The organism is Enterobacter cloacae complex sp. ECL352, from assembly GCF_020149545.1.
Classification (GTDB): Bacteria; Pseudomonadota; Gammaproteobacteria; order Enterobacterales; family Enterobacteriaceae; genus Enterobacter; species Enterobacter asburiae_B.
In genome coordinates, this window is the sequence record NZ_CP083709.1 from 1,030,988 (window position 1) to 1,088,658 (window position 57,671).

Here is a 57,671-nt window from a genome sequence, read left to right on the forward strand (position 1 = left end):
GAATACCCAGCGCGTACAGGAAGCGGGCAAAGGTCGTATCTTTGGCGGCTTCCAGCGCGTTAACCACATTCTGGGCTGACTTTGGCCCCATGCGATCCAGACCGGTCAGTTTACCTGCCGTCAGCCTGAAGAGATCCGCTGGCGTATGGACATACTCTTTCTCAACCAGCTGATCGATAATCTTGTCGCCCATGCCGTCGACATCCATCGCCCGACGGGAGACGAAGTGCTTCAGCGATTCTTTACGCTGCGCACCACAGATTAAGCCCCCAGTACAGCGCGCCACCGCTTCACCTTCCACACGCTCAACGTCGGAGCCGCACACCGGGCAGTGGGTCGGGAAGACGATCTCGCGCGTATCGGCAGGACGTTCCGACTCCACGACGTTAACCACCTGCGGGATAACGTCGCCCGCGCGGCGAATCACCACTTTGTCACCAATGCGCAGGCCGAGGCGTTCGATTTCATCGGCGTTATGCAACGTGGCATTACTCACCAGCACGCCCGCAACCTGCACGGGCTCCAGACGGGCGACCGGGGTAATCGCCCCCGTACGGCCAACCTGGAACTCCACATCGCGAACGACGGTCATCTGCTCCTGAGCAGGGAACTTAAACGCCACCGCCCAGCGCGGCGCGCGCGCCACAAAGCCCAGCTGCTCCTGCAGCGCCAGTGAATTCACCTTGATGACAACGCCATCAATATCAAACCCGAGCGTCGGACGGTCCTCTTCCACCTTGTGGTAGAACGCCAGCACCGCTTCCGGCGAGTCGCAGAGCTGAACGCGGTTGCTCACCGGCAGGCCCCACGCTTTAAACTGCAGCAGGCGTCCGAGGTGCGTATCCGGCAGCTCGCCGCCCTCCAGAATACCGACGCCGTAGCAGAAGAAAGTAAGCGGTCGCTTCGCGGTAATACGCGGGTCAAGCTGGCGCAGAGAGCCTGCCGCCGCATTACGCGGGTTAGCAAACACCTTCCCGCCGGTGCGACGCGCCTCATCGTTAATTTTCTCGAAGCCCGCCTGGGGCAGGAACACCTCGCCGCGCACTTCCAGACGCGCGGGAATGTTGTCACCCTGCAGCTTCAGCGGGATCGCGCGGATGGTACGCACGTTGGTGGTGATGTCTTCGCCCGTCGTACCGTCGCCACGCGTTGCGGCACGCACCAGCACACCGTTTTCATAGAGAAGACTGACCGCCAGGCCATCCAGCTTGAGCTCGCAGCACCAGGTGAGGGAGTCGCTGCTTTTCAGGCGATCCTGCACGCGCTTGTTAAACGCGAGGAAGCTCTCTTCATCAAATACGTTATCCAGCGACAGCATCGGCACCTCATGGCGCACCTGGCTGAAAGCGCCCAGCGGCTCAGCGCCGACGCGCTGGGTGGGGGAATCCGGCGTGATAAGCTCCGGATGCTGCGCCTCTAATTCGCGCAGCTCGCGCATCAGGCGGTCATATTCGGCATCCGGGACTTCCGGCGCGTCCATAACATGATAGAGGTATTCATGATGGCGAAGCGTGGTTCGCAGTTCAGTGAGTTGTTGTTCGATTGAGTCCATATCGCACCATCAATGAGAAAAAACCCCCGACAGGCGGGGGTTGAGGAGGAGTTGAAGTAAACGCGACGATTACGCGTTAGCTTCCTTAACTTCGCGGATGCGGTCCTGATACTCGCGCAGCTTCTGCGGGGTCATCATTCGACGCTGATCGTCGAGCACCACGCCGCCGACTTCGTCAGCGATGTGCTGAGCGGACTGCAGCATCAGCTTAAAGTTTTGCAGTTCGTCGCCGTAAGAAGGCACCTGCATAAAGATAGTGACGCCCGGGGTCACGAAATCACCGGTCATTTCCGGATCAAAGGTGCCAGGGTTAACCATGTTGGCCAGGCTGAACAGCGCCGGACCGCTACCGTCAGGGCTCAGCTGGCGATGGAAAATGTTCATATCGCCAAACTTGAATCCTGCCTGTTGAATACTGTTGAGCAGCACGTCACCGTTAAGATGGCTGCCGTGATGCGCGGCCACGTTCATGATGATCACCGCTTCTTTACGCTGCGGTTTTTCAACAACCGGCTCTGGTTCTACAACGGGCTCAGGCTCAACGTGCGGAGCCGGAGCAGGCTGAGGCGCAGGCTGTACGTGAACAGGCTGCTGCGGTTGTTGTACCGGCTGAGCAGGCTGTTGCTGCACGGGCTGCTGCACCGGTTGCTGTTGAACCGGCTGTGGCGCAGCAGGCTGCTGATAGACAGGCTGTTGCGGCGGCTGGCGCACCGGTTCTTCCACAGGCTGCGGCGCTGGCTGGCGCGGCTGTGCAGAAGCATACGGCGGTTGATACTGGTGCTGCGAAGGACGAGGCGCTTCATGCTCCCCATGGCCTGCGCCGGGCGCAGTATTGACCCGATGAACACGAACTTCACCCACGCCGTCGTCATCGCTGCCGTCGATGTCATCTTCACTGTCATCGTCGTCACGACTGGACTTCATGCGCTTCAGTGGGCGATCGCGAAACATCGAGGAACGCTCTTTACGGCTGGTCCAGAAACCATGTACCAGTAAAGCGATTATGGCGATCGCGCCAACAATGATTAATATCAGACGCAAATCCTGCATCATTATATTCTCTGTTGTTCTAACACCTTGCCACCACGGCAAACATTTACTCACTAAGAGTATTTGCCGTTTACGTCAAGTGCAAGTGTGTGCAGAGCATTCACAGCATAAAGATGAAGGAAATCGTGCTTTTTGCTGGTTTTTCGAACATTTCCGAACTGGTCATTGCTCCGTAAGTGGATAATATAGGCGGGCAATTCCACTGGTTGTGTAAAAAGGAGTACAGCCTGGCTATGGTTTCAACATCTTCTTCTCCCCCGCGCAGCGGCGTCTGGTATTTTTCTCAGGGCTGGAAACTGGTCTCCCTGCCGGGGATTCGACGCTTCGTGATTCTGCCGCTGTTGATCAACATTATTCTGATGGGCGGCGCGTTCTGGTGGCTATTCACAAAGCTGGAGAGCTGGATCCCGTCGCTGATGAGTTACGTTCCGGACTGGCTGCAGTGGCTTAACTACCTGCTCTGGCCGGTGGCGGTGATCTCCGTGCTGCTGGTGTTTGGGTACTTCTTTTCGACAATTGCCAACTGGATAGCCGCACCGTTTAACGGTCTGCTGGCGGAACAGCTGGAAGCGCGGCTTACCGGTGCGACGCCGCCGGACACGGGCGTGCTGGGGATCATGAAAGACCTGCCACGCATCATGAAGCGCGAGTGGCAGAAGTTTGCCTGGTACCTGCCCCGCGCGGTCGTGCTGCTTATCCTCTATTTTGTGCCAGGCATTGGCCAGACGGTGGCGCCGGTGCTGTGGTTCCTGTTCAGCGCCTGGATGCTGGCCATCCAGTACTGCGACTATCCGTTCGATAACCACAAGGTGCCGTTTAAAGAGATGCGCACTGCCCTGCGAAGCCAGAAGGTCGCCAACATGCAGTTTGGCGCGCTGACCAGCCTGTTCACCATGATTCCCTTCCTGAATCTGTTCATCATGCCCGTCGCCGTCTGCGGCGCGACGGCGATGTGGGTCGACTGCTACCGTGCTAAGCACGCGTTATGGAAATAATGCAAAAATGTGTAAAGCAGGGGTGGCTTATGCCGCCCCTTATTCCATACTGATCCCCATTATTTCCTTGCAGTATATAGATATGCGAATTCCTTACTTCCCCCTACCTGCTCAACAGGTATGCTGGGTCGGTATCCCAATTTCATACAGTTAAGGACAGGCCATGAGTAAGATTTATGAAGACAACTCGCTGACTATCGGTCATACGCCCCTGGTTCGACTGAACCGTATCGGTAATGGACGCATTCTGGCGAAGGTCGAATCACGTAACCCGAGCTTCAGCGTAAAATGCCGTATCGGTGCAAACATGATTTGGGATGCTGAAAAACGTGGCGTACTGAAGCCTGGCGTTGAGCTGGTGGAACCGACCAGCGGTAACACCGGTATCGCTCTGGCCTATGTGGCCGCCGCGCGTGGCTACAAGCTGACGCTGACCATGCCAGAAACCATGAGCATTGAGCGTCGTAAGCTGCTCAAAGCGCTGGGCGCGAACCTGGTGCTGACCGAAGGCGCGAAGGGCATGAAGGGCGCCATTCAGAAAGCTGAAGAGATTGTGGCCAGCGATCCGGCGAAATATCTGCTGCTGCAGCAGTTCAGCAACCCGGCTAACCCGGAAATTCACGAGAAGACCACCGGTCCGGAAATCTGGGAAGATACCGACGGCCAGGTTGACGTCTTTATCTCCGGCGTAGGTACCGGCGGTACGCTGACCGGCGTGTCACGCTATATTAAAGGCACAAAGGGTAAAAAAGACCTGATCACCGTTGCCGTTGAGCCAACTGACTCACCGGTTATCACCCAGGCACTGGCGGGTGAAGAGCTTAAGCCAGGCCCGCATAAAATTCAGGGTATTGGCGCAGGCTTCATTCCGGGCAACCTGGATCTGAAGCTGATCGATAAAGTGGTGACTATCACTAACGAAGAAGCCATTTCTACCGCGCGTCGCCTGATGGATGAAGAAGGCATTCTGGCGGGTATCTCTTCCGGTGCAGCCGTTGCGGCAGCGCTCAAGCTTCAGGAAGATGAAGCCTTTACCAACAAGAATATTGTGGTTATCCTTCCTTCTTCGGGCGAGCGTTACTTGAGCACCGCACTGTTTGCCGATCTGTTTACCGAAAAAGAACTGCAACAGTAGTGCCAGCATGTTAATAACGCGTAAAAAAGCACCTTTTCAGGTGCTTTTTTGTGGCCTGCTTCAAACTTTTGCCCCTCCTGGCATTGCTTCACCCCGTTGGGTCTGGTATTTAAACCAGCAATTATTTTGATGCGTGAAATTAATCGGTGAATGAAATAGCCTTGCTGAATCGATTTTATGATTTGGTTCAAGTCTTGCTTTCGCTGCATAATGTTTAATGACGATCGAAACGTCAGCGCTAACAATACAGGCTAAAGTTCAGTCGCCAGGCTAGACTTTAGTTCCACAACACTAAACCTATAAGTTGGGGAAATACAATGTTCCAGCAAGAAGTTACCATTACCGCTCCGAACGGTCTGCACACCCGCCCTGCTGCTCAGTTTGTTAAAGAAGCAAAAGGCTTCACTTCTGAAATCACTGTGACTTCCAACGGCAAAAGCGCGAGCGCAAAAAGCCTGTTCAAACTGCAGACTCTGGGCCTGACTCAGGGCACCGTTGTCACCATCTCTGCAGAAGGTGAAGACGAGCAGAAAGCAGTTGAGCATCTGGTAAAACTGATGGCTGAGCTCGAGTAAGTTTCCGGGTTCTTTTAAATATCAGTCACAAGTAAGGTAGGGTTATGATTTCAGGCATTTTAGCATCCCCGGGTATCGCTTTCGGCAAAGCACTGCTGCTGAAAGAAGACGAGATCGTCATCGACCGGAAAAAAATTTCTGCCGACAAGGTTGATCAGGAAGTTGAACGTTTTCTGAGCGGTCGTGCCAAGGCATCTGCGCAACTGGAAGCAATCAAAACTAAAGCTGGCGAAACTTTCGGTGAAGAAAAAGAAGCCATCTTCGAAGGGCACATCATGCTGCTCGAAGATGAGGAGCTGGAGCAGGAAATCATAGCCCTGATTAAAGATAAAGGCATGACGGCCGACGCGGCTGCGCATGAAGTTATCGAAGGTCAGGCAACTGCCCTGGAAGAACTGGATGATGAATACCTGAAAGAGCGTGCGGCTGACGTACGTGACATCGGTAAGCGCCTGCTGCGCAACATTCTGGGTCTGGCCATTATCGACCTGAGCGCGATTCAGGATGAAGTGATCCTGGTTGCCGCTGACCTCACCCCGTCTGAAACCGCACAGCTGAACCTGAAAAAGGTCCTCGGTTTCATCACCGACGCGGGTGGCCGTACCTCTCACACCTCTATCATGGCGCGCTCTCTGGAACTGCCTGCCATCGTGGGTACCGGTAGCGTCACCTCTCAGGTGAAAAACGGCGACTATCTGATTCTGGATGCCGTAAACAATCTGGTTTACGTCAACCCAACCAATGAAGAGATCGATAAACTGCGCGCGGTTCAGGAGCAGGTTGCGACTGAAAAAGCGGAACTCGCTAAGCTGAAAGACCTGCCAGCCATCACCCTGGACGGCCATCAGGTAGAAGTGTGCGCAAACATCGGTACCGTCCGCGACGTTGATGGCGCTGAGCGCAACGGTGCGGAAGGCGTAGGTCTCTATCGTACAGAATTCCTGTTCATGGACCGCGACGCGCTGCCAACGGAAGAAGAGCAGTTTGCTGCCTATAAAGCCGTGGCTGAAGCGTGTGGTTCTCAGGCGGTTATCGTCCGTACCATGGACATCGGCGGCGACAAAGAGCTGCCGTACATGAACTTCCCGAAAGAAGAGAACCCGTTCCTGGGCTGGCGTGCAATCCGTATCGCGATGGATCGTAAAGAGATCCTGCGTGACCAGGTTCGCGCGATCCTGCGTGCCTCTGCTTTCGGTAAACTGCGCATCATGTTCCCGATGATCATCTCTGTTGAAGAAGTGCGTGCACTGAAGAAAGAGATCGAAATCTACAAACAGGAACTGCGCGACGAAGGTAAAGCGTTTGACGAGTCAATCGAGATCGGCGTGATGGTGGAAACACCTGCGGCGGCGACCATTGCGCGTCATTTAGCCAAAGAAGTTGATTTCTTTAGTATCGGCACCAATGATTTAACGCAGTACACCCTGGCAGTTGACCGTGGTAATGATATGATTTCACATCTCTACCAGCCAATGTCACCGTCCGTACTGAACTTGATCAAGCAAGTTATTGATGCTTCTCATGCAGAAGGTAAATGGACTGGCATGTGTGGTGAGCTTGCAGGCGACGAACGTGCTACACTTCTGTTGCTGGGTATGGGTCTGGACGAATTCTCTATGAGCGCCATTTCCATCCCGCGCATTAAGAAGATTATCCGTAACACGAACTTCGAAGATGCGAAGGTGTTAGCAGAGCAGGCTCTTGCTCAACCGACAACGGACGAGTTAATGACGCTGGTTAACAAGTTCATTGAAGAAAAAACAATCTGCTAATCCACGAGATGCGGCCCAAATTACTGCTTAGGAGAAGATCATGGGTTTGTTCGATAAACTGAAATCTCTGGTTTCTGATGATAAGAAAGACTCCGGAACTATTGAGATTGTTGCTCCGCTCTCCGGCGAGATCGTCAACATCGAAGACGTGCCGGATGTAGTGTTTGCTGAGAAAATCGTTGGTGATGGCATTGCTATCAAACCAACTGGCAACAAAATGGTTGCTCCAGTTGACGGCACCATCGGTAAAATTTTTGAAACCAACCATGCGTTCTCTATCGAATCTGATAGCGGTATCGAACTGTTCGTTCACTTCGGTATCGACACCGTTGAACTGAAAGGCGAAGGCTTCAAACGTATCGCGGAAGAAGGCCAGCGTGTTAAAGTTGGCGACCCGGTAATTGAATTCGATCTGCCACTGCTGGAAGAAAAAGCCAAGTCTACCCTGACGCCGGTTGTTATCTCCAACATGGACGAAATCAAAGAACTGATCAAACTGTCTGGCAGCGTCACCGTGGGTGAAACTCCGGTTATCCGCATCAAGAAGTAATTCTTGCCGCACAGAAAAATGGCGCCTTCGGGCGCCATTTTTGTTTATGCCGGTAGGATAAGCTCGTCGTAGCCCTTCGACTGGGTATAGAGCATCACGTCAGTCACCCGATCGCCGGCCATGCGAATGGCGTCGGCAACGGTTTTCCCCTCAACAATTCCGCTCACCAGCTCTGAACAGAACAGGTCGCCCGTCCCTTTCAGATCGGTTTCTACGCGCGGATGCGCGCTGACGGTCACGCCTTCATTCGTCACCAGCACCACGTGGATGTTTTCCGGGTCATCGGTCACCGGCGCGCTGGTGATCGCCACCCATTTCAGGCTATCAGAGAGCAGTCCCTGCGCCGCCGCGATGGCGCTTTCCGGCGTACGGCACGGTTTGCCGCTTAACACTTCCAGCTCATAGACGTTTGGCGTAATCCCCTGCGCCAGCGGCAGCAGGTGCTCCCGATACGCCTGCGGGATCTCGGGCTTGACGTACATACCGCTGTCGATATCTCCGATAACCGGGTCGACCAGCACCAGCAGGTCAGGATGCTGCGCTTTGACCGCCTTCAGCCATTGAGCCAGCAGGACGATCTGGCTTGCGCTGCCCATATAGCCGGTGGTGACCGCTTTAAGCTCGCGCAGGATCTCGCGTTCTTCCAGTGCCTTAAGATAGCCGCTGAACCACTCGTCGGGGATCACCCCACCATAAAACGTGTCGTAATGCGGCGTGTTGCTAAACAGAACCGTCGGCACGGCGGTGACGTTCAGCCTGTGGGTACGAATATTCGGTACCGCAATGCTGTTCCCCACGCTGCCGTAAACCACCTGCGACTGCACTGCGACAATGTCGGTTTGCTGCGCCCGGGTGTTATCCCGGAATAGAATCATCTCCATGACGCTTAAATCCCCGCCCCCTGCGAATAACTCTCTTCACCAAAGACGCCGGTAGACAGATAGCGATCGCCGCGATCGCAAATAATCGCCACTACTACCGCCCCCGGGTTTGCCTGCGCCACCCGAATCGCCCCCGCTACCGCGCCGCCCGAGCTGACGCCGCAGAAGATACCTTCGCGCACGGCCAGCTCACGCATGGTATTTTCCGCCTCGCGCTGGTGAAGATCCAGCACCTGGTCCACCAGCTGCGCATTAAAGATGCCGGGCATATACTCCGCCGGCCAGCGGCGAATACCCGGAATGCTGCTCCCCTCTTCCGGCTGGAGGCCAACGATGGTGACGGTTTTTTCCTGCTCGCGCAGAAAACGCGATACCCCGGTAATGGTGCCTGTGGTGCCCATGCTGGAGACAAAATGGGTGATACGCCCGTCGGTTTGCTGCCAGATTTCCGGGCCGGTGGTGGTGTAGTGCGCGTACGGGTTGTCCGGGTTGTTGAACTGATCCAGCAGTTTACCTTCACCGCGCCCGGCCATCTCCAGCGCTAAGTCGCGTGCGCCTTCCATTCCCTGCTCTTTGGTCACCAGAATCAGCTCGGCCCCGTAGGCACGCATCGCGGCGCGGCGCTCCTGGCTCATGTTGTCCGGCATCAGCAGCTTCATGCGGTAGCCTTTCAGCGCGGCGATCATCGCCAGGGCGATACCGGTGTTGCCGCTGGTGGCCTCAATCAGCACGTCGCCTGGCTTAATTTCTCCGCGTTTTTCGGCCTGGACAATCATCGACAGCGCCGCACGGTCTTTCACCGACCCCGCCGGGTTATTGCCTTCGAGTTTGACCCAGATTTCGCTGCCGTTGTCCGGACCCGTGCGCTGAAGCTTGACCAGAGGAGTGTTGCCGATGGTGTTTTCTAATGTATTCATGATCGCTGTCCAATAAAAAGCCCGGTGGCGCTTCGCTTACCGGGCCTACAGACGTCATATTGTAGGCCGGGTAAGCGCAGCGCCACCCGGCAAAACTACGTAATCCTAACCTATCAGGCTGACTCCGCCAGAGCAATATCCTCGCGCGTCTCGATGCGCTCCTTCCCGTGATAAATACGGGCGTGCTGCAACCCAACAAACAGGCGCTCACCCCGGTGCGGCGGCACGTCGTCGCGCATGACCACGGTCAGCGGCTCGGTATACCAGCCCAGCGGCTGTACCACCAATTGGGTGTAGTGACCTTTAGGGCTAGCTTCCAGCACCTGCACCGGCAGCGGTGAATCCAGGCTGGTTCGGCGGCTCACGTCCACTTCCCACGGACGCAGGAACAGATCGACCGGCCCCTGATGCGCGGAGGTATAGCCCAGCGGCCAGCGGTGCGCGCCAACGTGGAACTGTCCGCCGCGAATAGTGCCCTGCAGACGGTTTACCTCGCCCATAAACTCCAGCACGAAGCGGGTCGCCGGCTCACGCCAGAGCTGCTCCGGCTCGTCAACCTGCTCAATGTTGCCCTGGCTCATGACCACCACGCGATCCGCAACTTCCATCGCCTCTTCCTGATCGTGGGTCACGAAGACGCTGGTGAACTTCAGCTCTTCATGCAGCTGGCGCAGCCAGCGGCGCAGCTCTTTACGCACCTGCGCATCCAGCGCGCCGAAGGGTTCATCCAGCAGCAGAATTTGCGGCTCAACGGCCAGCGCGCGCGCCAGCGCCACGCGCTGTTTCTGCCCGCCGGACAGCTGGGCCGGGAAACGATCCGCCAGGTGAGCCAGCTGCACCATCTCCAGCAGTTTGGTCACTTTCGCCTTAATGGTTGCCGCATCCGGGCGTTCGCGACGCGGCAGCACGGTCAGGCCAAACGCGATGTTGTCGAACACGGTCATGTGGCGGAACAGCGCGTAGTGCTGGAACACAAAGCCTACTTTACGATCGCGGGCGTGCAGACGGCTCACGTCGGTGCCGTGGAAGCGGATGTGCCCGCTGGTCTGATGCTCAAGCCCGGCGATAATACGCAGCAGCGTGGTTTTGCCCGAGCCGGACGGCCCCAGCAGCGCCACCATTTGTCCGGAAGGGATATCCAGCGAGATATCATTCAGCACCTGGGTGCGACCAAAAGACTTCTTAATATTGGCAATCTCAATGCTCATGATTTCCCTCCTGATGCTGACGTTTTTCCTGATTTTCTAAACGCCACTGCACCACACTCTTCAAAAACAGGGTCAAGATGGCCATCAGCGTCAGCAACGCTGCGGCAGTAAACGAGCCGATGGTGTTGTAGTCCTGCTGCAGCAGCTCAATCTGGAGCGGCAGCGACAGGGTTTCACCCCGGATGGAGCCGGAGACGACGGAAACCGCACCGAACTCACCAATCGCGCGGGCGTTGGTCAGCACCACGCCGTAAAGCAGCGCCCAGCGGATATTCGGCAGCGTCACGCGACGGAACATCTGCCAGCCGGAAGCGCCCAGCAGCACCGCCGCTTCGTCTTCGTTGCTCCCCTGGCTTAACATCACCGGCACCAGCTCACGCACCACAAACGGACAGGTCACGAAGATGGTGACCAGCACCATGCCCGGCCAGGCGAACATGATCTGCAGGTTATGCTCGTCCAGCCAGCCGCCCAACGGGCCGTTGGAGCCGTAAAAGAGCAGGTACACCAGACCCGCCACCACCGGCGATACGGCGAAAGGAATGTCCAGCAGGGTCAGCAGCAGCTGACGTCCCGGGAAGTTAAAGCGGGTTACCAGCCAGGCCAGCAGGGTCCCGAACACGAGGTTCACCGGCACGGTGATCAGCGCAATCAGCACGGTCAGCCAGATGGCATGCAGCATATCCGGGTTCGCCAGGTTTTCCAGCGCGGGCATCAGGCCCTTGCTGAATGCCTGAACGAAGATATAAACCGTCGGCACGACGAGAATGAGGGCGGAAACCAGCACGCCCGCCCCAATCAGAAACCATTTACCCCAGTTAATGCGGGGTGCATCGTATCGCTTCAATTGCGTAACTTCCGCCATCAGTGACCTACCACACGTCGACCAAAGCGACTTTGCAGAGTGTTAATTGAGTACAGCAGCAGCAGCGACGCCGCCAGGATCACCGAGGCAATCGCGCTCGCCGCCGGATAATCAAACTCCTGCAAACGGATGAAAATCATCAGCGAGGTGACTTCTGTTTTCCAGGCGATGTTCCCGGCGATAAAAATCACCGCGCCGAACTCACCGAGGCTGCGGGTAAACGACAGCGCGACGCCCGCCATCAGCGCCGGAGAGAGCTCCGGCAGAACCACCTTGCGGAAGCTCTGCCAGCGCGTGGCGCCCAGCGTTTCCGCCGCTTCTTCGTATTCCGGACCCAACTCTTCCAGCACTGGCTGCACGGTACGGACCACAAACGGGATGCTGGTAAAAGCCATCGCCACCGCGATACCGAGCCAGGTGTAGGTTACTTTGATGTCGAATTTCGCCAGCCACTCGCCGTACAGCCCGTTCACGGAGAAGAGCGACGCGAGGGTTAAGCCTGCCACCGCCGTCGGCAGCGCAAACGGCAGATCCATCAGGGCGTCAAGCAGCGTGCGGCCCGGGAAGCGATAGCGGGTTAAGATCCACGCCATCAGCAGGCCAAACACGCCGTTAAAAATGGAGGCGACAAACGCCGACAGCAGCGTCACCTTATAGGCCGCCACCACCTGCGGGTTGGTGACCACGTCCCAGTACTGCGCCCAGCTCATCTGAGCAAGCTGCATCACCAGCGCGCTGAGCGGCAACAGCAGGATCAGGCAGACGAACAGCAGGCTGGTCCCGAGGCTTAAGGTAAAGCCCGGCAGCACGCGTTTTGTCGAAACTGCAAACATTACTTATGCCCCGCCGCCAGCAGTTTGTCTAACTCACCGCCGCTGGCAAAATGCGTTTTCATCACATCAGGCCAGGAGCCGAAACGATCTTCCACGCGGAACAAATCGGTCTGCGGGAACTTATCTTTCAGCTTGTTCATCACGTCCGGGTTGTTCACGCGGTAGTAGTAATCGGTAATGATGGTCTGCGCCTGTGGGCTGTACAGGTAGTTGAGATAGGCTTTTGCCGCTTTCTCGGTACCGTTTGCCTGCACGTTTTTATCCACCCACGCCACCGGGAACTCGGCCAGGATGTTGGTTTTCGGGATAACGACCTCGAAGCCCTGCGCTTCGTACTGTTTGCGGATGTTATTCACTTCCGATTCAAAGCTGATCAGCACGTCGCCGAGACCGCGCTCCGCGAAGGTCGTAGTCGCCCCGCGGCCGCCGGCATCAAACACTTCGACGTTTTTCAGGAACTGGGTCATGAACTGCTCGGTTTTGGCTTTATCGTTACCGTCAGCCTTGTCCGCCGCGCCCCACGCGGCTAAATAGGTATAACGCGCGTTACCGGAGGTTTTTGGGTTCGGGAAAATCAGCTTCACGTCGGAACGGACCAGGTCGCTCCAGTCGTGGATATTCTTCGGGTTGCCCTTACGCACCAGGAAGCCCATGGTGGAATAGAACGGGGAGCTATTGTTCGGCAGTCGGCTCTGCCAGTCTGCCGGGATCAGCTTGCCTTTGTCGTGCAGGATCTGCACGTCAGTCACCTGGTTGTAGGTCACCACATCCGCTTTCAGGCCCTGCAAAATCGCCAGCGCCTGCTTGGACGACCCGGCGTGGGACTGCTTGATGGTCAGCTTGTCGCCGTTATTATCTTTCGCCCACTGCTGTTCAAACGGTGGATTAAGGGCGGCAAACAGCTCGCGGGAGACGTCATACGAACTGTTCAACAGTTCAGTCGCCTGCGCCTGTGCCACCAGCAGTAAACCTGCCAGCGCCAGAGTTCCTTTTTTCAGTACAGTAACGGCCATTGCGAACCCTTATAAATGTGATGACTATCTTATAGTCATAATATTTATAACGGGGATGAAAGGAGTAACGGTTTTATATACCGTTTGGTGATTTAGAAGCAGAAAAGGGAATAAGGGGGAGGCCTGATGCCCTCACCCCGGCCCTCTCCCACAGGGAGAGGGAGAAAGGACATTACAGCGCCAGCAGACGCTCAACGGACGGCGCAAAGTAGTAGCCGCCGGTCACCGGTTTGGTGAAGCGCAACATGGCGTCGCGCTTGCCGTCGGTATCACCGAACATGCTCAGCAGCTGCTGCTCAATGTTATACAGGCGCGCGCAGTAGGCGCAGAAGTAGAGGCCGTGCGTGCCGCTTGCCGTGCCGTACGGCAGGCTCTGGCGAACAATCTTCAGCCCTTTACCGTCTTCTTTCAGGTCAACGCGGGTCAGATGAGAGGTCACAGGACGGTCGTCGCCGTCGATCTCTTCGTTGGCTTCTTTAGTGCGGCCAATCATCATCTCCTGGTCGTGCACACTCATGCGGTTAAGCTGCTTGAGGTTGTGCTCCCAGCGCTGCACGAACACATAGCTGCCGCCAGCGTCCACGCCGTCTTTGATCACCGCCACGTCGCGACGCGTCTCTTCGCCCGCCGGGTTTTCGGTGCCGTCGACGAAGCCGCTCAGATCGCGCTCTTCCACCCAGCGGAAGCCGTGAACCTCTTCCTGCACCTCAACGCTGTCGCCAAAGGCCGCTACTGCCGCCTGGGCAACGGAGAAATTCACGTCGTGACGCAGGGAGAGAATATGGATCAGCACGTCGTACTGAGTTGCCGGAGCCAGGCCTTTGCCGTAAGGGATGAAGTCTTTCAGCTCTTCCGCCCCTTCGCCACCGCTCAGCTGACGCCAGACGTTATTGCCAAAGGCAACAACGGCGCCGAGGTGCGCTTCCGGGAATTTGGTCTGGAAGGTTGCCAGCTTATCAACAAACGCTTTACTGGCCGCACGCAGGGCATCCACGTCCCCTTCAACATTGGCTTCAATCCAAATCGCCGCGCGGCAATGTTCTGGCAAAATGCCACTCTGAACCTGAGACATCGCTCCTCCTGAAATAAAGATGCCACGTCAGCGTGGCATTGATGGAGGCTATTATACCCGGATTTCAGCGAGGCGGTTTGTTCAGGCGCAAATTACTGCTTCCAGAGTATTTTGCTCACTTTCCAGCTCTTGAGCGTGTCGTCGGACGGCATCAGACCTTCCGGGCCGCTCCAGGTTCCGGTGAAGACATAGCTGATGTGCTGGCTGCCCTCAGCCTTACATTCCACCGCGACCTTGTCGTCAGACGGCAGGCTGGTGCAGTTGCCAAAGGCCTGCTTATAAAGGTCGCGGAACGGCGTACCCACCTTCACACCGCTCGCCGTCGGAATATCGTCATCCATTACAGCGATACGGTTTACGGTGCCTTTGTCACCGTTAATCACCAGCGCCAGCTTGTCGCCCTTCAGCGCTTCGTAATAGCGAACAATATTGCCATTCTCCGTTTTCATGCCGCTTCGCAGGCGGTAATCGCCGCTGAGCGCATCCTGAATAGCGTCCTGATCCAGCGCCGTCGCGGCGGTAATTTTCCCCACGCCCTGCTCGGTCACTTCCGTTGATGAGCCAAACCAGTTCCACGGATACGCGGCTGACCAGTTAATGGAGGAGAGCGTCGAACAGCCGGTCAACGCCAGCGGGAGAGCGCATAAAAGTAAACGCAGCGATTTCATTGAAACGTCCTTTCTTGTTAAATCAACGCTTGTTGGAGTGCGACATCGGCAAAAAGTGCCGGATTAATCATCATGATGCGCAAAACAGGCGCGAAGACGCGGGTTGGTCAGCAGCCACAGCAGCGCCACAATATCGGCAACCACCAGCGCAACGCCGGTGCCCGTCGGCGGTTCACCGTACCACCAGAGTACCGGCTGCCAGAAGAGCAGCGCAACCTGGGCGAGGATCAGCAGCCAGCGAAGCGCGCGCCAGAAACGTGGGATCGCATGCCGTCGTCCGCTGCACAAAAAAGCGACCACCGCCGGTACGCCCGGCAGTAAGCCGAGCCAGAAGGCGTCGTGATCGGGATAAAAGAGATTCAGCAGCGTGTCGCCCTGCCCGCGAGACGCGGCGGCCATCACAAACAGCCCCCAGGTCCGGGCCTGGAGTAGCAGAACGCACCAGAATAAAAAGGGCAGCCTGACGCGGCCCTGCGCGTCATAGTCTGCCGGATGGATCTCAGTACTCTTCATCTTCAATCAAACGCTTGCCCAGAGTCAGCACGTCAGCGTGTTCATAACCCAGACGCTCATACATGCCCAGCACCACGTCGTTATCTTCCCGCACCATGATCTGGATTTTCGGGCAGCCGCGGGCGATCAGCTTCTTCTCGAGCCGGTTCAGCAGCGCATTGGCAATGCCGCGGCCACGGTATTCCGGGTGGACGCCCAGATAATAGGCCGAGCCGCGGTGGCCGTCGTAACCGCCCATGACCGTCCCCACAACCTCGCCATTGACTTCCGCGACCAGAAACAGACTGACGTCGTGATTCACCTTACGTTCGATATCCATTTCCGGATCGTTCCACGGACGCAGCAGATCGCAGCGCTCCCAAAGGGTGATCACCTCTTCGAAATCTTCCTGGCGAAAAACGCGTATCTCCATGGTATTAACCGCCTTTTCGGGTTTAAAAACAGTGATTATGGCGCGAAGCTCGCCTTTCGCCAATAACCGGGGAAAATCTCGCCAAAATTTGGCATAATGTCACTTTGTCACGTATTGAAATGAAAAGTAAAACAATTCTCAACATGGACTGTCGTAACGGGAAACACGATACGATATAACACCAGGACCCCATTTTTTAGTATTCAGGCCGCATGAGCACATTCAAACCATTAAAAGCACTCACATCGCGTCGTCAGGTTCTCAAAGCCGGGCTGGCGGCCTTAACGTTAACGGGCATCGCAAAGCAGGCTCAGGCGAAAGACGAGAGCACGCTCAAAACCAGTAACGGACACAGCAAACCGAAAACCAAAAAGCCGGGCGCGAAGCGTCTGGTAATGCTCGACCCGGGCCACGGCGGTATTGATACCGGCGCCATCGGCAAAAACGGGTCAAAAGAAAAACACGTCGTGCTGGCAATTGCAAAAAATGTGCGCGCAATTTTACGCAGCAACGGCATTGACGCCCGTCTGACGCGCTCTGGCGACACCTTTATTCCGCTGTATGACCGCGTTGAGATCGCCCACCAGCACGGTGCGGATCTGTTTATGTCGATTCACGCCGACGGCTTTACCAACCCTTCCGCGGCCGGCGCCTCGGTGTTTGCACTCTCTAACCGTGGCGCCAGTAGCGCCATGGCAAAATACCTCTCCGACCGCGAAAACCGGGCGGATGAAGTCGCCGGGAAAAAAGCCACCGACAAAGATCATCTGCTACAGCAGGTGCTGTTCGACCTCGTGCAGACGGATACGATTAAAAACAGCCTGACGCTCGGCTCGCATATTCTGAAGAAGATTAAGCCAGTGCATCGTCTGCACAGTAAAGGCACCGAGCAGGCGGCATTCGTGGTGCTGAAGTCGCCGTCCATCCCGTCCGTGCTGGTGGAAACGTCCTTCATAACCAACCCGGAAGAAGAGCGGCTCCTCGGCACCACGGCGTTTCGTCAGAAGATCGCCAACGCTATCGCCTCCGGCATTATCAGTTACTTCAACTGGTTCGATAACCAAAAAGCGCACTCCAGGAAACGTTGATGAAACCCGATGCTCAACTGGTCAAAACCTTCCTGCTGCAGCTGCAGGATGAGATCTGCCAGAAACTGGCTGCCGCAGACGGCGGTGAATTTCAGGAAGATAACTGGCAGCGCGAGGCCGGGGGCGGCGGGCGCAGCCGGGTGCTGCGTAACGGCGGCATCTTCGAACAGGCAGGCGTGAATTTTTCCCACGTTCACGGCGACGCCATGCCCGCATCTGCGACGGCGCATCGTCCTGAACTGGCGGGCCGTAGCTTCGAGGCGATGGGCGTTTCGCTGGTAGTGCACCCGCACAACCCGTTCGTGCCGACGAGCCACGCCAACGTGCGCTTTTTCATTGCGGAAAAACCGGGCGCCGACCCGGTCTGGTGGTTCGGCGGCGGTTTCGATTTAACGCCATACTACGGCTTCGAAGAAGATGCCGTGCACTGGCACACCACCGCGCGGGATCTTTGCCTGCCGTTTGGCGAAGACGTCTACCCGAAATTTAAAAAGTGGTGCGATGACTACTTTTACCTGAAGCACCGCGACGAGCAGCGCGGCATCGGCGGGCTGTTCTTTGACGATCTCAACGCGCCTGATTTTGATACCGCGTTCAGCTTTATGCGCGCGGTAGGCGAAGGGTATACCGACGCCTATCTGCCGATTGTCGAGCGCCGTAAAAATACCGACTACGGCGTGCGCGAGCGCGAGTTCCAGCTTTACCGCCGCGGGCGCTACGTGGAGTTCAACCTGGTGTGGGATCGCGGGACGCTGTTCGGTCTGCAGACCGGGGGGCGCACGGAGTCGATTCTGATGTCGATGCCGCCGCTGGTGCGCTGGGAGTACTGCTACGAACCAAAAGAAGGCAGCCCGGAGGCTGCCTTGCGTGAGTTTATTCAGGTTCGGGACTGGGTGTAGCCCTTATGCCCTCTCCCTTTGGGAGAGGGTAAAAATTACAGCGGCTGCGTCTGCGCCTCAACCACCGCCAGCGCGACCATATTCACGATACGACGCACGGAGGCAATCGGCGTTAACACGTGCACCGGTTTCGCCACGCCCATCAGTACCGGCCCTACGGTCACCCCTTCAGAGCTGGAGACGCGCAGCAGGTTGTAGCTGATACGCGCCGCTTCCACGTTAGGCATAATCAGTATGTTGGCCGATCCCTTCAGCGGGCTGTCCGGCATACGTTCGTTACGGATGCTTTCCACCAGCGCGGCATCGCCGTGCATTTCCCCGTCAATCATCAGCTCCGGCGCACGCTCGCGCACCAGCTCCAGCGTCTGACGCATTTTGCAGGCCGCCGCGGATTTAGACGAACCAAAGTTAGAGTGCGACAGCAGCGCCACCTTCGGCTCGATACCAAAGCGACGCACGGTCTCGGCGGCCATCACCGTGATTTCCGCCAGCTCGTCCGGGGTCGGATCGTCGTTAACGTAGGTGTCCGCAATAAAGGTGTTGCCGCTTGGCAGCAGCAGCGCGTTCATCGCCCCGGCGGTATGGACGCCGTCGCGATAGCCGAAAATCTCCTGCACCACGCTAAAGTGCTCGTGATAATCGCCGATGGTGCCGCAGATCAGCGCATCCGCCTCGCCGCGATGCACCATGATCGCGCCGATCACCGTCGTGTTGCTGATCACCGCTTTCTGCGCCTGCTCCTGGGTGATCCCCCGGCGCTTCATGATCGCGTAGTATTCGCTCCAGTACTCTTTGAAGCGCGGATCGGATTCGTTGTTAACGATCTCGAAGTCGACGCCCGGCTTAATCTGCAGGCCCAGCTTCTGGATACGCATTTCAATCACGCTCGGACGACCAATCAGGATCGGCTTCGCCAGGCCTAAGGTGATCAGCTCCTGGGTGGCGTGCAGCACGCGCGCCTCTTCCCCTTCCGCCAGCACCACGCGCTTCGCGTCGGCGCGCGCCTGGGAGAAGATCGGCTTCATGAACAGGTTCGTTTTATAGACAAACTCGGTGAGCTTATCGACGTACGCGTCGAAATCATGAATCGGACGCGTCGCCACGCCGGAGTCCATCGCCGCTTTGGCCACCGCAGGGGCAATCTTGACAATCAGACGCGGGTCGAACGGTTTTGGAATGATGTAGTCCGGACCGAAGCTCAGATCCTGATCGCCGTACGCGGACGCAACCACTTCGCTCTGCTCGGCGTGCGCCAGCTCCGCGATGGCGTGAACGGCGGCAAGCTTCATCTCTTCGTTGATCGCCGTTGCGCCGACGTCCAGCGCACCGCGGAAGATGAACGGGAAGCAGAGCACGTTGTTGACCTGGTTCGGGTAGTCCGAACGGCCGGTACAGATGATGGCGTCTTCGCGCACCGCTTTCGCCAGCGGCGGCAGGATTTCCGGTTCCGGGTTCGCCAGGGCCAGGATCATTGGCGCACGCGCCATCTTCTTCACCATCTCCTGGGTCAACACTTTCGGACCCGAGCAGCCGAGGAAGATATCCGCGCCGTCAATCACGTCGTCCAGGGTGCGTTTACCGTCGTCGTCGACCGCGTACGCCGCTTTGGTTTCAGCCATGTTCGGCTCGCGGTCTTTATAGATAACGCCCTTGGAGTCGCAGACCACAATGTTGTGTTTCTGCATACCCAGCGCTACCAGCAGGTTCATACAGGCGATGGCCGCGGCGCCTGCGCCAGAAACCACCATGCGCACGTCGGAGAGATTTTTCTCGACCACGCGCAGGCCGTTGAGAATCGCGGCGGTGCTGATAATCGCGGTTCCGTGCTGGTCATCATGGAACACGGGAATGTTCATACGCTCGCGCAGCTTCTGCTCGATATAGAAACATTCCGGCGCTTTGATGTCTTCCAGGTTGATCCCGCCGAATGTCGGCTCCAGCGCGGCCACTACGTTGATGAATTTGTCAGGATCGAGTTCATCCACCTCGATATCGAACACGTCGATACCGGCGAATTTCTTGAACAGTACCCCCTTCCCTTCCATCACCGGCTTACCGGCCAGCGCGCCGATGTTGCCCAGCCCCAGCACCGCCGTGCCGTTAGAGATCACGGCGACAAGGTTGCCGCGCGCGGTGTATTTGTAGGCCGCCAGCGGGTCTTTTTCGATTTCCAGACACGGGGCTGCGACGCCCGGCGAATAGGCCAGCGCCAGATCGCGCTGGGTTGCCAGCGGCTTGGTTGGGGAGACCTGGATTTTGCCCGGGACAGGGAACTCGTGAAAATCGAGGGCACTCTGTTTCAACTGCTCATCCATCTTATTTTTCCTTTCACGTATCGGTCAAAAGGGTGACGTAAGCGATCCTGATGCACACCCTGGTGTGCCGCCTAGTATCGCCTCAGGCCGCCTCCTAAACTTTGAAGGCAGCCAAACTCTCACCATCACACATTAAAAATTGTTATCAATTTATAACAGCCATGTTACCCGTCTCAAAAGCAATGCCTCCCCCGTCTGCTATGCTTTTTTGTTAAGTCCATCATGATTTTTCCAGAAGTGTGAACTAACGCACTCATCTAACTCTTTTATTTCCAAGGAGTAATTATTTATGAACCAGCTAGACGGCATCAAAAAATTCACCACCGTGGTTGCAGACAGCGGCGATATCGAGTCGATTCGCCACTATCAGCCGGAGGACGCGACCACTAACCCTTCGCTACTGCTCAAAGCTGCAGGGCTTGCCCATTTTAGCCATCTGATTGATGACGCCATTGCCTACGGTAAACAGCGCGGGAAAACGCAGGAGCAGCAGGTCGCCGAAGCCAGCGACAAGCTGGCGGTTAATTTTGGTGCGGAAATTCTTAAAAGCATCCCGGGCCGCGTCTCGACCGAAGTCGACGCCCGCCTCTCGTTCGATAAAGAAAAGAGCGTTAATAAGGCGCGTCGCCTGGTGGAACTGTACGAGGAGCAGGGGATCGATAAATCACGCATTCTGATCAAGCTGGCGTCCACCTGGGAAGGCATCCGAGCGGCTGAGGTGTTGGAAAAAGAGGGCATCCACTGCAACCTGACCCTACTGTTCTCGTTTGCCCAGGCGCGCGCCTGCGCTGAAGCGGGCGTGTTCCTCGTCTCGCCGTTTGTCGGGCGCATCTACGACTGGTATCAGGCGAAACAGCCGATGGATCCGTACGTGGTGGATGAGGATCCGGGCGTGAAATCGGTCCGTAATATCTACGACTACTACAAACAGCACCGCTATGAAACCATCGTGATGGGGGCCAGCTTCCGCCGTACCGAGCAGATCCTCGCCCTGGCAGGCTGCGACCGTCTGACCATCTCCCCTAACCTGCTCCAGGAGCTCCAGGACAAAGAAGAAACGGTGATCCGCAAGCTGGTGCCGACCTCCACCGTTCTGCCAAAACCGAAAGCCATGACCGAAGCGGAGTTCCGCTGGGAGCACAATCAGGACGCCATGGCCGTGGAAAAACTGGCGGACGGCATCCGCCAGTTCGCCGTCGACCAGCGCAAACTTGAAGATCTTCTCGCCGCCAAACTTTAACCTTGCCACGGAGTGAACTATGTCCCGTAAAGAGCTAGCCAATGCCATTCGCGCCCTCAGCATGGATGCCGTGCAAAAAGCCAATTCCGGCCACCCCGGCGCGCCGATGGGCATGGCTGATATTGCCGAAGTGCTGTGGAACGACTTTCTGAAGCACAACCCCAATGACCCGACCTGGTACGATCGCGACCGCTTTATTCTCTCCAACGGTCACGCCTCAATGCTGCTCTACAGCCTGCTGCACCTTTCCGGCTACGAGCTGCCACTTGAGGAGCTGAAAAACTTCCGCCAGCTGCACTCCAAAACGCCGGGGCACCCGGAAATTGGCTATACCCCGGGGGTGGAAACGACGACCGGACCACTCGGTCAGGGGCTGGCCAATGCGGTCGGGCTGGCGATTGCCGAACGCACGCTGGCGGCACAGTTTAACCAGCCGGACCACGAGATTGTCGACCACTACACCTACGTGTTTATGGGCGACGGCTGCCTGATGGAGGGGATTTCACATGAGGTCTGCTCCCTGGCGGGCACGCTGGGGCTCGGCAAGCTAATTGGCTTCTACGATCACAACGGCATCTCCATCGACGGGGAGACCGAAGGCTGGTTTACCGACGACACGGCAAAACGCTTCGAAGCCTACCACTGGCACGTGGTGCACGAGATCGACGGCCATGACCCTGAAGCGGTGAAAAAAGCGATTCAGGAAGCGCAGAGCGTGAAGGATAAACCGTCCCTGATTATCTGCCGCACGGTCATCGGCTTCGGCTCGCCGAACAAGGCGGGCAAAGAAGAGGCGCACGGCGCGGCGCTGGGCGAGGAGGAAGTCGCGCTGACCCGGCAGAAGCTGGGCTGGAAACATCCGCCGTTTGAGATCCCGAAAGAGATCTACAGAGCCTGGGATGCCCGTGAGGCGGGTGAAAAGGCCCAGCAGGCCTGGAACGAGAAGTTTGCCGCCTACAAAAAAGCGCACCCGGATCTCGCCGCCGAGTTTTCCCGCCGCATGAGCGGTGGCCTGCCGGAGGACTGGGACGATAGAACCCAGGCGCTGATTGAAAACCTGCAGTCCAACCCGGCGAAAATCGCCACCCGCAAGGCGTCGCAAAATACCCTGAACGCAATCGGACCTCTTCTGCCCGAACTGCTCGGCGGCTCGGCGGATCTGGCGCCCAGTAACCTGACTATCTGGTCGGGCTCAAAATCGCTGAAAGAGGACATTGCCGGGAACTACATCCACTACGGCGTGCGCGAGTTTGGGATGACCGCCATTGCCAACGGCATCGCCCATCACGGCGGGTTTGTTCCGTACACCGCCACCTTCCTGATGTTCGTCGAGTACGCCCGTAACGCGGCGCGCATGGCGGCCTTAATGAAGGCGCGGCAGATTATGGTTTACACCCATGACTCCATCGGACTCGGGGAAGACGGGCCTACGCACCAGGCGGTTGAACAGCTGGCAAGCCTGCGCCTGACGCCCAACTTCAGCACCTGGCGCCCGTGCGATCAGGTCGAAGCGGCGGTAGGCTGGAAGCTGGCGGTAGAACGCCACAATGGCCCAACGGCATTAATTCTGTCACGCCAGAACCTGGCGCAGATTGAGCGAACCCCGGAGCAGGTGAAAAACATCGCCCGCGGCGGCTACATCCTGAAGGACAGCGGCGGCAAGCCGGACGTGATCCTGATTGCGACCGGCTCCGAGGTGGAAATCACGGTGAAAGCGGCGGAGAAACTGACTGCCGAAGGACACGCGGTGCGCGTGGTGTCCCTGCCCTCAACGGACATTTTCGACGCCCAGGACGAGGCGTACCGGGAATCGGTCCTGCCGTCCAGCGTCGCGGCTCGCGTGGCGGTGGAAGCCGGTATTGCCGACTACTGGTACAAGTATGTCGGGCTCAAAGGGGCGATTGTCGGCATGCGGGGCTACGGCGAGTCCGCCCCTGCCGACAAGCTGTTCCCGTACTTCGGCTTTACCGTTGAGAACGTGGTGGAGAAGGCGCTGAGCGTGATCTAGTGGGGTCTGCGTTGCCGGGTGGCGGCTACGCCTTACCCGGCCTACTAAAACCGCCAAACCGTAGGCCGGGTAAGCAACAGCGCCACCCGGCATAAAACTACCGCGTGATCCACAGCGTGGGCCAGGCATCTGGCCCGTTCCAGCTGTCGCAGCTGGGCTCCTCGGCGTAGCGCACCAGGCGGAAGCGCTGGCCGTCAAAACGCCAGCGCGTCTGGATCCCGCAATCGCCCAAACCGCGCCCCAGCGCGAGCGTTGTCAGCTCGCGCGTCTTTTCATCGAAGCTGGCGTTCATCAACTCCATTTCGCTCCCGTCGCCTGATGGCGTAAACGGCAGACGCAGCCTGACGCTGCGCGCGGTGAACGGTTTTTTACGCGATACCAGCCACGCCAGATCGACCGTGTTATAGGCCCCCGCCTCGCAGCTGACGATCAGCAGCGCTTTGTCATCGGTTAACGCGGTGACGCGCACTTCCCGACGGTTAGGATCCAGCGAGCACTGGCTTGCGTTCATCCGCCCGGTACCATAGTCCAGCAGGTCGTTCAGTTCGGCGTGGGAGAGCGGCGTCGGGGTCGGGTTGACGACCGCCACCTTTTTAAGGGCAGGAGCAGGCGGAACGCTTAACGGCGGATCGTCACCTTTCTTGATCCACGCGGTTTCACTGCCGACGCGCTTTTGCTGCGCATCAATGAACAGCAGCGCGGCCTTAAGCCCGGTCAGTGAAATAACCTGCTTACCGTCGCGCAGGGTCAGGGCCTTCCCTTCCTGGATGTTTTTCAGAAAGGCGGTGATGGTAGCCGCATCGTCCGTTTTAAGATGCCAGGGCGTGAGCTGCCAGCGCTGTTTGTCCAGCTTCAGGGGAACGTTATCCAGCAGCAGCCGGGGGGCAATCTCTGGCTCTTTTACCGAGGGCGTATCAAGGCCGCCGAGATCGATACGCAGCGTGGCGTCCGTTTTCGCCCCGGCGCTACGGGTGAGCGTCATGACCAGACCACGGTGTTCACCCGTGTTGCGTGCGAGGCAAAAATTCTGGTTATTGCAGGTTACCTGCCAGTCGGAGAAGGCTTGCTGGGCAGGTGCAGCCCGCACCTGCGGCGCGAGGAGCACACAAAACAGGTAAAACAAAAAGACGCTGTAGCGCATGAATGACACAATCCCGGAACGAAAACGCTTAACTGGGCAGTATCTTCGTGTTCCCGCCGGGGTTGCTCAATCGGATTTATCAGATATACCCGAAAAACAGGCTATATCCGTTCGAAAGTGGTGCTCATCAGCCCGGTTGTCTGTAAATACTGCAGTAATATCACCGCCTTACCATCCCTGATTTCGCCTGAACGCATCATCTCCAGCGCCCGGGCAAAAGGAAGCTCCAGCACTTCGATATCTTCATCCTCCACGCCACCGCCCCGGTGAGTGCGCTGCGCGTCGCTGTATTCCGCAATGAAGAAATGCACAATTTCCGTTACGCCGCCCGGCGACATAAACAGCTCGAAGACCTTTTTGACCTCGCCCACTTCGAAGCCGGTCTCTTCCACGGCCTCTTTGCGGATACAAACTTCCGGCTCATCATCATCGAGCAGGCCCGCGCAGGTTTCAATCAGACGTCCGTCAGGGTTGCCATTAACCCATGTCGCCACCCTGAACTGACGGATCAGCACCACGCTCTGCTTTTCACGGTTATAGAGCAGAATGGTTGCCCCGTTGCCGCGGTCGTAAACCTCGCGTTTGTGGCGGATCACCTCACCGTTGTTACGTGTAAGATCATAGGTGATGTTACGCAGGACAAAGTAGTTTTCAGAGAGAATTTTGTCTTTGATAACGTCAATTTTCAGGGTCATACGGGCTCCACAACACAATGAGTCGTCTTATACTACGCCGTGAATCCCGCTTTGTCGCCCGCCGGTTTAATGATGATTTGGCGCGTTAACCCCAAGCCAGTCGAGTATCCCCTGCGCCGCATGACGCCCTTCCGCCATTGCGGTCACCACCAGATCCGCGCCGCGTACCGCATCGCCCCCGGCGAAGATTTGTGGGTTAGTCGTCTGGTAACGGTAGCGGCTCTCGACGGAGGCAACGATCCGCCCCCGGTCGTCCGTTTCGACACCCTGCGCCTGCAGCCACGGCATCGCGTGCGGGTTAAAACCAAACGCCATGATGACCGCATCAGCCGCCATCACGAACTCGCTGCCCGCCATGGGAACCGGTCGACGCCGTCCCTGCGCGTCCGGTTCACCGAGCTCGGTACGCAGCATCCGGATACCGTTGATCTTACCGTTCGGATCCAGCGTCAGCTCAACCGGCTGGACGTTAAATTCAAACGCCGCACCCTCTTCTCGGGCGTTCTTCACCTCTTTCTTCGAGCCAGGCATATTGGCCTCATCCCGACGATAGGCGCAGGTCACCTTTGCCGCGCCGTGGCGTAACGCGGTGCGGACGCAGTCCATCGCGGTATCGCCCCCGCCAAGCACCACCACGTTTAAGCCATGGGTGTCGATAAACGGTTCGCTGGCCGTCGACTCCAGCCCCATAACGTGCCGCGTGTTACCTACAAGGAAAGGCAGCGCGTCATAGACCCCTGGCGCGTCTTCATGCGGGATACCCGCCTTCATCGAGCGATAGGTTCCCACGCCAATAAACAGGGCGTCGTACTCGTTCTTTAACTGCGACATCGACACGTCCTGGCCCACCTCGCAGTTCAGCTCGAAGCGGATCCCCATCGCGGTAAATATCTCTCTGCGCCGCGCGAGCAGCGATTTGTCCAGCTTGAATGCCGGGATGCCAAAGGTCAGCAATCCGCCAATTTCCGGATGCCGGTCATAGACCGTCACACTCGCGCCGCTGCGCGCCAGCACGTCGGCGCACGCCAGCCCGGCGGGCCCCGCGCCGACGATCGCGACACGTTTACCTGTCGGCGTGACGGCGGACATATCTGGCCGCCAGCCCATCGCCAGCGCCCGATCGGAGATATAGCGCTCAATGTTACCGATGGTCACGGATCCCGCCTCTTCACGTATTGTGCAGGCACCCTCGCATAATCGGTCCTGCGGACAGACGCGGCCGGTAATTTCAGGTAAACAGTTGGTCTGATGTGAAAGCTCGACCGCGTCGGCGATATCCCCCGCGTTGAGGCGCTCGATCCACTGCGGGATGTGGTTATGCAGCGGGCAGGTCCATTCGCAAATGCTGTGCTCTCCGCATTTCAGGCAGCGCGACGCCTCGCGGGCGGCCTGCTCGTCCCGGAACGGCAGGTAAATTTCGTTAAAATGGCTCACGCGTTCTGCGGCAGCCAGCTTGTCGGGCTCGCCGCGTGGCGGGGTTGTTTGCATCTGATGCAGTTTGGTGCGCGAAGCGTCTTCTCTGACGGCTTCCGCGTGCCAGGGCTGCGCCTCCAGGCAGGCCGTGCGCTGGCGGCGCGATTTCGCCAGAGTATCAAGGACAGCAGGCGTCGCCAGTGAGAGGACATCTGCCGGGCAATTTTCGATACAGGCCGGGCCGTGTAGCCGCGTCAGACAGAGATCGCATTTATTCGCCGAGGCCTTCACGCCGCCGCTGTCGAGCGGGGTGACGATAATCTCCATCGTGCCAAACGGGCAGGCCACCACGCAGGCCTTACAGCCGATGCATTTTTGTTGATTCACCTGTACGCTGTCATCGCATTTGCTGATGGCGCCGTTCGGGCAACTTTGCGCGCAGGGCGCATTTTCACAGTGATGGCAGGTGACGGGGCTACTCTTCTCGCCGGACCTCAGGACCGTAATGCGGGGATGAAAATGGCGCTCGCTCAGGACGTGCTGCTCATCGTTGTGCGCCATCACGCAGGCCACTTCGCAGGCGCGACACCCGATGCACTGCTGGCTGTTAGCCATAATAAAACGATTCATAACCACACCTGTTTTTGGTTCAATAACCTTATTCTTTGTATGAATATGGTATTTACGCATCACGGCGCGATCGGGCAATGTTCAAATGCCCGGAATGCCGAATTATTTACAGTGAACCTGTAGCAGATCAATTTTATTCAGAGAGCCGTTCTGTGACCGTCAAACGACCCGTTTCCGGAAGCCTTGCCTGGGCTTTCTTTTCGATAATTGCCTTATCCGTGCTGACCAGCACCGTCGCGCTGCTGACGCTAGCCAGCAGCCAGCGTGACGCCGAAGCCATTAATATCGCGGGTTCACTGCGCATGCAGAGCTATCGTCTGGGCTACGAGATGCAGCGCAACAGCCCTTCCCTTGCCGCGCATCGCGACAGCTGGCAACGGACGCTGAGCGCGCCTGCCCTGCAGAAGCTGAACCGCTGGTACGTCCCGGACAATGTTAAAGCGCGCTACCAGCAGCTGCACGTGGCCTGGCTGGAGATGGATGCGCGCATCGCCCGCGGCGACAGCGCGTGGTATCAAACCCACATTGAGGATTTTGTCGGCCGTATTGATGCCTTTGTGCTCGTCCTCCAGCACTACACCGAACATAAAATTCAGACGGTGACCCTGCTCTCGCTGGCGGGCGCTCTCGGGATCCTGCTGCTGACGCTATTTACCCTGCGAGGCATCCGTCGCCAGGTGGTGTTGCCGCTTAACAATCTGGTGGCGGCCAGCGAACGGGTTGAGCGAGGGGAATTTGCAACCCCGGCGCCCGATACCGCCCTGCCGAACGAGCTGGGCCAACTCTCCCGCGCCTTCAACCACATGTCCGCCGAGCTGGCTACGCTCTACCGTTCGCTCGAAGCCTCGGTCGCGGAAAAGACTCGGCATTTGCATGAAGCCCACCAGCAGCTCGACATGCTGTTCAAATGCTCTCAGGCGCTGAATACCGGCCAGATAGACAGCCACTGCTTTCGGCATATCCTGCAGATTGTCCATGACTATACGCAAATGAATTATCTCGAACTGCGCACCAGCGACGACTGGCGGCTGTCTGAAGGGACGGAGTCACATGGCATTCCTTTGCAGCACCTGCCGGTACTGATGCAGGACACCCTTTATGGCGAGCTGCGCTGGCAAAGCGAGACGGACAGCGTTCCCCTTCCGCTGATGAGAAGCGTGGCGACCATGCTCGGGCGCGGGCTGTACTTTAACCAGGCGCAAAAACATTACCAGCAGCTGCTGCTGATGGAAGAGCGCGCCACCATTGCACGCGAGCTGCACGATTCGCTGGCGCAGGTGCTGTCGTATCTGCGCATTCAGCTTGCGCTGCTCAAACGCGCCGTGCCCGAGGAAAATATCCCGGCGCAGACCATCATCACCGACTTTTCCCGCGAGCTGAACAATGCCTGGCAGCAGCTTCGCGAGCTGCTTACCACCTTCCGCCTGACGCTCAACCACGCGAACTTACCCGCGGCGCTGCAGGAGTCCCTCGACGTCCTGCAGAGCCAGACGCAGGCGAAGCTGCATCTCGACTGCCGCCTCTCCTCGCTGGCGCTGGACGCGCAAAAGCAGGTGCATTTGCTGCAGATCGTGCGTGAGGCCGTGCTGAACGCCATTAAGCACGCGCAGGCCAGCGAGATCACCGTCAGCTGCGTGACCGCCGTGGACGGTACGCACAGCGTCAGCATACGCGATAACGGCATCGGGATTGGCGAAGCCAGCGAGCCGCCGGGACACTACGGCCTGAACATTATGCGCGAACGCGCGCAACGGCTCGGCGGGATGCTGCACTTCTCGCAGCCGCAAAACGGCGGCACGCTGGTCAGCGTGACGTTCCCGGCGCCCACGCCGTTAACGGGTAAATAACGGTAAAGAGGGAAGCGCAGGGAAAAGCGCATGATAATTTACATTATCTCCTTTATTTCTCCACGTTTGACCTGGGCCTTACCGCTAAAGTTATGCGGGCAATAAACAATAATGACGTGCAGCAAAACGAGGTCACTCTTTCATGGCGAATTTTTTCATCGATCGCCCCATTTTTGCCTGGGTGCTTGCCATCCTGTTGTGTCTGACAGGTGTCCTGGCGATTACTTCACTGCCTGTTGAGCAATACCCCGATCTGGCACCGCCTAACGTGCGCGTAACAGCAAACTACCCCGGCGCTTCCGCACAAACGCTGGAAAACACCGTGACGCAGGTTATCGAGCAGAACATGACGGGTCTGGATAACCTGATGTACATGTCCTCGCAAAGTAGCGCCACGGGCCAGGCGACGGTTACCCTGAGCTTTAAGGCGGGCACCGACCCGGACGAAGCGGTGCAGCAGGTGCAAAACCAGTTGCAGTCGGCCATGCGCAAGCTGCCCCAGGCGGTGCAGAATCAGGGCGTGACCGTGCGTAAAACCGGTGATACCAACATTTTAACCATCGCGTTTGTCTCGACAGATGGCTCGATGGATAAACAGGACATTGCCGACTACGTCGCCAGTAATATTCAGGATCCCATCAGCCGTATCAACGGCGTCGGGGATATCGACGCCTACGGCTCACAGTACTCTATGCGCATCTGGCTCGACCCCAACAAGCTGAACAGCGTCCAGATGACGGCAACCGACGTGACGAATGCCATCAAGGCCCAGAACGCCCAGATTGCGGTGGGGCAGCTGGGGGGAACGCCGTCCGTCGATAAGCAGGCCCTGAACGCCACCATCAATTCGCAATCCCTGCTGCAGACGCCGGACCAGTTCCGCAACATCACCCTGCGCGTGAATCAGGATGGGTCGGAAGTGCGTCTGGGCGATGTCGCCACTGTGGAAATGGGGGCGGAAAAATATGACTACCTGAGCCGCTTTAACGGCAATCAGGCCTCCGGTCTGGGGATAAAGCTTGCGTCCGGCGCAAACGAAATGGCCACGGCAAAACTGGTGTTAGACCGTCTGGACGAACTTTCACAGTATTTCCCGCACGGGCTGGAGTACAAAGTCGCCTATGAAACCACCTCCTTCGTTAAAGCGTCGATCGAGGACGTGGTGAAGACCCTGCTGGAAGCCATCGCGCTGGTATTCCTGGTGATGTACCTGTTCCTGCAAAACTTCCGCGCGACGCTGATCCCAACCATTGCCGTCCCCGTGGTGCTGCTGGGGACCTTTGCGGTGCTTTACGCGTTCGGGTACAGCATTAACACCCTGACGATGTTTGCGATGGTGCTGGCGATTGGCCTTCTGGTGGATGATGCCATCGTGGTGGTTGAAAACGTCGAGCGCATCATGAGCGAAGAAGGACTCTCGCCGCGCCAGGCGACGCGCAAATCCATGGGGCAAATTCAGGGGGCGCTGGTCGGTATCGCGATGGTGCTGTCGGCCGTCTTTATCCCGATGGCCTTCTTTGGCGGCACCACCGGGGCGATTTACCGTCAGTTCTCGATAACCATTGTCTCGGCGATGGTGCTCTCCGTGCTGGTGGCGCTGATCCTCACCCCTGCGCTGTGCGCCACCATTCTGAAACCGCTGCACAAAGGAGAGCAGCACGGGCAAAAAGGGTTTTTCGGCTGGTTTAACCGGATGTTCAACCGCAATGCCGCGCGGTATGAATCTGCCGTCGGTGGCGTGCTCCATCGCAGCCTGCGCTGGATGATGATTTACGTTGTGCTGCTGGGCGGCATGGTCTGGCTGTTTATGCATCTCCCCACCTCGTTCCTGCCGATGGAAGACCGGGGCATGTTCACCACCTCGGTGCAGCTCCCGAGCGGCGCAACGCAGCAGCAGACGCTGAAAGTGGTCCAGAAAGTGGAGCAGTACTTCTTCACCAAAGAGAAAGATAACGTTGTGTCGGTTTTCTCCACCGTGGGCTCTGGCCCGGGCGGAAACGGGCAGAACGTCGCCCGCATGTTCGTCCGCCTGAAGGACTGGGACGAGCGCGATACCAAAACCGGAACGTCATTTGCCATTATTGAACGCGCAACCAAAGCCTTTGCGCATATTAAAGAGGCGCGCGTCTTCGCCAGCAGCCCGCCGGCGATAAGCGGTCTGGGCAGTTCCGCCGGGTTTGATATGGAGCTGCAGGATCACGCCGGCGCGGGCCACACGGCGCTGATGGCGGCACGCGATAAGCTGTTAGCGCTGGCGGGCAACGATCCTGGCCTGACCCGCGTTCGCCATAACGGTCTTGACGACAGCCCGCAGCTCCAGGTGGATATCGATCAGCGTAAGGCGCAGGCGCTAGGCGTGTCGATCAACGATATCAACGACACCCTGCAAACGGCGTGGGGCTCGAGCTATGTGAATGACTTTATGGATCGCGGCCGCGTGAAAAAAGTGTATGTCCAGTCCGCCGCGCCGTTCCGCATGCTGCCGGATGATATAAACCGCTGGTTTGTCCGGAATAACGCTGGCGGCATGGTGCCGTTCTCCGCGTTTGCCACCTCGCACTGGGAGAGCGGTTCGCCGCGTCTGGAGCGCTATAACGGCTACTCTGCGGTTGAAATCGTCGGGGAAGCTGCGCCGGGCGTCAGTACCGGTACCGCTATGGATACCATGGAAAAACTGGTCCAGCAGCTGCCCGCCGGTTTTGGTCTGGAGTGGACGGCCATGTCCTACCAGGAGCGTCTCTCCGGGGCACAGGCTCCCGCACTTTACGCGCTCTCTCTGCTGGTGGTCTTCCTCTGCCTAGCCGCACTGTATGAAAGCTGGTCGGTACCGTTCTCGGTCATGCTGGTCGTGCCGCTTGGGGTTATCGGTGCGCTGCTGGCGACCTGGATGCGCGGCCTCGAGAACGATGTTTACTTCCAGGTGGGTCTGCTCACCGTGATTGGGCTATCGGCGAAAAACGCCATTCTGATCGTTGAATTTGCCAACGAGATGAATGCCAAAGGCCACGAGCTGATGGCCGCCACGCTGCACGCCTGCCGTCAGCGCTTACGCCCGATCCTGATGACGTCGCTGGCGTTTGTCTTTGGCGTACTGCCGATGGCAACCAGTACGGGTGCAGGCTCCAGCAGCCAGCATGCCGTCGGGACGGGAGTGATGGGCGGCATGATTTCGGCAACCATCCTGGCCATTTACTTCGTGCCGTTGTTCTTTGTGCTGGTGCGTCGTCGCTTCCCGCTAAAGGAACGGGCTGAGTAAGTGATTGAAATAAAAAAAGGCGGTTTTATCGGCCGCCTTTTTATTGTGTGATTAATTCACACTATGGTTATTTTACTTATTTTAGTGCTCTTGCAATTCTTACTGAATGTCATTTACGAAGCATGCCTTCGATAAAATCTTTCCAGTTCCCCAGTTCACGTTCAATCATAACAACCTCTCTTATTATTATGCGCATTCTACAAAAACGGACCATCATTGTGAAGACTATTTAACCAATTGCTGTGATTGTACCCCACGTCCTGCGGGGATTTATGATAAATATGAACGGAGAGGCCTCAATTTTTTGTGACGGCTAGCAATATTTTGAAATAACCCTCCGAACGGGTGAGTTTTATTTTACCCGCTGAGTTTATTCGAAATTTAAACTTTATGGACATCTATGCTTAAAGGGTGAAAGAATATTCAGCGTACAGATGTGAGTTGAATTAAGAAGAAGCGTAAATCCAGACGATTCATGAATGTGTTATATTCCACTTAAGGATATATCTTCGAATTTACTGAACATTTAATCATCATTAGGTCAAAAGGATTCACCATGGTTGTGATGTACGGCATTAAAAATTGCGACACCATCAAAAAAGCCCGCCGCTGGCTGGAAGCAAACGGCGTGGAGTACCGTTTCCACGATTACCGAGCCGATGGGCTTGATGCAGAATTTCTGCATAGCGCGATCGGCGAGCTGGGGTGGGAAGCCCTGCTGAACACCCGCGGCACCACCTGGCGTAAGCTGGACGAATCTCTGCGCGCCAGCATCAACAACGCCGACAGCGCGGCAAAACTGATGCTCGAGATGCCGGCAATTATCAAACGCCCATTGCTCTGCGCGCCAGGGCAGCCTATGCTGCTGGGTTTCAGTGAAACCCTTTATTCCGACTTTTTTCGTTGAGGTGTAGTTTATGTCATGCCCGGTCATTGAGCTGACTCAGCAGCTTATTCGCCGTCCTTCCCTTAGCCCGGACGACGCAGGTTGTCAGGCACTTATGATTGAGCGCCTGCGTGCCATCGGTTTTACCGTTGAACGCATGGATTTTGGCGATACCCAGAACTTCTGGGCGTGGCGCGGACAGGGCGAAACGCTGGCCTTTGCCGGGCATACTGACGTCGTTCCCGCCGGTGACGCGAATCGCTGGATCAACCCGCCGTTTGAACCGACCATCCGCGACGGCATGCTGTTTGGTCGCGGCGCGGCAGACATGAAAGGCTCCCTGGCGGCGATGGTCGTGGCGGCAGAGCGCTTTGTGGCTCAGCATCCAAACCACAAAAACCGTCTGGCGTTTTTAATCACCTCCGACGAAGAAGCCAGCGCCCATAACGGCACCGTGAAGGTTGTTGAAGCGCTGATGGCGCGTAACGAGCGTCTCGACTACTGCCTGGTCGGTGAGCCGTCCAGTACCGAAGTGGTGGGTGATGTTGTCAAAAATGGGCGCCGCGGCTCGCTGACCTGTAACCTGACCATTCACGGCGTTCAGGGGCACGTTGCATACCCGCATCTGGCCGATAACCCGGTCCATCGCGCTGCGCCGATGCTGAGCGAGCTGGTGGGCATCGAGTGGGATAAAGGCAACGAATTCTTCCCGCCAACCAGCATGCAGATCGCGAACGTCAAGGCCGGGACCGGCAGCAACAACGTGATCCCGGGCGATTACTTCGTCCAGTTCAACTTCCGCTTCAGCACCGAACTGACCGATGAGATGATCAAGGCGCGCGTCGTCGCGCTGCTGGAAAAATATCACCTGCGCTACACCGTGGAGTGGTGGCTTTCCGGCCAGCCGTTCCTGACGCAGCGCGGTAAGCTGGTGGATGCGGTGGTGAACGCCATCGAGCACTATAATGAAATTAAGCCACAGCTGCTGACAACGGGTGGCACCTCAGACGGGCGCTTTATCGCCCGTATGGGTGCCCAGGTTGTCGAACTGGGTCCAGTGAACGCAACCATTCATAAAATCAATGAGTGTGTCAATGCGGCAGATTTGCAACTGCTGGCCCGTATGTATCAACGTATTATGGAGCAACTCGTCGCCTGACGAACGCTCTGAGAGGAATAGCGAATGGATTGGCTTTCAAAGTACTGGTGGATTCTGGTGTTAGTTTTTCTGGTCGGCGTACTGCTGAACGTGATTAAAGATCTTAAGCGCGTTGACCATAAAAAATTTCTCGCCAACAAACCGGATCTTCCCCCGCACCGTGATTTTAACGACAAGTGGGACGATGACGACGACTGGCCGAAGAAGGACCAGAAGAAATAATCGTTAAGTTCCCCTCTCCCCGGGAGAGGGGGAAACCTCACATAAACTCTACAATATCATCGTTATCCGGCTTGCCGCCGCTGAGCGCTTCATCAAAGTAGTGCTTCGGTACGGTATAGCGCAAACGATCGAGCGCGAACTGCATGCTACGGTCGTCAATCGCGTGGCCCAGCTCGTCAACGATATCCAGCGTCACGTCCCCACCTTCGCGAATCAGCGCTTCCTGAGCGGCAACCGCATGCGATAGCTCAATCACCCGGTCTTCACCACCGTGGATCAGGTGGATCGTGGTCTGCGTGGTCGCGCTTGTCGGTAACGTCGCAAAACGGCCGTTAAACGCGATGACGCGTGACGCCAGACCCGGCTGCGCTTTTACGCTTTCCAGCGACATGATTGACCCCTGCGAGAAGCCAATCAGCGCGGTCGCGTCAGCACCTACGCCGCTCTGCTGCTGCCAGTAGCGGACGATGTCGATAAAGGTCGGCATGATGGCGTCGATGCGAGCCTGACGATTCTCTTCCGTCACGCCCTGAACAGAGAACCACTGGCGCCCGTTCGGACCACATGGCTCTACGCCACCGATGCTGACAATTAATGCCTCCGGAAAAACGGGCGCAAACCAGCTGCCAATCTGACCCATATTGACGGCATTATCGCCAACGCCATGAAACAGAAGCAGTAACTGTTTAGCCGGTTTGTCAGGGCTTTGAACAACAAAATGGTCGTGTTTCATGGTGGTCTCCTTAATAGATGACCTGGATTCTACGCCTCCGGACGTGAATGACCATGCCACTTTACTGAAGAAGTCATTGAAAAAATTGCCATTGCAAAATATCTTCTTTCAGCTGCTGGCAGCGCGGATAGTCAATACTTTCAATCGCTTGCGCGGTTTCATTCCGCAACGTTGCCAGCAAGGCTTTTCGCCCGACGTCTTCCGTTTTTCCGTCCATTTTCCCGCGCAGGGCCGGAAGCGGCATGTCCACGGTTAACAACAGCCGCGTCAGTGCGGCAACCGAGGTTGAAAACGCCCGATGCGCAAAAGCAAACCCCGCCAGCTCCAGCCAGTCGTCATTATTAAGGGTAGCTTCCCAGCCGTCTTCCACGGGGATCTTTTCACCGTTCCAGGCCGATAACACCCGCGCATCGCGCTTCAGACGCTGCTGCGCCTGCTCGCACAGCTGACGCCCGGCCTCGCTCTGGGGCAGCAACGCCATGGCGGTGTAGCAGCCGCTGCTGGCTTCACGATGGCTGCCCATCCGCACCAGCACAAACCCACATTGCTGCCAGAAATGCCACAGCCCATCGGTATAGCCAAAGCTCACCGACAGATAATCTTCGCCGCTGGCGCCGCGAACAAGCGCCTGGCCAATCCCTTCCCGCTGACGGTGAGGATGTACGGCAATGCGGGTGACCCGTCGTCCTCTGAGCGTCGCCGCCAGCGGAGAGCCGCCGTGCGCCGCAAGAGACTGCGCCACCAGGTTACCGCGCGGACGCCGATATCCTGCCCATACGGCGCGGCTAAGCTCAGGGGAGAGCCCGCCCTCCTCCACCAGCCAGAGCGCCCCGGCGATATCCGGGTCCGTTTCGGCAACGGCAAACTGCTGCCCGGGCGCGTCCATCATGCGGCGTAAATCGAGCGGCGAGGTACGATAATGCGCCGCGCAGAGGAGCTCGTATACGCTCGCTGCAAGCGCCGGGCGGCTTTCCCATGCCGTCGGCGTCAGGGACGTTAAACGCACCTCCCCTTCCGGGCGTCGGTCAATCAGCGTATCGTCAAACAGCAGCGCGCTGGCAACAACCCGCTCAAGCGGGCAGCCCGCCGCCCAGCGTACCGGTGTAGATAAGCTGTAGCGCTGCAGCCCGGTAAACCGACCGCAGAATTTAAGCAAGAATCCCCGACCCGTCCCTTCATATCCCTGCACCGTGGTGGTCAACAGCACGCGAGGGAAACGGGCAACTAGCTTTTCCAGCAGAGGTCCGGGGATCGCAGCGGCTTCATCGACAATCAGCCAGTCAGCCTGGTATGAAGAGGCAAGCAGCGCGTCCGGGGCCATAAAATGAAAACGCTCTCCGGCAAAGCGGGCGATGATATCCGTCGCCCCCTTCGACGGTGCGGTAACCACGGCGCTGCCGGCAATGCGGTTCAGCAGCATTCCCGCCAGGGCTGATTTTCCTCGCCCGCGCGCGGCGGTGACGGCCACGATGCCCTCCGGCATCCCCAGCAGCACATCCAGGATCTCAGCCTGCTCGCGCTGCGGTGCGCCGCTGGCAGGCTGCCAGTCTGGCGCTTCGGGTAAAGGCGGAAGGGATAACCCGCAGCCCTGAAGCCAGACAATAGCGTCGGGATCGGCGGCAATCGTCCGGCAGAAATGGTGGACAAAATGCGGCGTGGCTATCGCTTCGGCGCTGTCGCTCCAGCGCAGTGAATCGCTGTCTGGCAACCCGGGCCACGCATCAAGCGGCGGAACCCGCAGCACCAGAAGGCTTCCGGCGCTCAGCGTTCCGCTCAGGGCGGCAAATGCGGCGACATCAAACCCGGCGCTGGCGTCAAAAACGGCATGCCGGAACTCGCGTCCCAGCAGGCCGCTGATGGCTTTTGAAGGATGTTCGTCAAGCCTTACCCAGTCTCCGGGCAAGGCGTCACGCAGGGTCAGCGCCTGGGTTAACGTCCACTGCGCCTCACCGCTGAGCACCACCAGCCGACGATGGCCTGTGCGCTCAAGCTCGCTTATCAGCTGTTCAAACTGCAACATTACATCGCTTTGCCGAAGGTATTACACTGCGCCGGATCGCCGCTGTCGAAGCCGCGTTTGAACCAGCTATAGCGCTGCTGTGAAGTACCGTGAGTGAAGCTGTCCGGCACGACGCGCCCCTGGCTTTGCTGCTGAAGACGGTCGTCACCGATAGCCTGAGCGGCATTTAACGCCTCTTCAAGATCGCCGGATTCCAGCACGCCCTGCTGCTGCATGCTGTGGCCCCAGACGCCCGCGAAGCAGTCCGCCTGCAGCTCCATTTTAACGGAAAGGCGGTTCACGTCAGCCTGAGACGCATTTTGCTGAAGCTGGCGCACTTTTGGCTCAATCCCCAGCAGCTTTTGCACGTGATGGCCGACTTCATGCGCAATCACGTAGCCCTGGGCAAAATCACCGTCAGCGCCAAGCTTGCGTTTCATGTCATCGTAAAAAGAGAGATCGATATAGACGGTGCCGTCTGCCGGGCAGTAGAACGGCCCCATCACAGATTGCCCGGTACCGCATCCGGTGCGGGTTGCCCCCCGGTACATCACCAGCTTCGGCTGCTGGTAGGTACGCCCCATCTTCTCAAACAGCTGACCCCAGGTGTCTTCTGTTGTGGCGAGAATAACGGAGGTAAATTTGGCCGCTTCATCTTCATTCGGGCTGATGGAGCGCTGAGAATGCTCCTGCTGCTGCAGCGGCTGACCGGTCATCAACCCGGTGAGGTCAACGCCGTAGTAGCCCGCGACTAAAACCACAATCAGCAGGATGATACCGCCCTTGCCGCTGGGTAACCGGAAGCCTGGCCCACCCATTGAAGGACCGCCGCCGCCATCACTGCGTCTGTCTTCTACATTGTCACTTTCACGACGCCCTTGCCAGCGCATAACCACCTCGAACTATTCCATTTATAATAGCTATGATCGTAGGCGGTTAACGGCAAGATTACCATAGGAAACAAAGGTAAGACGCCAAAGGATGGGAACATCCTTTGGCAAGTGAGGGAGTTAGTCGAGCTTAACGCCTAAACGGTGAGCAACCGCTTCGTACGCTTCAATCAGGCCACCCAGGCTCTGACGGAAACGGTCTTTGTCCATTTTATCCAGAGTTTCTTTATCCCACAGGCGGCTACCGTCTGGTGAGAACTCATCGCCCAGCACCACTTCGCCTTTGAACAGACCAAACTCCAGCTTGAAGTCGACGAGGATCAGGCCCGCGTCATCAAACAGTTTTTTCAGCACGTCGTTGGCTTTGTAGGTCAGCTCTTTCATGCGCGCCAGGTTCTCCTGGTTCACCCAGCCGAAGGTTTCGCAGTAGGATTCGTTGACCATCGGGTCGTGCATCGCATCGTTTTTCAGGAACAGGTCGAACAGCGGTGGATTCAGTTCGATACCTTCTTCAATGCCCAGACGCTTCACCAGGGAGCCCGCCGCACGGTTACGAATAACGCACTCAACCGGAACCATATCCAGTTTCTTCACCAGACATTCCGTATCGGACAGCAACGCTTCCATCTGGGTCGGGATGCCCGCTTCGGCCAGTTTGGTCATAATGAAGTGGTTGAACTTGTTGTTCACCATGCCTTTACGATCGAACTGCTCAATGCGTGCGCCATCCCCTGCTGACGTATCATTGCGGAACTCGAGCACCAACAGATCCGGGTTTTCCGTGCTGTATACGGTCTTCGCTTTGCCACGATACAACTCAGCTTGCTTCTGCATCTTCATTACTCCTGGTGTGATGATTTGTGTTCAAAACTGGGGATATTATGCCACGCACACGTTTGCGTAGCACTAAAATAAAAAGGGCTGGATTCACCAGCCCTCGTATTTATTTGCTGAATGCTGCCTGGAAGACAGCGACCAGCGCATCGTTCTGCGACTGGGTCAGCGTATGACCTTTTGGATCGATAAACTGCAGACTGCTGCGGTTATCAAGGTCGCCTACCTGAATCTTGTAGTCACCGGAGGCAAGCTGAGGATCTTTCGCGCCCAGTTCCTGCCATGCGCTGTCGGAGAGCAGCTTATACGTTGCCGTCATGCTGCCGGTTGAACGCGTGCTGTCGGTCACTTTCATGCCCACTTTTTCCAGCGTCGCTGGCAGACGCTGCCAGGTCTGGTTAAACGGTGCACGCACCACCAGCATTGGCAGGCCGGTATCATCCGCACCGCTTTGCACATCGAAGGTCGCGCCGTTGCGGCTCTGCGCGGCGTTGGCGGCATCGGTAGCGGTCTTATCCAGACCCGCGGCAATCACGTTCAGCATTTCGGTACTGTAACGCTGCAGGGACGCGGCATCCGCAACCGGTTTACCCGCCTGCTCCAGGTTCAACAGCTTAACGTTAACCGCCTGCTGGTAACCCTGTGGTTTAACGGAGACTTGATAACGACCGCGGTACTGCTGGTCTTCATCCAGGCGGTTCCATTCGATCCAGTCGGTGGTTAACGTCTGGCTGGCGTCATCGCGTTTATCGATGGTGTAGTTCTTCGACTGAATGACGCTGACAACCTGCGGCCACAGCGTGCTACCGCGCGCGCTCTCAACCATCAGAGACGCCGTATCACCGGTGAACTGGGTACGCGCCCCGCTCACCAGCGCCAGAGGCTGTGCTGGCGGACGAATATCAAGCGCTTTACCGACCAGGCCGCTGCCGTTGGTCACGGGAATATTATAATCGCCGTTCTGAATCGGCAGGATCATACCAGCCGGTGCGTGAAGTTCAGCAAGCGGGGTCGCATCCAGATAGGATTCATCACCGCTCACCTGGCGCTTGTAGCGCGAATCTGAACTACAGGCAGCGAGCAGCATAACAAGCGAAACACTCGCAACCTTCGCCAGGCGCGACTTCTGTACTGAATAAGCCATCAAATCTCCCTAAACTCTACAGCAAACCGGCATGCTTCAGCGCCGCCCTGACGATGTCACGACCGTGGTCGGTAATCGGTGTCATTGGCAGACGCAGCGTATCGGTTGCTACAAGCCCCAACTCCTTACATGCCCATTTCACTGGGATCGGATTGGGTTCGACAAATAATTTATTGTGCAGCGGCATCAGACGCTGATTAATGACGCGCGCTTCATCAAAGTGACCGGCTGCGGCCAGTTTGCACATTTCAGCCATATCGCGCGCCGCAACGTTTGACGTTACGGAGATCACGCCATGACCACCGAGCTGCATAAAGTCCAGCGCGGTCGCATCATCACCACTCAACAGGATAAAGTCGTCTGAAACCAGCTCTTTGATCTGATGAACGCGGCTTAAGTTCCCTGTCGCCTCTTTAATACCGATAATATTTTTTACTTCCGAGAGACGACCAACGGTTTCCGGCAGCATATCGCAACCGGTACGGGACGGCACATTATACAGAATTTGTGGCAAGTCAGTATGTTCAGCGATGGCTTTGAAGTGCTGGAACAAACCTTCCTGAGTAGGACGGTTGTAATAAGGGGTCACCGTCAGACAGCCCACGATGCCGCTGTCGTTAAAACGTTTGGTCAGGCTGATAGCTTCTGCGGTTGCATTAGCCCCTGTCCCCGCGATGACCGGAATACGTCCGTCCGCCAGTTCCAGGGTCAGCATCACCACATCGCCGTGCTCGTCGTGGCTCAGCGTTGCGGATTCACCGGTAGTCCCTACCGAAACGATCGCCGAGGTTCCGTTGGCGACATGGTAATCAATGAGCTTCTTCATGCTTGACCGGCAGACATTACCTTTTTCATCCATCGGTGTAACAAGCGCGACAATACTTCCCGTGAACATGAGCCATCCTCTGTGCGAACAAGAGCCTCAATGTTACGTTTGGAACTGTAATAAAAGCAAGCGAACTGAGGCTCGCAGGCGGTTGTATGCATGTTTTTTTTATGCTTTCCTTAGGAAGACTTAACCATGCAAAGGAAGAACAGGTTTGACAACCTCATCACAACATTACCTGGTTATCACTGCGCTGGGTGCCGACAGGCCGGGTATCGTGAACACCATCACCCGTCACGTAAGCAGCTGCGGCTGTAATATCGAAGACAGCCGTCTGGCGATGCTTGGCGAAGAGTTCACATTTATTATGTTGCTTTCCGGGACATGGAACGCCATTACGTTGATTGAATCGACCCTGCCGCTGAAGGGGGCCGAACTGGATTTGCTGATTGTCATGAAGCGCACCACCGCGCGTCCGCGTCCGGCACTGCCTTCTACCGTCTGGGTGCAGGTTGAAGTGCCTGATTCACCGCATCTGATTGAGCGTTTCACCGCGCTTTTTGACAATCATCAGATGAATATTGCCGAACTGGTTTCCCGTACGCAGACAAGCGATGACCAGGGTCTTCCGGTGCTGTTTATTCAAATTACCGCGCACAGCCCTGCCTCACAGGATGCGTCAAATATCGAGCAAGCGTTCAAAGCCCTCTGTACAGAATTAAACGCGCAGGGCAGTATAAGCGTCGTCAATTATTCGCAGCACGAACAGGATGGAGTTGAGTAATGAACCCACTGAAAGCCGGTGACATCGCACCGAAATTTAGCTTACCGGATCAAGACGGCGAGCAAGTAAATTTGACCGACTTCCAGGGACAGCGTGTTCTGGTCTATTTCTACCCGAAAGCCATGACCCCCGGCTGCACCGTACAGGCCTGCGGCTTACGCGACAACATGGACGAGTTGAAAAAAGTCGGTGTGGAAGTGCTGGGTATCAGCACGGATAAACCAGAAAAGCTGTCACGATTTGCTGAAAAAGAGCTGCTGAACTTCACGCTGCTTTCTGATGAAGACCATCAGGTATGCGAGCAGTTCGGCGTCTGGGGCGAGAAGACGTTTATGGGTAAAACCTACGACGGTATTCACCGCATCAGCTTCCTGATTGACGCTGACGGTAAAGTTGAACATGTGTTTGACGACTTCAAAACCAGCAACCACCACGACGTGGTGTTGAACTGGCTGAAAGAGAACGCCTGATAAACAGCAAAACGGCAACCCAGGTTGCCGTTTTTAGTGTTTTCCCCCTCTCCCATAGGAGAGGGTCGGAGTGAGAGCCCCGGGCCGCACAAAAACTATTTCTCTTCCACCGCCGGCACATCCGGCCACGCGTGGACCACGGCTTTAATTAGCGTCGCCAGAGGAATCGCAAAGAACACGCCCCAGAATCCCCACAGCCCGCCGAAAATCACCACGGATAAGATAATCACCAGCGGATGCAGGTTCACTGCTTCGGAGAACAGCACCGGCACCAGCAGGTTACCGTCCAGGCCCTGAATAATCAGGTACACCGCAAAGCAGCTCCAGAACTCCGTCCCCAGCCCAAACTGGAACAGCGCGACGCCAACAACCGGAATGGTCACCACAAACGCGCCGATGTACGGAATCAGGACCGACAGCCCCACCAGCACCGCCAGCAGCAGCGAGTAGTTCAGGCCGAAAATCAGGAAGCCAATCCAGGTGGCGACCCCCACGACAATCATCTCCAGCACCTTGCCGCGAATGTAGTTGGTGATCTGCTGGTTCATCTCTTCCCAGACCTGCCCTGCCAGCCCGCGGTTGCGCGGCAGAATACGGCGCACGGCGTTGAGCATCTGATCTTTATCTTTCACCAGGAAGAAAACCATCAGCGGCACGAGCACAAGGTAAACCGCCAGCGTCAGCAGCCCGACCAGCGAGGCCAGAGAGTACTTCACTACCGAATCGCCCATCGTCATGATGCGGGCGCGCATATTTTCGGCCATCGCGTCAATAATCCCGGCATCCATCAGGGCCGGGTAACGGCGCGGCAGCGTGGCGGCAAAATCAGACAGCTTGTTCAACATGCCGGGCATGTCGCGGATCAGGTTAATTCCCTGCTGCCAGGCGACCGGCATTACCACAAAGGCCATTAGCAGCAGGATGCCGACAAACAGCACCAGCACGATGCTGGTCGCCCAGCGGCGGGAACAGCCGATGTGCTCCAGGCGCACCGTTGGCCACTCCAGCAGGTACGCCAGCACAATCGCCACCAGCAGGGGAGCGAGCAGGCCGCTGAAGAAGAACAGAATACCGAACCCGGCAACCAGAATAACCAACAAAGCAATGGCTTCCGGGTCGCTGAACCGACGCCGGTACCACTGCATTAACATTTCGAGCATACAACCCTTCCCTGAATCGAATGGCGGGAGTGAGACGGTGAATTGTATCTAACTGTCACAAAAAAGACTTTCGCTTTTTGTATCCCGATCGCAATCCGCAAAAGCCTGATGAATGGGATTTTCTTCATGCTGTAACACGGCTACACTCGCAGAGCAGCAGAGATGAACGTTATGCCGGTTCATCGGTCAAATTAGCACATCCAACATACAGGACAGTGGTTATGTTCAGGCAGTTGAGAAAAACACTGGTTGCAACACTGATTGCCGCGGTGACGGTCGGTCAGGTGTTGCCCGCTTTTGCTGACTCGTCCGATTCATTGCCGGACATGGGCACCACAGCAGGAAGCACGCTCTCTATTGGGCAAGAGATGCAAATGGGGGATTACTATGTTCGCCAGCTGCGCGGCAGCGCCCCGCTGATTAACGACCCTTTGCTGGTACAGTACATTAACGGGCTGGGGATGCGTCTGGTTTCGCACGCCGATTCGGTAAAAACGCCCTTCCATTTCTATTTAATCAATAATGACGAAATCAACGCCTTCGCCTTCTTTGGCGGAAACGTGGTGCTGCACTCGGCGTTATTCCGTTACTCTGACAACGAAAGCCAGCTGGCCTCGGTGATGGCGCACGAAATTTCGCACGTCACCCAGCGCCACCTGGCGCGCGCCATGGAAGACCAGAAACGTAACGCCCCGCTGACCTGGGTGGGCGCGCTGGGCTCTATTCTGCTGGCGATGGCCAGCCCGCAGGCCGGGATGGCGGCCCTGACCGGTACGCTGGCGGGAACGCGCCAGGGGATGATCAGCTTTACCCAGCAAAACGAACAGGAAGCGGACCGCATCGGGATTCAGGTGCTGCAGCGTTCGGGCTTTGACCCGCAGGCCATGCCGAGCTTCCTCGAAAAACTGCTCGATCAGGCGCGTTACTCTTCCCGTCCGCCGGAAATTCTGCTGACCCACCCGCTGCCGGAAAGTCGCCTGTCGGACGCGCGTAACCGTGCCAACCAGATGCGTCCGGTGGTGGTCCAGTCTTCGCAGGATTTCTACATGGCGAAGGTGAGAACGCTGGGGATGTACAACTCCGGGCGTAACCAGCTCACCAGCGATCTGCTGGATACCCTGGCGAAAGGCAACGTGCGTGAGAAAAACGCCGCGCAGTATGGTCAGGCGCTCCAGGCGATGGAAGCCAGCAAATACGACGAGGCGCGCAAAGCGCTGCAACCGCTTCTGGCTGCAGACCCGAACAACCCGTGGTACCTCGATCTGTCGACGGATATCGATCTGGGCCAGAAGAAAACGGCCGATGCAATCAACCGTCTGAAGGGGGCGAAAGACGTCCGTACCAACCCGGTGCTGCAGCTTAACCTGGCGAACGCTTACTTACAGGGCGGTCAGCCTGGCGAAGCGGCGACCATTCTGAACCGCTACACCTTTAACAATAAAGACGATCAAAACGGCTGGGATCTGCTCGCTCAGGCGGAAGCCCAGCTCGGCAACCGCGATCAGGAGCTGGCGGCGCGTGCCGAAGGTTTTGCCCTGGTGGGCCGCCTCGATCAGGCGATTTCCACGCTCAGCAGCGCCAGCGCGCAGGTCAAACTCGGCAGCCTCCAGCAGGCCCGTTACGACGCGCGTATCGATCAGCTGCGCGGCCTGCAGCAGCGCTTTAAGCCGTACGAGAAGATGTAATAAAGGAGAATTCACGTCATGACAGACGCCGTAAAAATTTATCACAACCCTCGCTGCTCCAAGAGCCGCGATACCCTGAGCCTGCTGAAGTCTAACGGCGTTGAGCCGGAAGTCGTGCTGTACCTCGACACCCCACCTGACGCGCAAACCCTCCGCCAGCTGCTGCACATGCTGGGAATGGGCAGTGCAAGAGAGCTGATGCGTCAGAAAGAAGATCTGTATAAGTCGCTTAACCTAGATGACAGCCGTCTCACCGAGGCTGAGCTGATCCAAGCGATGGTTGAAAATCCAAAGCTGATTGAGCGCCCGATAGTGGTGGCGAACGGCCAGGCGCGCATTGGACGCCCGCCGGAAGACGTGCTCGAGATCCTCTAGTCCTTATGCCGCAGCGCTTCCAGAAAGGCCTGCGGCGTACTCTCTCCCAGCTTTTTCTGCGCTTTTCCCCGGTTGTAAAATTCGCACAGCTGGATCAACAGCTCGCCTGCCGATTCACTGTTCAGACGTGGGATGATTTCACATAGCGGTAGATCAACCTGAACGGCGCGGTATTGCTGTGGATGCGCTGTCACGGTGGTATTACGCTCCTCAAGCTTCACCTCGAAACCAAAAGTCTCAACAGATTGAATATCAGCCGGACAGGCTGCCAGCGCGTCGTTCGCCCAGTGGGCCAGCAGCTGCGGAGAAATGCCCGCGTACAGCCGGGCGTAGCACCAGCCGCTCACGGGTTCACGCGCCCACAGCAGATGCTGTTCCCCGCCATCGTCCATATGCAGCGACAGAGGCTGATGATGTAACAGGAGTTTTTGCGGCACGATACCTGCCTTCAGCGCCTTTTTTCCCTGCAACGTCGCGCCCTTCTGCTTTATCGAAGCCGGTTTGAGATAGCGGTTCAGGGTCGCGCGGGACACGGCGATCCCGAGTTCGCTATTGACCATCTGCAGCAGGTCGTCCAGCGGGGCGCCAGTGATATCCCGCAGGGCATTGACCAGCGCAACCTGCTCCAGTCTCAATGCTTTGTGTATCACTTTTGGCGTCGTGTGATTATCCGAAACCTGCTCGCGGTTGCGCCAGCGCCTGACGGTAGTGACCGAAATACCCAGCTCGGCAGCCAGCTCTCTGTCGCTTTTATCTGACTGCTGTAGATAGCGACGGATGCGCGGCGTCGTGGTGGCATTAGCATGCAGTTTAATTTCCATCGCAGGATCCTCGGAACCAATCTTATGAGATTTATATTACACCAGCGATTGCTTTGTGACCGATTTCACCTTTCGCTCGCCGCGCTTCACTGATAATCCCCAGACATAACACAAACAACACCCCTCAATCTTGTACGGAGTTCACAATGAACAATGTTCTGGGATTTCTTGAAGCAAAACTGATGCCGCTGGCGGCCAAAACGGCCCAGCAGCGTCACCTCGGGGCCATTCGCGGCGCCTACGTGTCATTCATGCCGTTTATCATCGTCGGCTCTATTCTGCTGGTGATCTCGTCGTTCCCGAATCAAGCCTATCAGCAGTTTATGTCTCAGGCCTTTGGTGAGAGCTGGAGCGCCATTATTGAAATCCCGTTCAACGCGGTGTTCTCCACCATGTCGCTGTTCATCAGCTTCCTGGTGGCCTTCCGCCTGGCGGAACACTACGGTGAAGACCGCATCTCCTGCGGTATCCTGGCGCTGGTTGCCTTTCTCATCCTGACGCCCTTTATCAAAGTGGCGGAAAACGGCGGTATTACCGTCATTCCGGTGGAGTGGATTGGCAGCAAAGGGCTGTTCGTGGCGATGATCGGTTCCCTGCTGTGGACGGAGATGTTCTGCTGGCTCAAGCGCAAAAAACTGGTGATCAAAATGCCGGACGGCGTACCTCCGGCGGTGCAGGAGTCGTTCGCCGCGCTGATCCCGGCCCTGCTGGTGATGATTCTGGTGCTGGGTATCCGCATCGTTTTTGAAAACACCCACTACAACACCATCCACCAGTTTATTTACGAAGTGGTTGCCACGCCGGTGCGCCACTACGGCACCTCTTACTTTGGCGCGCTGATGACGGTGTTCAGCATCACCATTCTGTGGTCAGTGGGCATTAACTCCGGCTCGATGATCAACGGCATCATTCGCCCACTGTGGATGGAGAACCAGACCGACAACATCGCCGCGATTCAGGCAGGCACGACGCCGCCGCACATTATCACCGAACAGTTTTTTGACATGATCTGGATGGGCGGCGCGGGGGCCACGCTGTCGCTGGTGATTGCGATGCTGATTTTCGCCCGCAGCAAAAACATGCGTGAAGTGGCGCGCCTCGGCGCCGGGGCATCGGTGTTTAACATCAACGAACCGATCCTGTTTGGCCTGCCGGTGATCATGAACCCGATAATGCTTATCCCGTTCAACCTGGTGCCGCTGGTGCTGGTCACCGTGCAGTATGCGGCGATGAAGATTGGCGCGGTTGCCGTCACCACCGGGGTGTTTATTCCCTGGACGCTGCCGCCGGTTATCAGCGGCTTTATCGTTACCGGACACCTGAGCGGCAGCGTCATGCAGCTTATCAACCTGCTGATTGGCGCCATGCTGTACCTGCCTTTTATGCGTATCGTGGACAAACAGTACCGCGCGGCGGAAATGGCCACCGTTACGCAAACCGACACCACCCTTGCAAAACAGGAGTAAAGCATGTGGGGAATTATCGCGACCTGGAGAATGGCGCTTGAAGGCGTTACGGAGTCTGCGTCTGCGCTGGCTGCGGGTAAACCGGTCTCTGCAGCGGTGGTGGATGCCGTCGCCGCCGTCGAAGACTTTCCGTTTTATAAATCCGTCGGCTACGGCGGGCTGCCCACCGAAAATGGCGAAGTGGAGCTGGACGCCGCCTACATGGACGGCGATACGCTGGCGTTTGGTGCCGTGGGCAACCTGGTGGATATCGCCAACCCGGTGCGCGTGGCGCATGCTTTAAGCCGCCAGCGCTACAACAGCCTGCTGGTCGGCCAGGGTGCGCGGGAATGGGCGCTGAGCCAGGGCTTTGCCGACAAAACTATGCTCACTGACCGCGCCATGCAGCACTACCGCAAACGCTGCCGCGAAACGCTGGATAAGGGCTTAAGCCCTTACGACGGGCATGACACCGTCGGCATTATCGGCCTTGATAAACAAGGGTCAATGAGCGTCGCCACCTCCACCAGCGGCCTGTTCATGAAAAAACGCGGTCGACTCGGGGATTCACCCATTATTGGTTCCGGCTTTTACTGCGACAGTGAAACCGGCGCGGCCACCGCAACGGGCGTCGGTGAAGATCTGATGAAAGGCTGCACCAGCTACGAAATTGTCCGCCGCATGGCGCAGGGTATGACGCCCCAGCAGGCGGCGGATTCGGTGGTGTTCGAGCTGGAAGACAAGCTGATGTCGCGCTTTGGCCGCGCGGGCGATCTTTCCGTGGTGTGCATGAACAACAGGGGCGAATTCGGGGCCGCCACCAACATAAAAACCTTCTCGTTTGTGGTGGCGACGGCTCGCCAGCCCCTCACCGTTTTTCGTACCGAACGCCTGCGGGAGAAAACGCATTATTACGCCGTAGACGATGAATGGATGCAGGCCTATGCCGCGCGGATCCGCGCGCCGATTGAGGAGTCATAATGATCACGTATCAGTTTATCACCGCGCTTTCTGACGCGGCTCCGCAAAGCCATTTGATTGCGTCCGCCTCCTGTACGCATTTGCCCGAAACGGCGCTTGTCGCGGAAATGCGCGAGTCTGCCAGCATCGCTGACACCCGCTTTGGCTGCGCCCCGTTTGCCCGGATCACTCTGCTGCCGGATGCCCTCTGGCAGGATAGCCTGACCGAAGGATTGCTGACGGCGCTGCGCCCGCTGCTGGCCTCGCCCGTCAGCCCAGGGCTGATACTGAACGTTACCGATATCGACGATGTGGTGCTGGCGCAGGTGCTGCGTTTTCTCTTTAATCAGGCGCACAGGCTGAGCGACCTGAAGCTCAAGAAAACGGATGAATCCACGGTGCGCCTTACGCACATTACCGCCCTCTGCCTGCCGGAACAGCAGGCAAAACTGGAGAGTGTCTTCCGCCAGCAGCAGGCCATCTCCCGCGGCATGGTCGCGGCGCGACGTCTGGCGGATATGCCGTCCGACCGATGCACGCCGCAGTTTGTGGTGGAAGAGGCGCAAAGGCTCTGTGCCGCCTTCCCCGCCCTGCGCTGCGAAGTGCTGAACGAAAAGGCTATTGCTGAGCAGGGTCTGGGGCTACTGCACGCCGTTGGCAAAGGGGCGACCTGTCCGCCGCGCCTGCTGGCGATCCATTATGACGGCGTCAACGACGGCCCGGTGCGCTGCTATGTGGGAAAAGGCATAACCTTTGATACCGGCGGCCTGTGGCTGAAGGAAGGCGCGGGCATGTACACCATGAAATACGACATGTGCGGTGCGGCTAACGTGCTGGGCCTGATGCTGACCGTCGCAGAGCTGGCGCTGCCCGTACGCATCATGGGCGTGCTGGCGCTGGCGGAAAACGCCATCGGCCCGGACGCCATGCAGCCCGGCACGGTGGCGACGGCCTGCAACGGCACCACGGTTGAAATCAACAACACCGATGCCGAAGGCCGACTGGTGCTGGCGGACGCCATCGCCTGGGCCAGCCTTCGTCATCCGCAGGCGCGCTATATTATTGATATGGCGACCTTAACCGGTGCGGTCGTGAAGGCGCTGGGGTATGAGCTGAGCGGGCTGATGACGCAGGATGAACCGCTGCGTGCGGCGCTGACGCTGGCAGGTAAGCAGAGTGGCGATGAAGTGTGGTCCCTGCCGCTGGATGCGCGGCTGAAAAAACAGACCGACAGCGCCATCGCCGATCTGTGCAACACGCCGACCAACAATGCGGCAATCAGCGCGTCGGCGGCGTGGCTACTGCACCACTTTTGCCCGCCGACCATTCCATGGGCGCATCTGGATATCAGCGGTACGGCGCTGTGGCGAGAGAACGGCAGGAGCGTGGCATCGGGAAGACCAATTCCACTTTTGGTTGAACACCTGCTGGGGGATGTCTAGTTTTCGTAGGCCGGGTAAGGCGCAGCCGCCACCCGGCACAACTACAGCTTGAGAATATCTTTCACAAACGGAATGGTCAGCTTGCGCTGGGCGGTAATGGAGGCGCGATCGAGCTGATCGAGCGTGTCAAACAGCGTGCGCATTTCGCGATCCAGTCGTTTAAGCAGGAAACGCCCCACGTCCTCCGGCAGCTCAAACCCGCGCTGCTTTGCGCGCAGCTGTAACGCCTGAAGCTTATCTTCATCCGACAGCGGCTGGAGCTTGTAGATTTGCCCCCAGTCCAGACGAGATGCCAGATCCGGCAGCCCCAGATTGAGCTGTCTCGGCGGACGATCGCCGGTGATCAGCAGCCGGGTTTTACCCGATTCCAGAATGCGGTTGTAGAGGTTAAAGATCGCCATTTCCCACGGCTCGTCCCCCGCCACGCATTCGATATTATCGATGCAGACCAGCGAGAGATGTTCCATTCCCTCCAGCACCTCAGGTACGAACCAGGTGCGTTTATCCAGCGGCACGTAGCCTACCGCATCACCGCGCGCCGAAAGCTCCGCGCAGGCGGCATGCAGCAGATGGCTGCGCCCCGCGCCTTCGCGTGACCAGATATAGATGTATCCGCTGTGATCCTGGCGCAGCACGTTTTGCAGTGCAGCCAGTAAAGAGGGGTTATCACCCGGCCAGAAACTCGCGAAAGTTTCGTCGTCAGGGAGATAGAGTGGCAGAGAGAGCTGTGCCGGTCCGTTCAGAAATACCTCAACCAGAGATCCTACGTAAAATCGGAATGGAGTTTAACACGGAACCTGCAAGGAGAGAACCGGGCGATCCTTCGCCCGGTAATACGATCAATGTGACGCTTTTTCGCTGTCGTCCGCGTCCAGAATTTCTTCTTCCGGGCGGATGACCGAGATCAGCTTGAAGATCAGGCTCAGGCCCACGCCGACGATGGTCGCCAGCGCCATGCCCTTCAGCTCGGCCGCACCAATGTGCACCTTCGCGCCGCTCACGCCGATGATCAGGATAACGGAGGTCAGGATCAGGTTTTGCGCCTTGCTGTAATCCACTTTGGATTCAATCAGCACGCGAATACCGGAGGCGCCGATCACGCCGTACAGCAGCAGAGAAACGCCGCCCATTACCGGCACCGGAATGATCTGAATCGCTGCCGCCAGTTTACCGACGCAGGAGAGCAGAATGGCGATAATCGCCGCGCCGCCGATAACCCAGGTACTGTAGACGCGGGTAATCGCCATCACGCCGATGTTCTCACCGTAGGTGGTGTTTGGCGTCGAGCCGAAGAAACCGGAGATGATGGTGGAGAAACCGTTCGCAAACATGGAGCGGTGCAGACCCGGGTCGCGGATTAAATCGCGCTTAACGATGTTCGCCGTCACCACCAGGTGGCCGACGTGCTCCGCAATCACCACCAGCGCCGCAGGCAGAATGGTGAAAATAGCAAACCATTCAAAGCGTGGCGTATAGAAGGTTGGCAGCGCGAACCAGTGGGCCTGTGCGATCGGGGTGGTATCCACCACGCCCATCGCGAAGGAGAGCGCATAGCCCGCCAGCACGCCGATCAGGATCGGGATAATCGCCATGAAGCCGCGGAACAGCACGGAGCCAAACACCGTCACGCCCAGGGTTACCAGCGAGATGATAATGGTTTTGGAATCCGGTGACTGGCCGTCAGCAGGCAGCAGACCGGCCATATTCGCCGCGACGCCCGCCAGCTCAAGACCGATGACCGCAACGATGGCGCCCATCGCCGCAGGGGGGAACATCACGTCCAGCCAGCCGGTACCGGCTTTCTTCACAATGAAGGACACCACGCAGAACAGGACGCCACACATGATAAAGCCGCCCAGCGCGACTTCATAACCCAGCGGCAGCAGCAGCAACACCGGCGAGATAAAGGCGAAGCTCGACCCGAGATACGCCGGGATTTTGCCTTTACAGATAAAGAGGTACAGCAGCGTACCGATGCCGTTGAACAGCAGCACGGTGGCCGGGTTAATGTGGAACAGGATTGGCACCAGCACGGTTGCGCCAAACATGGCGAACAGGTGCTGCAAACTAAGCGGGATAGTCTGTAAAAGCGGCGGTCTTTCACTCACCCCGATAGCACGGCGCGTCATAGTGTTTTCCTCTGTGTAGTATTGTTGGTGTTTTATTCAAAAAAAAGCCGACTATCAAAGTCGGCTTATTTATCGTTATTCGATTATTTCGTACCAAAGATCTTATCGCCGGCATCGCCGAGCCCCGGGATAATGTACCCGTGCTCGTTCAGGCCCTGGTCGATAGAGGCGGTATACAGCTCAACGTCCGGGTGCGCTTTTTCCAGCGCCGCGATCCCTTCCGGAGCCGCAACCAGTACCAGCACCTTAATGCTGTTACAGCCCGCGTTTTTCAGCAGGTCGATGGTGGCGATCATTGAGCCACCGGTCGCGAGCATTGGGTCAACCACCAGCGCCATACGCTCGTCGATGTTAGAGACCAGCTTCTGGAAGTAAGGAACCGGCTCAAGGGTTTCTTCGTTACGGTAGATACCCACCACGCTGATACGCGCGCTTGGCACGTGCTCCAGCACGCCTTCCATCATGCCGAGACCGGCACGCAGAATTGGCACCACGGTAATTTTCTTACCTTTGATCTGCTCAACCTGCACCGGGCCGTTCCAGCCTTCGATGGTGACTTTTTCTGTTTCCAGATCAGAGGTCGCTTCGTAGGTCAGCAGGCTGCCGACTTCAGATGCCAGTTCGCGAAAACGCTTCGTGCTGATGTCATGCTCACGCATCAGGCCCAACTTGTGTTTAACGAGTGGGTGTTTCACTTCCACAATCTTCATTCTCTTTCTCCTCTGAGGTGGCGTCCGCAAAAAAATCGCGGGATTATACCGCTTTTTTCGGATTAGGCCATACCCATGTTGCTTGACGTATATCAAGCAAAGTGATTTAGAGACAAAAAAACCGGAGGCGAGACTCCGGCTTGGGTGCGGGGTTCTGCCCGGTGGCACTGCGCTTACGCGGCCTACGTGTAGTGTAGGTCGGGTAAGCGTTAGCGCCACCCGACAATTACAGGTTCTCGCCGTTGCTCGCAATCACCTGCTTATACCAGTCGAACGATTTTTTCTTACTGCGGTTCAGCGTGCCGTTTCCATCATTGTCTTTATCCACAAAGATAAAGCCGTAGCGTTTTTTCATTTCGCCCGTGCCGGCAGACACCAGGTCGATGCAGCCCCACGGGGTGTAGCCCATCAGATCCACGCCATCTTCCACCACCGCTTTTTTCATCTCGCGGATATGGGCGGCCAGATAATCAATACGGTACTGGTCGTTCACCGTGCCGTCGCTCTCCTGCACGTCGATCGCGCCAAAGCCGTTCTCAACGATAAACAGCGGCAGCTGGTAGTGATCCCAGAACCAGTTCAGGGAGTAACGCAGCCCGACCGGGTCAATCTGCCAGCCCCAGTCGGATTTCTGCACGTAGGGGTTAGAGACCAGGCTCTTGCTTTCGTCGTAATCCAGCTGCGGGTTGTCCGCCGTCGCCTTGGTGGCGAAGGACATGTAGTAGCTGAAGCCGATGTAATCGACGCAGCCCTGCTTCAGCGCGGCTTTATCCTCTTCGGTGATATCCAGCGCGAAGCCGCGACGTTCGAAGTAGTTGAGCAGGTGCTGCGGGTACTTCCCGCGAACGTGCACGTCGGTGAACCAGTAGCGGCGGTGCATGGCGTTCATCGCCATCATCATATCGTCCGGCGCACAGGTCAGCGGGTAGATAGGACACATGGCAATCATGCAGCCGATCTGCAGCGACGGGTTAATCTCGCGCCCCGCCTTCACCGCCAGGGCGCTGGCCACGAGCTCGTAGTGCGCCGCCTGGAACATCACCGGCTCACGGTCTTCACCCGGCGCGTACTTCAGCCCGGAGTTCGTGAACGGCGCAAAGTCTTCGTGGAAGTTAGCCTGGTTGTTGATCTCGTTGAAGGTCATCCAGTACTTCACCTTATGCTGGTAGCGCTGGAACACCACTTTTGCAAAACGAACGAAGAAGTCGATCAGCTTACGGTTGCGCCAGCCGCCGTATTCCGTAACCAGATGGAAAGGCATCTCGAAGTGAGACAGGGTGATAACCGGTTCGATGCCGTACTTCAGGCATTCGTCGAACAGATCGTCATAGAATTTCAGGCCAGCCTCGTTAGGCTCAAGCTCGTCACCTTTCGGGAAGATCCGCGTCCAGGCAATAGAGGTGCGGAAGCATTTGAACCCCATCTCGGCAAAGAGTCTGATGTCTTCTTTATAGCGGTGGTAGAAATCGATGGCTTCATGGTTAGGATAATTTTTCCCCTCCAGCACGCCGTTGGTGATTTCACGCGGCACGCCGTGCGCCCCCGCGGTCATCACATCGGCGACGCTCACGCCCTTGCCGCCCTCTTTCCAGCCGCCTTCCAGCTGGTGCGCCGCAACGGCCCCGCCCCACAGAAAATCTGCTTTAAATCCCGACATTCGCTTTCCCTCATTCTGCGTTATTTTCTGCAAAAACAATTACAGAAACCGGTTTCAGTTCGATGATGTGCAAAGGGAATAATCGTTGCAAGCAGTTCTCAGAAACCGGTTTCATTTTCGTGAACAGAGTCAAGTTTGGCTGCATTCACGAGGTACATAGAAAAAAAGATCCCCACGTCCAGAATAGGCTCGCAAACGTTTGCCTGGACTGTTAGAATTGCGCCGATTTTTCTTACTAGCTATGCAATCGCGTGGGGATTTAAGCCGTGACCAACAAAACTTCTCTCAGCTACAAAGATGCCGGTGTTGATATTGACGCAGGTAATGCGCTGGTTGACCGAATCAAAGGTGTGGTGAAAAAAACCCGCCGCCCGGAAGTGATGGGTGGTCTGGGTGGATTCGGCGCACTGTGCGCGCTGCCGCAAAAATATCGTGAACCTGTTCTGGTCTCGGGAACTGACGGTGTAGGCACTAAACTGCGCCTGGCGATGGATTTAAAACGTCACGACACGATCGGTATCGATCTGGTCGCAATGTGCGTGAATGACCTGGTGGTACAGGGCGCAGAGCCGCTGTTCTTCCTCGATTACTACGCAACCGGCAAACTGGACGTGGATACCGCTGCCAGCGTGATTAACGGTATCGCCGAAGGCTGTCTGCAGTCCGGCTGTGCGCTGGTCGGTGGTGAAACCGCGGAAATGCCGGGCATGTATCACGGCGAAGATTATGACGTCGCGGGCTTCTGCGTCGGCGTAGTAGAAAAATCAGAAATTATCGACGGCAGCAAAGTGGCCGATGGCGATGTGCTGATCGCGCTGGCCTCCAGCGGCCCGCACTCCAACGGCTACTCCCTGGTGCGTAAAATCCTCGAAGTGAGCGGCTGTGATCCGCTGACCACCGAGCTGGACGGTAAACCGCTGGCTGACCATCTGCTGGCGCCGACCCGCATCTACGTGAAAAACGTGCTTGAGCTTATCGAGAAGGTCGACGTTCACGCTATCGCTCACCTGACCGGCGGCGGCTTCTGGGAAAACATCCCGCGCGTCCTGCCGGATAACACCCAGGCGGTGATCGACGAATCCTCATGGCAGTGGCCGGCCGTGTTTAACTGGCTGCAGACCGCGGGCAACGTGAGCTCTCACGAAATGTACCGCACCTTTAACTGTGGCGTGGGCATGGTTATCGCCCTGCCGGCAAGCGAAGCGGATAAAGCGGTTAAGCTGCTGACTGAAAAAGGTGAAAACGCGTGGAAAATCGGTACGATTAAAGCTTCCGATTCCGAACAGCGTGTGGTCATTGAATGAAAAACATCGTGGTGCTCATTTCCGGCAACGGAAGCAATTTGCAGGCCATCATAGACGCCTGCAAGCAGAAGAAAATCAATGGCACCATTCGGGCAGTTTTCAGCAACAAGGCCGACGCGTTCGGCCTTGAGCGCGCGCGGGAAGCGAACATTCCCGCGCACGCGCTGGAAGCCAGCCAGTTCGCCGGGCGTGAAGCCTTTGACCGCGAGCTGGTGCATGAGATTGATGCCTACGCGCCGGACGTGGTCGTGCTGGCGGGCTATATGCGTATTCTGAGCCCGGCCTTCGTCGAACACTTCGCCGGTCGTCTGCTGAATATCCACCCTTCCCTGCTGCCAAAATATCCCGGCCTGCATACCCATCGTCAGGTTCTGGAAAACGGCGATGAGGAGCACGGTACCTCCGTGCATTTCGTTACCGACGAGCTGGACGGCGGTCCGGTGATCCTGCAGGCGAAAGTTCCGGTCTTTGACGGCGACAGCGAAGAAGACGTGACCGAACGCGTGCAGACCCAGGAACACGCCATTTACCCGCTGGTGGTCAGCTGGTTTGTCGACGGGCGTCTCGAGATGCGCGACGGCGCAGCCTGGCTGGACGGCGTGAAGTTACCCCCGCAGGGTTATGCGGCGGAAGAGTAGTTTGTTACGTCGGGTGGCGCTGCTGCGCTTACCCGACCTGTTCATTGCATTACCCGATATTCCCTTCTCCAACCTTCTAAAATCCCCAACAAAAAAAATAACTGTCATACTTTTCTGGCACTGTTGGACATATCGTGGAAATGCTCGCCATAATAAGGACGAGACGGATTTACCACGTCCTGTGATTGAACTGGAGTGTGAGCTGTAATGGGTCAGGAAAAGTTATATATCGAGAAAGAGCTAAGCTGGTTAGCATTCAACGAACGTGTACTCCAGGAAGCGGCAGACAAAAGTAACCCGCTTATCGAGCGCATGCGTTTTTTGGGCATTTATTCCAACAACCTGGATGAGTTCTACAAGGTTCGCTTTGCCGAGCTGAAAAGACGCATCATCATCAGCGAAGAACAGGGCTTAAACTCGCACTCGCGGCATCTGCTGGGCAAAATCCAGTCCCGCGTGCTGAAAGCCGATCAGGAATTTGACGGCCTGTATAACGAACTGCTGCTGGAGATGGCGCGCAATCAAATCTTCCTGATTAACGAACGCCAGCTTTCCGTTAACCAACAAAACTGGCTGCGCCACTACTTCAAACACTACCTGCGCCAGCACATTACCCCGATTCTCATCAACCGCGAAACCGATCTGGTTCAGTTCCTGAAGGATGATTACACCTACCTGGCGGTGGAAATTATTCGCGGTGAATCTATCCGTTACGCGCTGCTGGAGATCCCGTCCGACAAGGTGCCCCGCTTTGTGAACCTGCCGCCGGAAACCCCGCGCAGACGCAAGCCGATGATCCTGCTGGATAACATCCTGCGCTACTGTCTGGACGACATCTTCAAAGGCTTCTTCGAT

General features: G+C 57.2%; 53 protein-coding genes (2 of these 53 running past the window's edge). 24 read left to right on the forward strand and 29 right to left on the reverse strand.

Annotated elements, in window-relative coordinates; all coding sequences use genetic code 11:
• Both ligA and zipA read right to left on the reverse strand, forming a co-directional pair.
• Positions 1-1,552: the 5' portion of an NAD-dependent DNA ligase LigA gene (gene ligA, locus LBF07_RS04985; RefSeq protein ID WP_094934564.1), read on the reverse strand. Its footprint begins 464 nt before the window's first position; the window shows 1,552 of its 2,016 coding nt (coding positions 1-1,552); its start codon is at positions 1,550-1,552; the stop codon falls past the left edge of the window.
• A 69-nt stretch (positions 1,553-1,621) separates the two neighbouring features.
• Positions 1,622-2,605 (reverse strand): cell division protein ZipA, encoded by a 984-nt coding sequence (gene zipA / locus LBF07_RS04990; protein WP_094934565.1) that lies wholly within the window; start codon positions 2,603-2,605, stop codon positions 1,622-1,624.
• A gap of 230 nt (positions 2,606-2,835) precedes the next feature.
• Between zipA and cysZ the strand changes: the two genes are divergently transcribed.
• The 5 genes from cysZ (at position 2,836) to crr (ending at position 7,629) form a co-directional block, all read left to right on the forward strand.
• Positions 2,836-3,597 (forward strand): sulfate transporter CysZ, encoded by a 762-nt coding sequence (gene cysZ / locus LBF07_RS04995; protein WP_039263698.1) that lies wholly within the window; start codon positions 2,836-2,838, stop codon positions 3,595-3,597.
• A gap of 163 nt (positions 3,598-3,760) precedes the next feature.
• Positions 3,761-4,732, forward strand: coding sequence for a cysteine synthase A (gene cysK / locus LBF07_RS05000; RefSeq protein WP_014884739.1), 972 nt, complete (start codon positions 3,761-3,763; stop codon positions 4,730-4,732).
• Positions 4,733-5,049: 317 nt separating this feature from the next.
• Positions 5,050-5,307, forward strand: a complete 258-nt coding sequence (gene ptsH / locus LBF07_RS05005; protein WP_000487600.1) for a phosphocarrier protein Hpr — start codon at positions 5,050-5,052, stop codon at positions 5,305-5,307.
• A gap of 44 nt (positions 5,308-5,351) precedes the next feature.
• Entirely contained in the window at positions 5,352-7,079 is a 1,728-nt protein-coding gene (ptsI, locus tag LBF07_RS05010) for a phosphoenolpyruvate-protein phosphotransferase PtsI (protein ID WP_023332954.1), read from the forward strand.
• Positions 7,080-7,119: 40 nt separating this feature from the next.
• Positions 7,120-7,629: a PTS glucose transporter subunit IIA gene (gene crr / locus LBF07_RS05015; protein ID WP_003861316.1), complete on the forward strand. Its 510-nt coding sequence runs from the start codon at positions 7,120-7,122 to the stop codon at positions 7,627-7,629.
• Positions 7,630-7,673: 44 nt separating this feature from the next.
• Here the strand turns inward: crr and pdxK are convergent, their stop codons facing one another.
• The 10 genes from pdxK to LBF07_RS05065 form a co-directional block, all read right to left on the reverse strand.
• Entirely contained in the window at positions 7,674-8,510 is an 837-nt protein-coding gene (gene pdxK / locus LBF07_RS05020; protein WP_033146151.1) for a pyridoxine/pyridoxal/pyridoxamine kinase, read from the reverse strand.
• Positions 8,511-8,515: 5 nt separating this feature from the next.
• Positions 8,516-9,427: a cysteine synthase CysM gene (gene cysM / locus LBF07_RS05025; RefSeq protein ID WP_094934566.1), complete on the reverse strand. Its 912-nt coding sequence runs from the start codon at positions 9,425-9,427 to the stop codon at positions 8,516-8,518.
• Positions 9,428-9,540: 113 nt separating this feature from the next.
• Positions 9,541-10,635, reverse strand: a complete 1,095-nt coding sequence (cysA, locus tag LBF07_RS05030; RefSeq protein WP_008501607.1) for a sulfate/thiosulfate ABC transporter ATP-binding protein CysA — start codon at positions 10,633-10,635, stop codon at positions 9,541-9,543.
• Positions 10,625-11,500 (reverse strand): sulfate/thiosulfate ABC transporter permease CysW, encoded by an 876-nt coding sequence (gene cysW / locus LBF07_RS05035; protein ID WP_023308733.1) that lies wholly within the window; start codon positions 11,498-11,500, stop codon positions 10,625-10,627. The genes cysA and cysW overlap by 11 nt, the downstream gene beginning before the upstream one ends.
• Positions 11,500-12,333, reverse strand: coding sequence for a sulfate/thiosulfate ABC transporter permease CysT (gene cysT / locus LBF07_RS05040; protein ID WP_004123378.1), 834 nt, complete (start codon positions 12,331-12,333; stop codon positions 11,500-11,502). The genes cysW and cysT overlap by 1 nt, the downstream gene beginning before the upstream one ends.
• Positions 12,333-13,346 (reverse strand): sulfate ABC transporter substrate-binding protein, encoded by a 1,014-nt coding sequence (locus tag LBF07_RS05045; protein WP_094934567.1) that lies wholly within the window; start codon positions 13,344-13,346, stop codon positions 12,333-12,335. The genes cysT and LBF07_RS05045 overlap by 1 nt, the downstream gene beginning before the upstream one ends.
• Positions 13,347-13,518: 172 nt before the next feature.
• A complete protein-coding gene (locus LBF07_RS05050) occupies positions 13,519-14,418 on the reverse strand; it encodes a Dyp-type peroxidase (RefSeq protein ID WP_094934568.1) in 900 nt (299 codons plus the stop codon).
• A 92-nt stretch (positions 14,419-14,510) separates the two neighbouring features.
• Positions 14,511-15,086: an RpoE-regulated lipoprotein gene (locus tag LBF07_RS05055; RefSeq protein WP_094934569.1), complete on the reverse strand. Its 576-nt coding sequence runs from the start codon at positions 15,084-15,086 to the stop codon at positions 14,511-14,513.
• A gap of 63 nt (positions 15,087-15,149) precedes the next feature.
• Positions 15,150-15,599 (reverse strand): DUF2919 domain-containing protein, encoded by a 450-nt coding sequence (locus tag LBF07_RS05060; protein ID WP_094934570.1) that lies wholly within the window; start codon positions 15,597-15,599, stop codon positions 15,150-15,152.
• Positions 15,586-16,011 (reverse strand): GNAT family acetyltransferase, encoded by a 426-nt coding sequence (locus LBF07_RS05065; protein ID WP_024907604.1) that lies wholly within the window; start codon positions 16,009-16,011, stop codon positions 15,586-15,588. The genes LBF07_RS05060 and LBF07_RS05065 overlap by 14 nt, the downstream gene beginning before the upstream one ends.
• Before the next feature lie 212 nt (positions 16,012-16,223).
• Here LBF07_RS05065 and amiA point away from each other — a divergent pair, with 212 nt between their 5' ends.
• Together amiA and hemF are read left to right on the forward strand one after the other, a co-directional pair.
• On the forward strand, positions 16,224-17,099 hold the full coding sequence (gene amiA, locus LBF07_RS05070) for an N-acetylmuramoyl-L-alanine amidase AmiA (protein ID WP_023308739.1): 876 nt from the start codon (positions 16,224-16,226) through the stop codon (positions 17,097-17,099).
• Positions 17,099-17,998: an oxygen-dependent coproporphyrinogen oxidase gene (gene hemF / locus LBF07_RS05075; protein WP_039263704.1), complete on the forward strand. Its 900-nt coding sequence runs from the start codon at positions 17,099-17,101 to the stop codon at positions 17,996-17,998. The genes amiA and hemF overlap by 1 nt, the downstream gene beginning before the upstream one ends.
• A gap of 35 nt (positions 17,999-18,033) precedes the next feature.
• Here hemF and maeB read toward each other — a convergent pair whose 3' ends face one another.
• Positions 18,034-20,313, reverse strand: a complete 2,280-nt coding sequence (gene maeB / locus LBF07_RS05080; protein ID WP_023308741.1) for an NADP-dependent oxaloacetate-decarboxylating malate dehydrogenase — start codon at positions 20,311-20,313, stop codon at positions 18,034-18,036.
• Positions 20,314-20,602: 289 nt separating this feature from the next.
• Between maeB and tal the strand changes: the two genes are divergently transcribed.
• Complete coding sequence (gene tal / locus LBF07_RS05085; protein ID WP_206461929.1) at positions 20,603-21,553, forward strand: transaldolase; 951 nt, start codon at positions 20,603-20,605, stop codon at positions 21,551-21,553.
• A 19-nt stretch (positions 21,554-21,572) separates the two neighbouring features.
• Positions 21,573-23,561, forward strand: coding sequence for a transketolase (gene tkt, locus LBF07_RS05090; protein WP_094934571.1), 1,989 nt, complete (start codon positions 21,573-21,575; stop codon positions 23,559-23,561).
• 97 nt (positions 23,562-23,658) lie between these two features.
• On the opposite strand, the gene LBF07_RS05095 is transcribed toward tkt, so the two are convergent.
• The 3 genes from LBF07_RS05095 to aegA all read right to left on the reverse strand — a co-directional run bounded on the left by LBF07_RS05095 (position 23,659) and on the right by aegA (position 27,440).
• A complete protein-coding gene (locus LBF07_RS05095) occupies positions 23,659-24,702 on the reverse strand; it encodes a DUF1176 domain-containing protein (protein ID WP_094934572.1) in 1,044 nt (347 codons plus the stop codon).
• Positions 24,703-24,803: 101 nt separating this feature from the next.
• Positions 24,804-25,397, reverse strand: coding sequence for a GDP-mannose pyrophosphatase NudK (nudK, locus tag LBF07_RS05100; RefSeq protein ID WP_094934573.1), 594 nt, complete (start codon positions 25,395-25,397; stop codon positions 24,804-24,806).
• Positions 25,398-25,463: 66 nt separating this feature from the next.
• Positions 25,464-27,440 carry a formate-dependent uric acid utilization protein AegA gene (gene aegA, locus LBF07_RS05105; RefSeq protein ID WP_094934574.1) on the reverse strand — a complete coding sequence of 659 codons (1,977 nt, stop codon included), beginning with the start codon at positions 27,438-27,440 and terminating at the stop codon, positions 25,464-25,466.
• Between the two features lie 152 nt (positions 27,441-27,592).
• On the opposite strand from aegA, the gene narQ reads away from it, so the two are divergent.
• Both narQ and acrD read left to right on the forward strand, forming a co-directional pair.
• A complete protein-coding gene (gene narQ, locus LBF07_RS05110) occupies positions 27,593-29,287 on the forward strand; it encodes a nitrate/nitrite two-component system sensor histidine kinase NarQ (RefSeq protein ID WP_094934575.1) in 1,695 nt (564 codons plus the stop codon).
• Positions 29,288-29,429: 142 nt separating this feature from the next.
• The gene (gene acrD / locus LBF07_RS05115) at positions 29,430-32,543 is read left to right on the forward strand and encodes a multidrug efflux RND transporter permease AcrD (RefSeq protein WP_087823082.1); all 3,114 of its coding nucleotides are present in this window, start codon (positions 29,430-29,432) and stop codon (positions 32,541-32,543) included.
• A 109-nt stretch (positions 32,544-32,652) separates the two neighbouring features.
• Here the strand turns inward: acrD and ypfM are convergent, their stop codons facing one another.
• On the reverse strand, positions 32,653-32,712 hold the full coding sequence (gene ypfM / locus LBF07_RS05120; RefSeq protein WP_015572204.1) for a protein YpfM: 60 nt from the start codon (positions 32,710-32,712) through the stop codon (positions 32,653-32,655).
• A gap of 387 nt (positions 32,713-33,099) precedes the next feature.
• On the opposite strand from ypfM, the gene LBF07_RS05125 reads away from it, so the two are divergent.
• The 3 genes from LBF07_RS05125 to LBF07_RS05135 are packed head-to-tail and all read left to right on the forward strand — an operon-like array spanning position 33,100 to position 34,810.
• On the forward strand, positions 33,100-33,450 hold the full coding sequence (locus LBF07_RS05125) for an ArsC family reductase (RefSeq protein ID WP_023332980.1): 351 nt from the start codon (positions 33,100-33,102) through the stop codon (positions 33,448-33,450).
• 10 nt (positions 33,451-33,460) lie between these two features.
• Entirely contained in the window at positions 33,461-34,588 is a 1,128-nt protein-coding gene (gene dapE / locus LBF07_RS05130) for a succinyl-diaminopimelate desuccinylase (RefSeq protein ID WP_094934576.1), read from the forward strand.
• A gap of 24 nt (positions 34,589-34,612) precedes the next feature.
• On the forward strand, positions 34,613-34,810 hold the full coding sequence (locus LBF07_RS05135; RefSeq protein WP_014171111.1) for a YpfN family protein: 198 nt from the start codon (positions 34,613-34,615) through the stop codon (positions 34,808-34,810).
• 37 nt (positions 34,811-34,847) lie between these two features.
• On the opposite strand, the gene ypfH is transcribed toward LBF07_RS05135, so the two are convergent.
• The 6 genes from ypfH to dapA all read right to left on the reverse strand — a co-directional run bounded on the left by ypfH (position 34,848) and on the right by dapA (position 41,305).
• Positions 34,848-35,543, reverse strand: a complete 696-nt coding sequence (gene ypfH / locus LBF07_RS05140; protein WP_039263710.1) for an esterase — start codon at positions 35,541-35,543, stop codon at positions 34,848-34,850.
• 73 nt (positions 35,544-35,616) lie between these two features.
• Positions 35,617-37,563, reverse strand: coding sequence for a tRNA(Met) cytidine acetyltransferase TmcA (locus LBF07_RS05145; protein ID WP_094934577.1), 1,947 nt, complete (start codon positions 37,561-37,563; stop codon positions 35,617-35,619).
• On the reverse strand, positions 37,563-38,432 hold the full coding sequence (locus LBF07_RS05150) for a neutral zinc metallopeptidase (RefSeq protein ID WP_033146168.1): 870 nt from the start codon (positions 38,430-38,432) through the stop codon (positions 37,563-37,565). Before LBF07_RS05150 ends, LBF07_RS05145 begins: the two co-directional genes overlap by 1 nt.
• Before the next feature lie 120 nt (positions 38,433-38,552).
• A complete protein-coding gene (gene purC / locus LBF07_RS05155) occupies positions 38,553-39,266 on the reverse strand; it encodes a phosphoribosylaminoimidazolesuccinocarboxamide synthase (protein ID WP_032659350.1) in 714 nt (237 codons plus the stop codon).
• A gap of 109 nt (positions 39,267-39,375) precedes the next feature.
• Positions 39,376-40,410 (reverse strand): outer membrane protein assembly factor BamC, encoded by a 1,035-nt coding sequence (gene bamC / locus LBF07_RS05160; protein ID WP_206461928.1) that lies wholly within the window; start codon positions 40,408-40,410, stop codon positions 39,376-39,378.
• A gap of 16 nt (positions 40,411-40,426) precedes the next feature.
• Positions 40,427-41,305, reverse strand: coding sequence for a 4-hydroxy-tetrahydrodipicolinate synthase (gene dapA / locus LBF07_RS05165; RefSeq protein ID WP_033146170.1), 879 nt, complete (start codon positions 41,303-41,305; stop codon positions 40,427-40,429).
• Positions 41,306-41,450: 145 nt separating this feature from the next.
• Between dapA and LBF07_RS05170 the strand changes: the two genes are divergently transcribed.
• Both LBF07_RS05170 and bcp read left to right on the forward strand, forming a co-directional pair.
• The gene (locus tag LBF07_RS05170) at positions 41,451-42,020 is read left to right on the forward strand and encodes a glycine cleavage system transcriptional repressor (RefSeq protein ID WP_045888584.1); all 570 of its coding nucleotides are present in this window, start codon (positions 41,451-41,453) and stop codon (positions 42,018-42,020) included.
• On the forward strand, positions 42,020-42,490 hold the full coding sequence (gene bcp, locus LBF07_RS05175; RefSeq protein WP_094934579.1) for a thioredoxin-dependent thiol peroxidase: 471 nt from the start codon (positions 42,020-42,022) through the stop codon (positions 42,488-42,490). Before LBF07_RS05170 ends, bcp begins: the two co-directional genes overlap by 1 nt.
• Positions 42,491-42,585: 95 nt before the next feature.
• Here the strand turns inward: bcp and LBF07_RS05180 are convergent, their stop codons facing one another.
• Positions 42,586-43,650 carry an AI-2E family transporter gene (locus LBF07_RS05180; protein WP_023308760.1) on the reverse strand — a complete coding sequence of 355 codons (1,065 nt, stop codon included), beginning with the start codon at positions 43,648-43,650 and terminating at the stop codon, positions 42,586-42,588.
• Positions 43,651-43,871: 221 nt separating this feature from the next.
• On the opposite strand from LBF07_RS05180, the gene bepA reads away from it, so the two are divergent.
• Complete coding sequence (bepA, locus tag LBF07_RS05185; protein ID WP_033146173.1) at positions 43,872-45,335, forward strand: beta-barrel assembly-enhancing protease; 1,464 nt, start codon at positions 43,872-43,874, stop codon at positions 45,333-45,335.
• Between the two features lie 18 nt (positions 45,336-45,353).
• Complete coding sequence (gene arsC, locus LBF07_RS05190; protein WP_023308762.1) at positions 45,354-45,710, forward strand: arsenate reductase (glutaredoxin); 357 nt, start codon at positions 45,354-45,356, stop codon at positions 45,708-45,710.
• Here the strand turns inward: arsC and LBF07_RS05195 are convergent.
• Positions 45,707-46,531 carry a helix-turn-helix domain-containing protein gene (locus tag LBF07_RS05195; protein WP_094934580.1) on the reverse strand — a complete coding sequence of 275 codons (825 nt, stop codon included), beginning with the start codon at positions 46,529-46,531 and terminating at the stop codon, positions 45,707-45,709. The genes arsC and LBF07_RS05195 overlap by 4 nt on opposite strands.
• Before the next feature lie 146 nt (positions 46,532-46,677).
• On the opposite strand from LBF07_RS05195, the gene celB reads away from it, so the two are divergent.
• Genes celB through LBF07_RS05210 form a run of 3 tightly spaced genes read left to right on the forward strand, consistent with a single transcriptional unit; the run spans position 46,678 to position 50,378 of the window.
• Entirely contained in the window at positions 46,678-47,997 is a 1,320-nt protein-coding gene (gene celB, locus LBF07_RS05200; RefSeq protein ID WP_094934581.1) for a PTS cellobiose transporter subunit IIC, read from the forward strand.
• A gap of 3 nt (positions 47,998-48,000) precedes the next feature.
• Positions 48,001-48,957 (forward strand): N(4)-(beta-N-acetylglucosaminyl)-L-asparaginase, encoded by a 957-nt coding sequence (locus LBF07_RS05205; RefSeq protein WP_039263716.1) that lies wholly within the window; start codon positions 48,001-48,003, stop codon positions 48,955-48,957.
• Entirely contained in the window at positions 48,957-50,378 is a 1,422-nt protein-coding gene (locus LBF07_RS05210) for a M17 family metallopeptidase (protein WP_094934582.1), read from the forward strand. The genes LBF07_RS05205 and LBF07_RS05210 overlap by 1 nt, the downstream gene beginning before the upstream one ends.
• A 41-nt stretch (positions 50,379-50,419) precedes the next feature.
• Here LBF07_RS05210 and LBF07_RS05215 read toward each other — a convergent pair whose 3' ends face one another.
• From LBF07_RS05215 to LBF07_RS05230, 4 genes are all read right to left on the reverse strand, one after another.
• Entirely contained in the window at positions 50,420-51,121 is a 702-nt protein-coding gene (locus LBF07_RS05215) for a DnaA inactivator Hda (protein ID WP_211438414.1), read from the reverse strand.
• Positions 51,122-51,217: 96 nt separating this feature from the next.
• Positions 51,218-52,507: a uracil permease gene (uraA, locus tag LBF07_RS05220; protein ID WP_023308768.1), complete on the reverse strand. Its 1,290-nt coding sequence runs from the start codon at positions 52,505-52,507 to the stop codon at positions 51,218-51,220.
• A gap of 83 nt (positions 52,508-52,590) precedes the next feature.
• Positions 52,591-53,217, reverse strand: a complete 627-nt coding sequence (gene upp, locus LBF07_RS05225; protein WP_023308769.1) for a uracil phosphoribosyltransferase — start codon at positions 53,215-53,217, stop codon at positions 52,591-52,593.
• A gap of 226 nt (positions 53,218-53,443) precedes the next feature.
• A complete protein-coding gene (locus LBF07_RS05230) occupies positions 53,444-54,874 on the reverse strand; it encodes a 6-phospho-beta-glucosidase (protein ID WP_094934583.1) in 1,431 nt (476 codons plus the stop codon).
• Positions 54,875-55,140: 266 nt separating this feature from the next.
• On the opposite strand from LBF07_RS05230, the gene purM reads away from it, so the two are divergent.
• From purM to ppk1, 3 genes are all read left to right on the forward strand, one after another.
• Positions 55,141-56,178, forward strand: coding sequence for a phosphoribosylformylglycinamidine cyclo-ligase (gene purM, locus LBF07_RS05235; RefSeq protein WP_033146178.1), 1,038 nt, complete (start codon positions 55,141-55,143; stop codon positions 56,176-56,178).
• Positions 56,175-56,816: a phosphoribosylglycinamide formyltransferase gene (gene purN, locus LBF07_RS05240; protein WP_023308771.1), complete on the forward strand. Its 642-nt coding sequence runs from the start codon at positions 56,175-56,177 to the stop codon at positions 56,814-56,816. The genes purM and purN overlap by 4 nt, the downstream gene beginning before the upstream one ends.
• Positions 56,817-57,023: 207 nt before the next feature.
• Positions 57,024-57,671: the 5' end (the start) of a polyphosphate kinase 1 gene (gene ppk1, locus LBF07_RS05245; RefSeq protein WP_033146179.1), read on the forward strand. 1,413 nt of this gene lie beyond the right edge of the window; only the first 648 of its 2,061 coding nucleotides appear in the window; its start codon is at positions 57,024-57,026; its stop codon lies beyond the right edge, outside the window.

Bases quoted from the DNA above. Each gene is read 5' to 3' on its own strand.
- zipA (WP_094934565.1), bottom strand. From the start codon at position 2,605: ATGATGCAGGATTTGCGTCTGATATTAATCATTGTTGGCGCGATCGCC.
- cysZ (WP_039263698.1), top strand. From the start codon at position 2,836: ATGGTTTCAACATCTTCTTCTCCCCCGCGCAGCGGCGTCTGGTATTTT.
- cysK (WP_014884739.1), top strand. From the start codon at position 3,761: ATGAGTAAGATTTATGAAGACAACTCGCTGACTATCGGTCATACGCCC.
- ptsH (WP_000487600.1), top strand. From the start codon at position 5,050: ATGTTCCAGCAAGAAGTTACCATTACCGCTCCGAACGGTCTGCACACC.
- ptsI (WP_023332954.1), top strand. From the start codon at position 5,352: ATGATTTCAGGCATTTTAGCATCCCCGGGTATCGCTTTCGGCAAAGCA.
- crr (WP_003861316.1), top strand. From the start codon at position 7,120: ATGGGTTTGTTCGATAAACTGAAATCTCTGGTTTCTGATGATAAGAAA.
- pdxK (WP_033146151.1), bottom strand. From the start codon at position 8,510: ATGGAGATGATTCTATTCCGGGATAACACCCGGGCGCAGCAAACCGAC.
- cysM (WP_094934566.1), bottom strand. From the start codon at position 9,427: ATGAATACATTAGAAAACACCATCGGCAACACTCCTCTGGTCAAGCTT.
- cysA (WP_008501607.1), bottom strand. From the start codon at position 10,635: ATGAGCATTGAGATTGCCAATATTAAGAAGTCTTTTGGTCGCACCCAG.
- cysW (WP_023308733.1), bottom strand. From the start codon at position 11,500: ATGGCGGAAGTTACGCAATTGAAGCGATACGATGCACCCCGCATTAAC.
- cysT (WP_004123378.1), bottom strand. From the start codon at position 12,333: ATGTTTGCAGTTTCGACAAAACGCGTGCTGCCGGGCTTTACCTTAAGC.
- LBF07_RS05045 (WP_094934567.1), bottom strand. From the start codon at position 13,346: ATGGCCGTTACTGTACTGAAAAAAGGAACTCTGGCGCTGGCAGGTTTA.
- LBF07_RS05050 (WP_094934568.1), bottom strand. From the start codon at position 14,418: ATGTCTCAGGTTCAGAGTGGCATTTTGCCAGAACATTGCCGCGCGGCG.
- LBF07_RS05055 (WP_094934569.1), bottom strand. From the start codon at position 15,086: ATGAAATCGCTGCGTTTACTTTTATGCGCTCTCCCGCTGGCGTTGACC.
- LBF07_RS05060 (WP_094934570.1), bottom strand. From the start codon at position 15,599: ATGAAGAGTACTGAGATCCATCCGGCAGACTATGACGCGCAGGGCCGC.
- LBF07_RS05065 (WP_024907604.1), bottom strand. From the start codon at position 16,011: ATGGAGATACGCGTTTTTCGCCAGGAAGATTTCGAAGAGGTGATCACC.
- amiA (WP_023308739.1), top strand. From the start codon at position 16,224: ATGAGCACATTCAAACCATTAAAAGCACTCACATCGCGTCGTCAGGTT.
- hemF (WP_039263704.1), top strand. From the start codon at position 17,099: ATGAAACCCGATGCTCAACTGGTCAAAACCTTCCTGCTGCAGCTGCAG.
- maeB (WP_023308741.1), bottom strand. From the start codon at position 20,313: ATGGATGAGCAGTTGAAACAGAGTGCCCTCGATTTTCACGAGTTCCCT.
- tal (WP_206461929.1), top strand. From the start codon at position 20,603: ATGAACCAGCTAGACGGCATCAAAAAATTCACCACCGTGGTTGCAGAC.
- tkt (WP_094934571.1), top strand. From the start codon at position 21,573: ATGTCCCGTAAAGAGCTAGCCAATGCCATTCGCGCCCTCAGCATGGAT.
- LBF07_RS05095 (WP_094934572.1), bottom strand. From the start codon at position 24,702: ATGCGCTACAGCGTCTTTTTGTTTTACCTGTTTTGTGTGCTCCTCGCG.
- nudK (WP_094934573.1), bottom strand. From the start codon at position 25,397: ATGACCCTGAAAATTGACGTTATCAAAGACAAAATTCTCTCTGAAAAC.
- aegA (WP_094934574.1), bottom strand. From the start codon at position 27,440: ATGAATCGTTTTATTATGGCTAACAGCCAGCAGTGCATCGGGTGTCGC.
- acrD (WP_087823082.1), top strand. From the start codon at position 29,430: ATGGCGAATTTTTTCATCGATCGCCCCATTTTTGCCTGGGTGCTTGCC.
- LBF07_RS05125 (WP_023332980.1), top strand. From the start codon at position 33,100: ATGGTTGTGATGTACGGCATTAAAAATTGCGACACCATCAAAAAAGCC.
- dapE (WP_094934576.1), top strand. From the start codon at position 33,461: ATGTCATGCCCGGTCATTGAGCTGACTCAGCAGCTTATTCGCCGTCCT.
- LBF07_RS05135 (WP_014171111.1), top strand. From the start codon at position 34,613: ATGGATTGGCTTTCAAAGTACTGGTGGATTCTGGTGTTAGTTTTTCTG.
- ypfH (WP_039263710.1), bottom strand. From the start codon at position 35,543: ATGAAACACGACCATTTTGTTGTTCAAAGCCCTGACAAACCGGCTAAA.
- LBF07_RS05145 (WP_094934577.1), bottom strand. From the start codon at position 37,563: ATGTTGCAGTTTGAACAGCTGATAAGCGAGCTTGAGCGCACAGGCCAT.
- LBF07_RS05150 (WP_033146168.1), bottom strand. From the start codon at position 38,432: ATGCGCTGGCAAGGGCGTCGTGAAAGTGACAATGTAGAAGACAGACGC.
- purC (WP_032659350.1), bottom strand. From the start codon at position 39,266: ATGCAGAAGCAAGCTGAGTTGTATCGTGGCAAAGCGAAGACCGTATAC.
- bamC (WP_206461928.1), bottom strand. From the start codon at position 40,410: ATGGCTTATTCAGTACAGAAGTCGCGCCTGGCGAAGGTTGCGAGTGTT.
- dapA (WP_033146170.1), bottom strand. From the start codon at position 41,305: ATGTTCACGGGAAGTATTGTCGCGCTTGTTACACCGATGGATGAAAAA.
- bcp (WP_094934579.1), top strand. From the start codon at position 42,020: ATGAACCCACTGAAAGCCGGTGACATCGCACCGAAATTTAGCTTACCG.
- LBF07_RS05180 (WP_023308760.1), bottom strand. From the start codon at position 43,650: ATGCTCGAAATGTTAATGCAGTGGTACCGGCGTCGGTTCAGCGACCCG.
- bepA (WP_033146173.1), top strand. From the start codon at position 43,872: ATGTTCAGGCAGTTGAGAAAAACACTGGTTGCAACACTGATTGCCGCG.
- arsC (WP_023308762.1), top strand. From the start codon at position 45,354: ATGACAGACGCCGTAAAAATTTATCACAACCCTCGCTGCTCCAAGAGC.
- LBF07_RS05195 (WP_094934580.1), bottom strand. From the start codon at position 46,531: ATGGAAATTAAACTGCATGCTAATGCCACCACGACGCCGCGCATCCGT.
- celB (WP_094934581.1), top strand. From the start codon at position 46,678: ATGAACAATGTTCTGGGATTTCTTGAAGCAAAACTGATGCCGCTGGCG.
- LBF07_RS05205 (WP_039263716.1), top strand. From the start codon at position 48,001: ATGTGGGGAATTATCGCGACCTGGAGAATGGCGCTTGAAGGCGTTACG.
- LBF07_RS05210 (WP_094934582.1), top strand. From the start codon at position 48,957: ATGATCACGTATCAGTTTATCACCGCGCTTTCTGACGCGGCTCCGCAA.
- uraA (WP_023308768.1), bottom strand. From the start codon at position 52,507: ATGACGCGCCGTGCTATCGGGGTGAGTGAAAGACCGCCGCTTTTACAG.
- upp (WP_023308769.1), bottom strand. From the start codon at position 53,217: ATGAAGATTGTGGAAGTGAAACACCCACTCGTTAAACACAAGTTGGGC.
- LBF07_RS05230 (WP_094934583.1), bottom strand. From the start codon at position 54,874: ATGTCGGGATTTAAAGCAGATTTTCTGTGGGGCGGGGCCGTTGCGGCG.
- purN (WP_023308771.1), top strand. From the start codon at position 56,175: ATGAAAAACATCGTGGTGCTCATTTCCGGCAACGGAAGCAATTTGCAG.